The sequence below is a fragment of the Nocardia ninae NBRC 108245 genome, assembly GCF_007990755.1.
Taxonomy (GTDB): domain Bacteria; phylum Actinomycetota; class Actinomycetes; order Mycobacteriales; family Mycobacteriaceae; genus Nocardia; species Nocardia ninae.
In genome coordinates this window covers 1-57671 of sequence record NZ_BJXA01000028.1, presented here as the reverse complement: position 1 = coordinate 57671, position 57671 = coordinate 1, and the positions used below count along the sequence as shown (strand labels likewise).

The following is a 57671-nucleotide window of genomic DNA, read 5'->3' as shown; positions in this document are numbered from 1 at the left end:
TGCTTGCCGACGGCCAGCACCGCTACGCCGCGTCCATACGCCGCCTTGATCAGTTGCAGGACAGCGACCGTCGGGTCCGGTCCGTCAGCGGAGAGCAGCACCGTCCGCAGTGGTTCGCCGCGCTCGGCCATTGTCTCGAAAACCTGGTGCCAGCCGGCAGTGTCGTCCGGTGGCACGACCCAGGTGTGGTCGTCGATCCGCTCGAACCGGGTTCCGAGTTCGACGAGTACATGCGCGAGTCCTGCTGCGCCGGAACGGCTTCGGCGCATGTTCGGGTCCGATGTCACGACCAGGACGTGACCGAGGGGGGTGGTCGCCGGTGCCGGTTCGATGACCGACCACTCGCTGTGCAGCTCGATCAGCTGCCCGTCGTCGGTCGTCGTTGTCCCGGGTGTGGTGCCGACCTCGCTGGTCGACGGCGGGGCGGTACGACGATGCTCGACGCTGTCGAACTCTGTGGTCGGCAGCGAAGTGCGGACACCAGCGGTGGCGACGGGATGCGCGTCCCAGCGCACGTCGACTCCGCGCCGCCACAGTTCGAGCAGCGGTTCGGTCAGTGGCTCATCCACCGAGACGGCGTTGACAGTGACGCTCGCCGCGTCGGGTGTGTCGCCGACCGCGACCACGGCGAGGTCCGAAGCAATCGCGTAGTCGAGGTTGGCATCGGCCAGCCGCGCCCATGCGTCCGGCGTGCGAAGCTCGCCGGGTAGCACCGACATTCGCCGCAGCGTGGGATAGCGGTGCCGATCGGTCAAGTCGATCCGATGCTGGTTGCGCTGGGCGGCCGCGGCGGCTGCGGCCAGACCGTCTTCGTCGCCGATGATCATCTCGATCAGCTCGTCGGCGTCCAGCACACCGTCGAGCAGCAGGTCCAATTGTTCGACGAGGTGTTCTTCGTCGAGGAAGCGGTTGAGCGGCAGATCCCACTTGCGGTTGAGCCGGTCCAGCGCGTTCTGGACCGCGACCGCGGCGAGCATGACTTCGCGTGGTTCCCGCGCCGCACCGGCCGCCGCGGCGACCTGATCGGCGAGGTCGAGGTGGCCGAGGCCGCGCGCGGTCAATCGAATCTGCCAGTCCCGCAGGTTGTGCCGCAGGGTGCGCTGTCCGATGAGTGCGGCTGCGAAGTCGAGTAGATCGCCCAATTGTCGTGGGCTCGGTGCGCCGCAGGAGCGGAGCTCACGAAGATACCGGCGGTCGATCGACAGCGGTCGCAGCAGCTGGTCGGTGCCCGGCACGGCGAGTGGCACGGCCGGCGTGCGTAGCGTCACTGCGGGCCGTTCGCCTGCGGCAAGCGCGGCCGCGGCGGTGAGGTCGAGTACACCTGCCGCAGCGAGCGCGGGCCAGGTGCCAGGTCCTGAGCCGACGATCAGCTCCGGGACCAAGCCGAAACGTCGCAGGGCTTGGATGATCAGGGTGGTGAACGCGCACTGTGCCGCAGGGCTCGGTCCCTGGTCGAGCAGCGAGCGCACCGCTGGATCGTGGGCAAGCAGAAGCTCTCGGAACGGCGGTCGCGTCAGGAGCCGATCCAGGTCCGCTGGTAGGGGAATCATGCCGACGCGCAGTGCCCATCGACGGCTCGTGGCGTGCTCCGGTGCACCGATCGTCGCCAGCAGCGTGCCGAGTTCGGTTCGGTCACCGGCCAATCCACCGAAGCGATAGGGCAGGTGCGCGCGCCCGGTTGCCAAGGTGGCACAGATGTCACCGATCGGGGCGGCGAGCCAGCCGTCCGGTCCGATCGCCTCCCGCCAAGTCGCGACGAGCCGCAGCAACGAGCCGGGCGAGGCGGCGGAGAGCAGATACGGCAGGCGATCCGTCCGTGGGTCGGTGGGCATGCGCGGGGTATCCATCCGGTCCTGATTCGTCGTCGTGGTCTGGTGGGCACTGTGGACGGCCTGGTACTCCTCGACGACCACATGCGAATTCACCCCGCCGAAGCCGAATGAGCTCACCCCGGCCCGCAGCGGGGCGCCGGGCGAGCCGGGCAGCCATTCGGTGTCCTCGAGCGCGAGCCGGAACGGGCCGTCGGCCAGGTTGATCAGCGGATTGACGTTGCGCACGTGCAGCGTCGGCACGATCCGGCGCGTCCGCAGCATCATCAGCACCTTGATCAGACCGGCGATCCCGGCGGCGCCTTCGAGATGGCCGATATTCGATTTGACCGATCCCAGGGTGCACCAGCGGGTGTCCGTCGAGGTCGGTGCGAAGATCTGGCGTAACGCTTCGACCTCGATCGGATCGCCGAGAGCTGTTCCGGTGCCATGTGTTTCGACATAGGTGATATCGCGCGGGCTGACTCCCGCCCTGGCGATCGCCTCGGCGACAACGGCCCGTTCGGCGGCGACTGTCGGCGCGGTCATCGTGGTGCGCCTGCCGCCATGGTTGACCGCGGTGCCGGTGACGACCCCGTAGATGTGGTCGCCGTCGCGCACCGCGTCGTCGAGCCTGCGCAGCAGTACGACGCCGACGCCGTCTCCCGGTACGAACCCGTTCGCGTCGCGGTCGAATGCTTTACAACGTCCGTCGGGGCTGAGCATCCTCGCTTTCGCGAAGCCCAGGTATTTCCAGGGATGTGTACTGAGGTTGACTCCGCCCGCGAGTACGTAGTCGGCGTCGCCGGTGCTCAGCGCCTGAGCGCCGAGATGGATCGCCACCAAGGACGACGCACACGCCGCGTCGACCGCGAAGCTCGCGCCGACGAGGTCGAAGGCCTGCGACAGCCGGTTGGCGAGCAGGCAGTCGTAAACGCCGAGGACGGAATGACTTTCGACGTCCTGGCCCGCCTCCGTCATTTCGATCAGGTGGTCGCGCTCGAAATTGCCGAGGTACACCGCGGTGCGGGCGGCCGAGAGGGTCGTCGCGGTGATCCCCGCGTCCTCCAGGCAGTGGTAGGTCTCCTCCATGAGCAGCCGCTGCAAGGGATCGAGCAGCGCGGCCTCGCGCGGCGAGATCCCGAAGAATTCGTGGTCGAAGGCCCACGGGTGGTCGAGCGCGCCGAGCCACTTGCTGACGGTGCGGTTGGGTGCGGTGATGTCGGCGTCGTAGTACCGGTCCGGATCCCAGCGGTCTGCCGGGAGCTCCCGCACCGAATCTATACGTGCGCGCAGGTTTTCGAGAAACCTGCGGTGGTTGTCCGCGCCGGGTAGCCGACATCCGATGCCGACGATCGCTACTGCGGTCCGTTCGGATCGCCCTGGTGACGTGCGGTCGGTGGTGGGCACCGCGGTGGTGGGGGCGGTGGGCACTGCGGTGGTGGCGGGCGCTGATCCGGATTGTGGCGCCGGTTCGGCGGTGCGCGGCGGTTCCGCCGGTGCGGTGTCGCGGATCTTCGCGACCAGTTTGGTGAGCACGCGGCCGGGACCGACCTCCTGGATCGTCGAGCCGTGTGACAAGAGCGTGCGCACGCTCTCAGCCCAGCGCACCGGGCTGGTCAGCTGCGCGGTGAGCAATGGGCGCAGGTCGGTCTCCGGGTAAGGCTGCGCGGTGACGTTGGCGATCACCGGAACACGGGGTTGTGCCAGCTCGAAATCGGCAAGGAAGAGCTGGAATTCGTCGCGGGCCCCTGCCATGTACCGTGAGTGGAATCCGCCGCCGACGCGCAGCGGCAGATAGCGAGCGCCCGCCTTGCGGAAGGCCTCGCCCGCCCGCTCGATCGCAGGCTTCGGCCCCGAGATCACCAATTGGTCGGCGCTATTGATGTTGGCGACATCGAGATCGTCGAAACCGGAGGAGGACAGGACGCCCCGGACGTCCTGCTCGGTCAATCCGACCACGGCCGCCATGCCGCCGTCGCCCACCCGGGACATCAGCTCGCCGCGCCGGTGGACCAGCCGGACGCCGGTCGCGAAGTCGAAGGCGCCCGCCGCCCACAGCGCGTTGTATTCGCCGAGACTGTGCCCGGCGAACATGTGCGCGGGCGCGTTGTCCCGTTCCCACGCGCGGTAGTACAACGCGTTGGCGACGAACAGCGCGGGCTGGGTGAATTCGGTGCGTCCGAGCACGCCGTCCGGATCTTCGACACAGAGGTCGCGCACCGAGTAGCCCAGGATCTCGTCGGCTTGCGTCACCAACTCCGGGAACTCGGCGAACAGGTCCTCCGCCATCCCGAGCAGCTGGGAACCCTGCCCGGGAAACACCACAGCGGTCGGTGTGTGCGATCCCGCCGCCGTCGGATGCTGGGTGGTCGTCGCTGGACGCGGCGTCGCCCGTAGCTCCCGCGCCTGGTTCAGGCCCCGTTCGGCCGGGGCGAAACGATCGAGCAGGGCAATGCTGCGCGCGCCGGAATCCGGCCGAAAGTTCTTGGTGGCGAAGGTGGCGAGGGTGCCGGACGGCGTGAGATCGACATAACGCAGGCCGTCGTAATCGGCCTCCAGCAGCCGGATCGCGCCGCGGAATCGGATCGCGCCGCGGAACATCTGCCAGAGAGTTTCGGGCGCCGGGTCGTTCAGGAAGCCGACGTGCGCACTGGACAGCAGCGGTATCCGCGGCGCACGTAGCGCGACGGTCGACAGCAGTCGCTTATAGGGCTCGGCGATGGCATCCATGTCCGTCGAGTGGAAGGCGTAGTGCACCGGTAGCCGGGCGCAGGTGACACCGGCCGCGCGAGCCGTGGCGCTCGCGCGCGCGACGGCGTCGGTCGACCCGGAAACCACGAAATGCCGGTCGTAGTTGACCGCCGCCAATTCCACCCCGGCCCACTCGGAATCGGCCGGAGTGTACATATCGTCGACATTGCCGAGGACGGCCAGCATGGTGCCTGCCTTACAGTGCTGTTCGACCAGAAGCGTCTGCTCGGCAACGCACGCGACCATTTGTTCCCGATCGAGCACACCGGCGGCGGCGGCCGCGACGGATTCGCCGAGACTGTATCCCAGCAGATAATCGGGCTCGATTCCTTCGGCGACGAGCATATCGAACATGGCGAGCTCGATTATGGCAATGGCGGGATGGGTATAGCGGAGCGTATCGAACGGGCCCGTTGCCTCCGTGCCGGGACGGTAGATCTGGTCCAATGCTCCGGGAATACCGAAATCGCCGAACATCGTATCGAGTTCACGTAACGAGCGATCGAAGGCCGGATGGGCCGCGCGTAATTCGCGGCCCATTCCGTAATACTGCGATCCTTGGCCACCGAACATGAAAACATTTCCTGTCGACACGTGTGGTCTTTCCTCCTGCGCCGGTATCCATGGATACGACAGATCTGTTCGAGCAGCGCGCTGCCGAACGCCGGAACACGGCGGCCGGGCTGATCGCAGCGGGTTCCGCATCGTTTTCACCATGACGTATTCGAGGTGCGATCGGTCGTCGGTCCCCGGACAGGTGATCGAGGAGTCCTAGCTGGTCAGGAGCGTCCTCGGCGAAAGACGTCGATTCGCTACGGTCTTGCCTTCGCACCGGGTCGTACCGCAGGCCGGCGCCCCGCCCCGACACGCGTCGTCCCCGGCCGAGCGAGGTCGGGGCCTCGGCCGGAGGAGTGCGGTCGGACGGGGTTCCGGAGGATTCTCCCTTCCAAGTAGAATTTTCGTCTTTGATTGAAGTGGCAAGCCCAGATCGCCCGCAGGATGGCGCTACGGCCGAACCGGACGGTCTGTTTCTTCGCTGTTCTAGCTGGCGGCAACGGCCCATTCGCGGATTTCGGACACATACCTGCCGGTCCCGTACTATTCCCGTATTTGATCGATAGGCATCGGCGAGTGGTGGCATTTCCGGTTATGCTTATCGTCTATAAGTAGTTGGTAATAAGTGTTTTCGAGCCCCTCGGCGCATGCTCGGCGGATCCAATATATGTCGGGCTGTGCGAGGCGGAAGTGCTCTCACTGTGGATTGCGCACATCTCTTGCGCGTGTTCGAGTGGTGCTGCTAATGTCCATGGGGAAGGGGTGAAGTGGCATGATTGGCGGCGTATCTCTTCGAATTTGCCCCGTCGCATGGTTTTGACTCGGGAGGGGAGTGGTCCATGGGAAATAGTAGTCTCTACGGACAACGCGGGATTTCCAGGAGTTATATCCATTTTCACGGCGGTGCCGATATGATTATTATGTCGGCATTGCCTTCTTCGAATTGTCGATTCAAGAATGGAATTCTTGTCGGCAGTGCCGATGCCGAGGGTGGTGCCCTATGAACAATCGAGGGCATCACGAACTGGGTGCGTTGATCCAGCGTGGACGCAAACGTATGGGACTTACGCAACATGAGGTGGCCACCCGCGCGGGAATCAGCGTGGGTGGTCTTCGCGATATAGAACAGAATCGGGTCACCCGGCCACGCGGGAGCACGCTGCGGCGCTTGGCCAGCGCGCTCGAGCTCTCGCCCGCGGAGGCGGACGAAATCGTGCAGCGCGGGCAGCAGGGACTGGTGCTCGCCAACGACCTGCGCCTGCAGGTGCTCGGACCGCTCGAGGTGCGGGTCGATGGTGATCGGGTGGAGCTCAACTCGATTCGGCAGCGCACACTGCTCGGCCTGCTCGCCCTGTCGCCGAACGCCGCGGTCAGCGTCGACGCACTGGCCGACGCCATGTGTGACGGCCACGCGCCGCCGTCCGCGATCGATGTCGTCCGGACACAGGTGTCGCGGCTGCGCAGGCGGCTGCAGCCGAAGGGGTACGGGCCGAGTGTGCTTGTCGCGAATGCCGGTGGTTACACCCTGCGGGTCGAGACCAATCAACTCGACGTGCTCGCCGTTCGTCAACTCGCCGACAGCGCGCTGCGTGATCGGAAGGCGGGCAGGCTCGATCTCGCCGTCGTCCAATACCGGACGGCGATCGAGCTGTGGCGGGACGTGCCGCTGAGAGACCTGCCGGGCCTGCATATTCAGGCGGCAGCGGCGGAATTGAATCGAGAACTGGAAACGGTGCTGCTCGAGTACGCCGATGCCGCATTGAAAGCCGGACGGCATGCCGAATTGTTGGCCCCGCTGCGCAAATTCATCGACACCAACCCCCTGCACGAATTGGCGTATGCCTCGCTGATGACGGCGCTGGCTCGCAGCGGACAACGCGCCGCTGCGCTCGAATTGTTCGAGACACTGCGGCAACGGCTCGCGCACGACCTCGGCGTCGACCCGGGGCGTGAGGTATCGGAGGCCTATTTGGCGGTGTTGAGCGAAGCGGACTACACGAAACTGGATCCCGTACAGGCGACTATGCGGACGCTGCCGCGGCCCGCTCAATTGCCCAAGGACACCCGCGGTTTCGCCGGACGCGAGCACCAGCTGACGCACCTCGACTCGCTGCTTACCCAGCACGACAGAAGCGGCGCGCCGATCATCGCGATTCACGGGCTCGGCGGTGTCGGCAAGAGCGCACTGGCCGTGCACTGGGCCCACCGCGTCGCCGAGCAGTTCCCGGACGGCCACCTCTATGCCGATCTCGGCGCCACCGAACCGTCGGAGGTGCTGCGCGGTTTCCTGATCGCGCTCGGTGTATCGCCGTTGATGATCCCGACCGAGCTGGCCGAACGGTCCGCTCTCTACCGCAGTATGTTGACGGACAAGCGATTGCTGATCGTCCTCGACAATACGGCCCCCGCACATCCGATACGGTCGCTGCTGCCCGGCTCCACCGACTCTGTCGTCGTGGTGACGAGCAGGCACCAGATGCGTGGCCTGATCGTTGCCGAGGGGGCGACGCCGCTGCTGCTGGACGTCATGTCCAATGACGAGGCGCGGACCCTGCTGCACCGCCGCATCGGCTCGGCGCGCGTCACCGGTGAACCCGAGGTCGCCGACGAGATCATCGCCCGATGTGGTCGATTGCCCCTCGCGCTCACGTTGATCGCGGCCCGCGCCGTCACCACCCCGCAATTGCCGCTCGCCGATATCGCGGATCAATCGCGGGACAACGCGTCCGTTCTGGATGTCTTCACCAGCGGCGAGGAAACCACGGATCTGCGTTCGGTCTTCGCGTCGACCTACCAGACCCTCGGCAATGAGGCGGCGGCATTGTTCTCGGCGCTCGGCCGCTTCGCCGATCCGAACTGCAGTGTGGCGGTCATCTGTGAGCGTCTCGATATGCCGACCGATCGGGTGTGCACCCTGCTCGATGAGCTGGCCAGGATTCATTTCGTCACCGAAGTCCGATCCGGCGAATACGTCTTGCATCCCCTCGTCCATGCCTACGCCATGGAGCTCGCGGCCGCCGCGGGCGCTGTGCCGCGAATCTCCGACAGCCGTCGCGACGGTGAGCGGATCCCGCACAGCAGGCCCATTCTGGAAGCGGGGTGATCCGGTAGCACCGAGCTGCACGCCGACGGGGCGAAATCCTCGGCATCGCGCCCCGCCCCGTCGGCACCGGGCTCACCGCGCGGCGACCCGGGCGGTCCGCGGCACGGCAAAGGAATGCCGATCGCCGGACCAGGACGACCTCGGTACCGTCGCTTCCAGCTGCGCCAACTCCGTGGCGGACAGTTCGACCGCCGCGGCGGCGACGTTCTCGGCCAACCGCTCCCGGCTCCTGGTGCCCGGTATCGGCACGACGTCATCACCCTGGTGCAGCAGCCACGCGAGCGCCAGCTGACCCGGCGTGATGCCGCGGGCCTCGGCGAGTTCACGCAAGCGCCGCAGCTGATCGGTATTGCGGATCAGGTGCTGGCCGTGGAAGCGCTGATCCGGTAGCCGGTCGTCGTCCGGGCCGAGCGCGCCGACGTCGAGCTTGCCGGTGAGGAACCCGCGGCCGAGCGGGCTGAAAACCACCACCCCGATGCCGAGCGCGCGGGCCAGCGGGACGATGTCGTCCTCCACTTCGCGCCAGGACAGCGACCACTCGTACTGGACCGCGCTGATCGGGTGGACCGAGGCCGCACGCTCCAACTCGGACGCGCTGGTCTCGGAGATGCCGAGATAGCGAACCTTCCCCGCGGCCACCAGCTCGCTCATCGTGCCAACGCTGTCCTCGATCGGGACCGTCGGATCCACCCGATGCAGGTAGTAGAGGTCGATACGGTCGGTGCCGAGCCGGGCCAGTGAGGCGTCACAGTATCGCCGGATATCGTCTGGCCGGGCGCAAAGCCGGGCCGGGTCTCCCGGGTTGTCCCGGACGATGCCGAACTTCGTGGCAAGCACTACCTCGTCCCGCCGACCGGCGATAGCCTGCCCCACCAGCCGTTCGTTGTTGCCCGCGCCGTAGCTCATGGAGGTATCGATCAGGGTGACGCCCTGATCGAGCGCGTACCGGATGGTGTCGGCCGAGGCAGCGTCGTCGCCCGGACCGTAATCCTGGGACATCCCCATGCAGCCGAGACCGATCGCGGACACGGCCAGTCCTTGGCCGCCGAGGAATCGTGTCTTCATCCGCCCTCCTCAGGCCCGGCCGGGCAACGCGGCATAGTTCAGCACCAGCACATCACGATGCGCGGGCTGGTTCTTGTCGATTGCTTCGATAGGCGTCACCGCGTGGTAGGTGCGCTGATCGTCGTTGAGCAGCAGTTCGCCCGGCTCGGTCAGGGTCACGGTACGCAGGCGCTTGCCGTCCTCGTCGTAGGTCGAGCTCTCGCCGCCGGTGATGTTGAGCCGGTCGATGAGCAGCGACCCGACGAAGGTGACGCCGTCGCGATGCCTGCCCTCCGGCGCGGGTTTGCCCATCTCCTCGCCCGCGATGATGCGAACGGGGTGCAACTTGATCAACCAGCGCCGGGTGTTGTCCACCGCCGTGAAGACCCGGCCGAGCCGGACGAGCACGTCGCGGAGCAGCGGGTCGCCGGCGAATGCGTCGGTGATCGGTTCATAGACCCGGTCGACGCCGCCATTGAGCCGGTTGTAGTAGCGCTCTTGCCGATAGGGCTCATGGGGCAGGGCGACCAGCTCACCGGTGTCCGGGTGGAGTTCGAATTGGCCGTAACGGCGGTAGCGATAGGTGCCGCCGTCGGCCATGAAGGTATCCAGGAGAAGATCGTCCCAGTTCTTCCCGAATCGAGCCCAGTCCGCTGCGTCGACGCCGAGCACGGCGGACAATTCGTCGGCCCGAACAAGGCTCTCGCCGACTTCGGTCAGCTGCTGAGAAATCTCGTGTTCTTTCTCGTCGAGAACGGTGTTGCGCGACATTCCGGTCCTTTCGCAGTGTGGCCAGGCCTAGATCGTGCGGGCGCGCACCAGCGTGGCGTGTGCAGTAGCCGGACAGCTGCGGCGGGACCTCTGTACTGGTCGGGGTGCCTTTCGGGCAGTGCTGCATGGTTCAGCTACGGCGCGCGGCACGGTTGGTGGTCGCGCCGGGTCCGCGCGGTCACAAACTGGTGGCCGACCCTCGCCTCGGTCGGCATGGCGCCGCCGAACTGGGGACCGCCGTCGTGCCGAGGTTGTGGCAGGTGTCAGGCGGATGACGCACGGCTCCGCAGAATCGGTAACCGACCCACCGCAGTTGTCGAGACGGGAACCGAATATGACGAGCGCACCCCAGGTAGCACAGATCGGCGGCATGGACCGAGAGGCGCCGGCGAGCCCGGTGTGTTCCTACAACGAATGGGATCCGCTGGAGGAGGTCATCGTCGGCATCGTCGACGATGCCAGCTTCCCGCCCTGGCACGAGTGCCTGCCCCCGGTGCTGCCCGCGGGGCAGCTCGAGACTTTCCGTACCAACGCGGGTCGACCCTTTCCGCCGGAACGGATCGAGGCCGCCCGCCGAGATCTCGACGAATTCGCACACATCCTGGAATCGGAAGGCGTCACCGTGCGCCGGCCCGAACCCATTTCGCAGCGCACCACCTACAGCACGCTGCATTGGACGAGCACCGGGCTGTATGCCGCCATGCCGCGTGATGCCCTGCTCGTTGTCGGCACCGACATCATCGAATGCCCGATGGCGTGGCGATCCCGGTACTACGAGTCGCTTGCGTATCGCCCGTTGCTCAAGGAGTACTTCCACGGCGGTGCCAACTGGAGTGCGGGGCCGAAGCCGGAGCTCACCGACGCGCAATTCGACCAGGATTGGTCCGACGAGCACCCCGATCAGGGCACCCGGCTCGTGGTCACCGAATTCGAGCCGACGTTCGATGCCGCCGATTTCACCCGATGCGGCCGCGACATCGTCGCGCAGATGAGCAATGTCACCAATGCCTTCGGTATCGAATGGCTGCGCCGTCATCTCGGCGACGAATACCGTATCCACGTCTTCGAATTCGACGATGTGCATCCGATGCATATCGATGCGACGCTGGTTCCGTTGGCGCCCGGGAAGCTGCTGGTGAATCCGGAACGCGTGCCGAAGGTGCCGAAGCTGTTCAAGGGCTGGGATGTGCTGGAGGCGCCGAAACCGATCATCCCCGACGCGCACCCGCTGTACATGACCAGCAAATGGATCAACATGAATATCCTCATGCTCGATGAGCAACGGGTCGTCGTCGAGCGTCAGGACGAGCCGATGATCCAGGCACTGCGCGACTTCGGGCTCACGCCCATCCCGTGCAACTTCCGTGACTTCAACAGTTTCGGCGGGTCGTTCCATTGCGCCACACTGGATGTCCGGCGCCGCGGGCCCCTACAGTCATACTTCTAGGCGGCGGGTCGGTCGGTGAGCGCTGCGCGCGGGCATCGGCTCGAGCTCCGGTAGGATCGACCGGTCGGTCGTCTTGATACCTGACGGCCGCGGTCCGCATCATGGGGCGATGCTGGCTTGCGTGCGGGGCGACAGTGCGCGCAGACCGGGATCGGCCGCCAGCACCTACCCGAACCCGACCAGAGCGAGCGAAGCCGAGCGATGACCTCTTCCGTTGACGATGTATCGAGCGACGAGACCTACGATCCGCGCACTGTTGTCGATAAGTGGATCCAGATCTGGGATAGCCGCGGCACTTTCGATGTCTCATCGCTAACGGGCGGCGACGAGCAAGCCGATCGCCGGTACGTGGTGAGTATGTTCTCGTATCCGTCGGGCGATCTGCACATGGGGCACGCGGAGGTCTATTCGATCAGCGACGCGATGGCCAGGTTCGCCAGGATGCGTGGCGCCGAAACGTTGTTCCCGGTCGGCTGGGACTCGTTCGGTCTGCCCGCGGAGAACGCCGCGTTCAAACGCGACCTCGATCCGAGGGACTGGACCTATCGCAACATCGAAACCCAGGCGGATTCGTTTCGCCGGCTTGGTATTTCGTTCGACTGGCGTACCCGCCTGCACACCAGTGACCCGGAGTACTACCGCTGGAACCAGTGGTTGTTCCTGCGGCTGTACGAGTGCGGGCTGACCTACCGCGCGGACGCCACGGTGAACTGGTGCCCCAACGACCAGACGGTGCTCGCCAACGAACAGGTCGTCCAGGGCCGTTGTGAGCGGTGCGGCGCGCAGGTGATCAAGCGTGCGCTCACCCAATGGTTCTTCAAGATCACCGATTACGCCCAGCGACTGCTCGACGATATGGATCAGCTGGCCGGTTGGCCGCCCGAAATCCTGACGATGCAACGCAATTGGATCGGGCGATCGGAGGGCGCGTACGTCGATTTCGCAGTCGACGGCCGGGACGAACCGGTGCGGGTGTTCACCACCCGCCCCGACACGCTTTTCGGTGCGACGTTTTTCGTCGTTGCCTTCGACGCGCCGCTGGCCGCTGAGCTGTGCGCACCGGACCACAAGGATCAGTTCGAGGCGTACCGGGCCAAGGCGGCGGGGGCGACCGAGATCGAGCGGCTGGCCACCGACCGGCCCAAGACGGGCGTGTTCCTCGGCTCCTACGCGATCAATCCGCTGAACGGCGAACGGATTCCGGTGTACGCCGCCGATTACGTGCTGGCGGGCTATGGCACCGGCGCTGTGATGGCCGTGCCCGCGCACGATCAGCGCGACCTCGACTTCGCGCGGGCGATGGACCTGCCCGTGCGCACCGTGATCGATACCGGGGAGCCCGAACCGAGCGTAACCGGTGTGGCCACCGACGGTGCGGGCGTCCTCGTCGAGTCGGATCGATTCACCGGACAATCCGTTGCCGACGCGCAAACCGCGATCATCGCCGAACTCGCCGAGCGCGGCGTCGGCGCGGCGGCGATCACCTATCGGTTGCGCGACTGGCTGCTTTCGCGCCAACGGTATTGGGGCACCCCGATCCCGATCATCCACTGCGGCGCATGCGGTGAGGTGCCGGTGCCCGATGACGAATTGCCCGTGCGGCTCCCCGAATCCGGGTACCAGCTGCGTCCCGACGGCGGTAAGCCGCCGCTGGCCAGCGCCGAGGACTGGGTCGCGGTGCCGTGTCCGCGCTGTGCCGGTCCAGCCCGGCGCGACACCGACACGATGGACACCTTCGTCGACTCGTCGTGGTACTTCCTGCGCTACCCGAATCCGGACTTCACCGAGGGTCCGTTCGATCCGGCGGGAATCGCGCGGTGGCTTCCGGTCGACGAGTACATCGGCGGTAAGGAGCACGCCACCGGCCATCTGCTGTACGCCCGGTTCCTGACCAAGTCGCTGCACGACGCGGGGCTGCTGCCGTTCACCGAACCGTTCACCCGGCTGACCAACCAGGGCCAGGTACTCATGGACGGCAAGGCGATGAGCAAGAGCCTCGGCAACCTGGTCAACCTGCAGGATCAGATCGACCAGTACGGCCCAGACGCGGTGCGGATCACCATGATCTTCGCCGGACCGCCGGAGGACGACATCGACTGGGCCGATGTCTCGCCGCACGGGGCGGTCAAATGGCTGGCCAGGATTTGGCGGCTCGCCGACGAAATCGGGTCCGCGGCAACTCTTGCCGGTGATTCAGCGGTTGCGGGTGCGGTGCGGCGGTCGGTGCACGAGCTGATCGCCAAGGCCACCGAACTGATGACGGGCAAACGCCTCAATGTGGCGATCGCGCAGCTGATGCAGTTGACGAACGTACTGCGCAAAGCGGTCGATACCGGCCCCGGCGCAGGTGATCCCGCGGTCCGCGAAGGGGTCGAGGCGCTGGTGCGTATGGTGTCGTGTTTCGCGCCGTTCACCGCCGAGGAGGCATGGGAGCGGCTCGGCCATGGTCCTTCGGTGGCCGACGCGGGCTGGCCGGTGGCCGATCTCGACCTGATCGCGGCCGCGACCGCCACCTGCATCCTGCAGGTCGACGGCAAAGTCCGCGATCGGATCGAGGTGGCCGTCGACATCGATGATGACGCGCTGCGAACGCTCGCGATGTCGTCACCCGGCATCGCCAAGGCGCTCGGCGGGCGAGCCGTCGCGAACGTCATCGTGCGGGCCCCGAAACTGGTGAACGTCGTCTCGCAGCGGTGAGCGGCTAGCCGCCGAAGCGGTAGCGCAGTGACCGGATCCCGTTGCGATACAACGGGTTCCGGTACTGAACGGCGTTGTACAGTCGCCAGCCGGTGGACCGGATCAGCCGGTGGTCCGCCAGGGCGGGCACGGCTTCGAGCAGGGTGAGCGGGTGTGTGCGTTCGAGTTCACGCGGATCGCCGATCCCCCAGACTGTGTAGCCGAACCATCCGGCGATCTTGGCGTTCGCCTCGGTCATGACGTCGAAGATCAGTTCACCGCCGCCGAAACGGTCGATCAGCCTGCCGAGAAGCTGGGCGACGTCGGCCTCGCTGAGATACATGAGCAGCCCTTCGGCGATGACCAGCACCGGCCTGCCAACCGGCACGTCGTCCAGCCAGGCCGGCTCCGTCACCGAGCCGGCAACGAGCCGATAGCGCGGGCGGTCCGGGTAGAAGGATCGGCGCAGCTCGATGACCTCCGGAAAATCGACATCGAACCACTGGACGCGTTCCGGAAGGTCGAGGCGGAACGCCCGGCTGTCCAGGCCGCAGCCCAGGTGCAACACGACCGCGTCGGTATGGCGGGACAGGAACTCGCGGGCCCACTCGTCCATTCGGTGGGCGCGCAGCACAGGGATGTAGCGATCCAGCGAGCCCAACCGCATCTTGAACCGGAGCGGTCCGATCCGGCTGAGCACCTCGTCGGACCACCGGTCACCGAGAACCGGTGCCGCAGTGCGGTAGTCGAGCGCTTTCCCGCGCAACGGCAACAACAGAGTCTCCTGGACCTGGTGCTGCCCGATCTTTTCCAGTGTCATGCTCTACTGCTCTCTCTCCGGTGCGCGACGCAGCCGGACCGGAAGTGCGGTGAGACCGCGGATGTGTGCGCTTTCCCGCCAAACCAGCTGGTCGGCAGGCACGGCGGGGGCGAGGTGGGGAAAAGCCGACAGCAGCCGGTCGAAGGCGATCTCGGCCTCCAGCCGGGCCAGCGGTGCGCCGAGGCAGTAGTGGACGCCGTACCCGAACGCCACGTGCCCCTTCGGCTGCCTGGTGATTTCCACGGTGTCGGGGTCGGCGAAGCGCGTGCCGTCGCGGTTCGCCGACGCCAGTGCGACGACGATGAATTCATCCGCCGGGATGTCGACGCCGCCGATGCGCGTGGCCTTCTTGGTGTAGCGGGACGACGTAATATTCACCGGGCTCTCGTATCGCAGGAATTCCTCGATGGCACCGGGCAGGAGGGCTCGGTCCGCGCGCAGCGCGGCGAGTTGGTCAGGGTGACGCAGCAGCGCCGAGATGCCGCTGGCGATGAGGTTGACCGTGGTTTCGTGGCCGGCGAACAGCAGCAGGAAGGCGGTGGACACCAGTTCGCGTTCGCTGAGGCCGTCGCCGCCGTCGCGCGCGTGGACCAGCTGGCTCAGGAGATCCGCGCGGGGTCTCGCACGCTTCTGCGCGACCGAGGCCGTGAGATAGGCCGCCATCTTGGCCGCCGCAGCACGGAAGTTGCGGTAGTTACCGGTCGTGCCGGTGATGGCATAACTCCACTGCCGGAAATCGTCTCGGTCATCGGTCGCCACGCCGAGCAACTCGCAGATCACCGTGAGGGGAAGCGGATACGCGAACTCGGCGAGGAGGTCGATCTCGTCTTTCGCCGCCACCGCGGCGATCAGCTCGTCCGCGATCTCGATGATGCGCGGGCGCAGGCGCTCGACCGCACGCGCGGTGAAGACCTTCGAGACAAGTTTGCGTAGTCGCGTGTGATCCGGCGGATCCGAATTCAGCATGTGCGTGCGCAGACTGCCGCCGAGGGGGTCGGTCATACCGCCGGCCTGTGCGATGCGCATGATCTCGTCAGAGTCCTTGCCGATGGCCGGATCGGTGAGTGCGGCCCGGACATCCTCGTACCGGGTGACCAACCACAACCGCTCACCGTCGGGGAGTTCGGCGACACACACCGGCGCTTCCTCGCGTAGCAGCGCGTAGAGCCGGTAGGGCTCGCGCAGGAAATCGGAGTCCAGTTCGACAACCTCGGTCATCGCGGAGAAACCCTTCGCCGTGCGGTGTAGCCGTAGTTTCATCGTGCCTGCCGCCGCTGGCGGCCGGTGACCATCTGCCCGACACTCCGTCGCCGCCGATGGCGCTGCTCGGCCCGGGTTCTGGGGTCCGACGGCGGCCTCGACTACGGGATCGGGTGCACCGCCGTAGGACCTCGCCGGGGACCGGCCACGGCCGCTTCCCGTACCTTCTCCGCGTTCGGCCCCCGCCGGGGTGGCTGCGCTCGCGTTCTGTGCAAACGGTCCGGCGCGGATCGTGTCCGCGGCCTGCCGGTGCAATGGCTCACGATCGGGGAGTGGTCCGTAGCGGGCTGTCACGTCGTCGGAGGTGTTCGGTAGATGATCCGGTTCGACAGGTATCTGGTCGTGCACAACGAGCAGGAGCAATATTCGGTCTGGCCCACTGCTCGACCGCTGCCGGACGGCTGGTTCGCGACATCGGTAGCAGGTTCTCGCGCCGAATGTCTCGCGTATATCGACGAAGTCTGGGTCGACATTCGGCCGAAGCGCCACCGTGCGGAAGCTGGGCCGCGTGATGCTTGAACCGACGCTTGAACCGCTGCGGCGGTCGGGACCGTTGTCGTTCGCCCAACAGCGACTGTGGTTCCTGGACCAGTTGGTGCCGGGCAGCCCGTTCTACAACGTGCCGATGGCGTACCGGTTGCGGGGCGCCGTCGACGCGGAGTTGTTGGGACGCGCAATCGAGGAGGTGGTCGCGCGGCATGCGGTGTTGCGCACGGTGATCCGCAGCGAGGCGGGCGAGCCCTACCAGGCGATTCGACCGGCGGCCCCGCCGGTGTTCTCGGTGGCCGACGTTTCCGCCGAATCCGACCCCGTCGCGGCGGCGCAGGCATTGCTGCGCAGGGAAATTCGTGCGCCATTCGATTTGGGCGAGGGGCCGCTACTGCGGTCGTGGTTGATTCGGCTCGGCGAGGACGATCAGGTGCTGATGCTGACGATGCACCACATCGTCACCGACGGCTGGTCCATCGGCGTGCTGCTGCGTGAGTTGACCGTGTTGTACGAGGCGTTCCGCGCCGGGCAGCCGTCTCCGCTGCCGCCATTGCCGATGCAGTACGCCGACTTCGCGGTCTGGCAGCGCGAGTGGCTTTCCGGCGAAGTGTTCGACGAACAGCTGGCTTACTGGCGTGACCGGCTTTCCGGGTTGGCGGCGATGGAATTACCGGTCGACCGGGTCCGCCCCGCGGTGCCCACGTATGAGGGGGGCTCGCATCATTTCATCGTTCCGGAACCGCTGACCGCTCGGCTGCGACAGTTGAGCAGAGAACGCAGGATGTCGCTGTTCATGACCCTGCTCGCGGCTTTTCAGGCGATGCTCGCGCGCGAAACGGATATGCCGGACGTGGCGGTGGGGACGCCGATCGCAGGCCGGGTGCGGGCCGAGCTGGAGGATTTGATCGGATTCTTCGTCAATACCATGGTGATTCGGACCGACTGTTCGGCGGATCCGACCTTCGAGGAGCTACTGGCCAGGGTGCGATCCAGTGCGCTCGGCGCCTACGCGCACCAGGATCTGCCGTTCGAGCAGCTGGTGCGGGAATTGGCCCCGCAGCGTGACTTGACGCGTAACCCGTTGACGCAGGTCATCTTTCAGCTGATGAACACGCCGAGCGCGACGCTGGAGCTGGCCGGGACGCAGGCCGAACCACTCGGCCTCGATACCGACATCGTTCGGTTCGATCTCGAACTGCACTTCGTCGAACACGAGACGGTGTTGGCCGGGGCGGTGGTGTTCGCCCGCGATCTGTTCGACAAGGCGACGATCGAGCGATTGGCGCAGCGCTATGTCCGGGTGCTGGAGGCGGTGGCCGCCGACCCGAGAGTGCGACTGTCGGAACTGCCGCTGCTGGGAGAGCACGAGCGGTACGAACTGGTCATAGAATGCAATGACACCGCAACGGAACTCCCGCAGGACGCGACCCTCGCCGGGTTGTTCGAGGAACAGGTCGATCGCGCACCGGACGCGGTGGCGCTGATCTGCGGCGACGAACAGTACAGCTATGCGGAGCTCGACCGGCGAGCGGATCGGCTGGCTCGCAGGCTGCGTGGGCTCGGTGTGCGGCCCGAGGTGCTGGTCGCCCTGTGTCTCGAGCGCGGCGTCGAGGCCGTTGTCGCGATTCTCGCCATCGTGAAGGCGGGCGGGGGCTATGTCCCGCTGGATCCCGAGTACCCCGCCGATCGACTGCGGTTCATTCTCGACGACACGGACGCCCCCGTGGTCATCACCACGTCACGGCTGCGCTCCTCGATCCCGGAGAAATCCGGCGTGGAGTGGATACTCCTCGACCAGCCCGAGGATGCGGAGTCAGCCGATATGGCGGCACGGATTCCGCTATCGGCCGAGCCCGGCAACATCGCCTACGTCATCTACACCTCAGGGTCGACCGGGGTGCCCAAAGGCGTTGCGGTGGAGCACCGATCGGTCATCCGGCTGGTGTGCGGCGTGGACTATGCGGTCCTCGACGATCGTGCGGTGGTCCTGCACGCCGCGTCGGTGACCTTCGACGCCTCGACCTTCGAGATCTGGGCCGCGCTGGTGCACGGCGGGCGTTGCGTGGTGTCGCAGGAGCGTGTCCCGACCGTCGCCGGGTTGCGCGCCCTGTTCGCGCGCACCAGCGTGACCACGGCGTGGCTGACTTCGGCACTGTTCAATTCGCTCAGCGATGAGGACCTGACGGTGTTCGCCGGTCTGCGGGAACTGCTGGTTGGTGGAGAACCGTTGTCGCGCGGGCACGTCGAGCGAGTCTGCGCCGCGCTGCCCGGCCTGACAGTGGTCAACGGGTACGGTCCGACCGAATGCACCACATTCACCTGCTGCAATTCTTTGACGCCCGCCGACCTCCAGGGCCATTCGGTGCCGATCGGTGGTCCGATCGCGAACACCCGGGTCTACGTGCTCGACGGTTTCGGGAACGTGGTTCCGGCGGGGGTTGTCGGCGAGTTGTACGTCGGGGGTGTCGGGGTGGCGCGGGGATATTTAGGGCGCGGGGGCCTGACGGCGGATCGATTCGTACCCGACCCCTTCGGTCCGGCCGGATCTCGGCTCTATCGCACCGGCGATCTGGTCCGATGGAATGCCGACGGCGAGTTGGAGTTCGTCGGCCGGGCTGATCACCAGGTGAAGGTCAACGGCTTCCGCATCGAGCCGGGCGAGGTCGAGGCCGCGCTCGCCGCGCATCCCGGCGTCGAACGGGCCGCCGTCGTGGTGCGCGAGGATCGTCCGGGCGACAAACGGCTCGTCGGTTACGTCGTCGCGGATACCGTGGTGGACTCCCTCGGAGCCGATGAGGAAATGGTCGCCCAGTGGCGCCGAATCTACGACGATCTGTACTCCGGGACCGAGTACACCGGAGGTGCGCGGGTCGCCGTCGAGTTCGGCGCCGACTTCAGCGGCTGGAACAGCAGCTATTCCGGCACGCCTATCCCGCTGGAGCAGATGCGGGAATGGCGCGACGCGACTGTCGCGCGCATCGAAGAACTGCGGCCGCGGCGAGTGCTGGAGATCGGGGTCGGATCGGGTTTGTTGCTGTCGCAATTGGCCCCGAAGTGCGCGCAATACTTCGCGACGGATCTGTCGCCCGTGGTACTGGCGGGGCTGCAGGCGCAATTGGACGAATTGGCCGCCGACTGGACGGACCGGGTCCACCTGGAGCCACGGCGCGCGGACGATCTCGACGGGCTGCCGGTCGGGCATTTCGACACCGTCATCATGAACTCTGTCGTCCAGTATTTCCCCAACGAAAGGTATCTGCGCCGGGTCATCGACGGTGTGTTGCGGCTACTGGCGCCCGGTGGTGCGTTGTTCATCGGTGACATCCGAAACCTCGCGTTGCTGAAGGAGTTCACCACCGCCACCCAATTCGCCAGGGCCCGGCCGCCGTATGACCCGGTTGCGTTGCAGCAGAAGGTGTCCCGAAATATGCGCACCGAACAAGAACTGTTGCTGTCCCCGCGGTACTTCACGAAGTTCGGCGCCGCCGGATACGCGGCGGTCGATATCCAGGTGAAGCGCGGCTTTTCGGTCAACGAGCTCACTCGATATCGGTACGACGTGGTTCTGCGCAAGGAGCCATCTGACGTGTTGGCCCTGGCCGACGCTCCCCGCGTCGAGTTCGCGGGCAGCGCGTTGATCGAGGAGGCCTTGCGCGACCTTCCCGGCGACCGAATCCGTATCGCACACATCCCCCATGCCGGATTGCGTGACGAGGTCGAGCTGACCCGTCGGGTCTGGAACGGCGCGGAGATCCTGGCGAACGAAACCCTCGCCGCGGAAACGACATTCGGCAGTGCTGCCGAGCAGCGGGACGGTGGTCTGTTGCCGGAGGATCTGCACCGGTTGGGCCGACAGCACGGCTTTGCCACCGCCGTCACCTGGTCGGTGCGAGCCGGGTGCGTGGACGCGGTCTTTGTCCGTGCGGCGGTGGCGGACGGACGAGCTCTGACCGATGTGTACGCCGAATCCGAGTGGTCCGACCACGACACCGCAGATGCCAGCAATCCCGGATACGGCCTGCTCGAAGCCGACGTGCGCCGATTCGTGGCCGGAACCCTGCCCGGGTTCATGGTGCCCGCGGTGGTCGTGGTGCTGGATGAATTTCCGTTGACTGTCAACGGGAAGCTGGATCACGATGCGTTGCCCGCGCCCGTCTACAGCGGCGAGGAGGGCTATCGCGCGCCGTCGACACCGGTGGAGGAGACCCTCAGCGGAATCTACGCCGAGATACTCGGACTGGAACACGTCGGTGTCGATGATTCGTTCTTCGACCTGGGCGGCAACTCGCTATTGGCGATGCGGGTGGTCGCGGCTGTACGGGAAGTCTTCGGCGCTGACGTCGCGGTACGGGCACTCTTCGACGCGTCTTCGGTCTCGGAATTGGCGGCGCTGGTGTACGCGGGTGCCGACGGTTTATCGGCGGCGGCACCGACGGAGATGATCCAAGGCGGCGAGGGAGTGCCGCTATTCTGTATTCATCCCGGCGGTGGTATGGCGTCACCCTACCGTTCCTTGGTCGCGTACCTGGACTGCCCAATCGTTGGAATCCGGCAGATTCCCGCCGCCGATACGGAGCGACCGAAAACACTTCGAGCGATGGCCGAACATTATGCCGATATTATGCAAGGCTTGAATCCTGATGGGCCGTATCGAATACTTGGTTGGTCATTCGGTGGTATTGTCGCGCACGCTACCGCGGTCGTACTTCAAGCGCGTGGAAGTGTGGTCGATCATCTCATTGTTCTAGACTCCTACATAGTTCCGGAGGAAAGCAGATCCGTGACAGACGGGAGTGAGTTCGAGGAATTGGCGCTCAACGGGTACCTGCTTGACGGAGATATCGATCTTCCAAAAGGGATGTCATTCTCTTATAGTAATCTGATTGCGCTGGCAGAGCGTCAGGGGCTTGCGGGATCAATTCCACCGGAATGGCTGTTGCAGATAATACTGGAGAACGTGCGAGCGAACGTTGAACTCGCTGTCCAGCATATTCCGGATGTGTTCGATGGAGATCTGAACATTATTACAGCGGAGCTGGGTCCATTCACCGACCTGCAGCCCGAGGATTGGCAAACCTATGTCTCGGGTAATATCAGGAAGTATCCTGCAGAATGTAAGCACGGCATGATGATGCAGCCCGAATCGGTCCACCTCTACGGTGGGTATCTCAACAGCATGCTGGCTGTTCCGGCGAACTAGCACTCACCTTGCTCGAATGCTTTGTGGCGACGCGTTGCATGATGGTCTGGCATACGCCCGCACGACACGTTCACAGCGCGTGGGCACCTCGCCAGCCGCAGCCTCACCAGCCGGAAGGAAAGTTCGACAGACTCGTCGACCGATGTTTCAGTGAAGGCGATCTCGGTGGCCTATGGGAAGGTGCAGAGGGTTACCGCGGGCATCTCAAGCGCAGGCTGCAGCAGCAATATGGCCCTTACGAGTGCCATCCCTTCAAGTTGGACTGGCTGATTCGGTGGCATGTCCTGCGCAGCGCGCAAGGGAACGGTTACTTGGCGGTGCTGTCAGCCGACGCACCGCGGGCAGCGGATCTCAGGATAACCGGCGCAATGGTGTGGGGCGTCGTATTGGTTGGGCTAGTACTCGTTGGCGAATACTGGGCGGTCGTGCTCGCGGTCGGTGGCTGGTGGGGTATCAGCGGCATAGCCCGTCTACTCTCGGTGTCGTGCGTGCGGCGTCTACTCGCTGAGGTTGCCGAGGTGGTCCTGGCTGACGAGCGGGCTGAAATATCATCAATGGCGTCAGGTTCTGGCCAACCGGCCTAGCGACATGGAGATGCAGCGCTGGCTTCGGAATGCGAACCACGCGAGCATTTTTGGGCCTCACCACTGGCGAGGTGGGGGCTGCTGCAGGATCGGGTGACAGCGGTTGAGCAGCCTGTCGTGCTGCTGGGGACATGATGGTTTCGAATTCGATCGGGGTCAACCGGCCGAGTCGGGCCTGACGGCGCCGGCGGTGGTAGGTGCGTTCGATCCAGGTGACAATCGCGATCCGCAACTGTTCCCGGGTCTCCCACCGGCCGGCGCGAACACTCCCGCCCTACGCACCAGCACCACCGCCGACCCATTGACCGCACGGCGGGCTCAGATCAGTACAACGAAAATGGACAGCCGGCACAAGTATTTCAACACCATGTAGTGACCGTCGAACGAGATTATGCGCAGCCCAACCCCTCGGATGGAACAGCAGCACGCAACAACGGCCAGATCGAGTTCTATTCGGGCGATGAGTACAGACACAACGTTACGCGCGGAGAATTCGGAGCCAGGAGAGCTGCGGATGGAATGGACACCCGCCTGCTAACCTTGGATTGGTCTCTCAGCGAGGCGTATATTCTCACAAAGGCCGCCTACGGACTGAATACGAAAAAAGACTGCGTCGCCTACTCCTTTGCGCCTAGCACAGGGCGCTTCTTGTTCAAAGACAGCAGTGAGCGCCACAAAAACTTGTCGATCACTTATCGATACCATCTCGCTCCTACTGGACATGACGACAATAAGGACTATCAAATGATGATGGGGTGCTCGTTCGAGAACAAGACACGACAAAAGGCAGGCAATGGAACACTTGCTTATGGCATCACAATCGCGGAGTACTACATGACTTACATCTTCCGCATTCGGTAGCTGCATCGTGTGTGCTCGGCGTATTTTATGCCGAGCACACACGGCACTTCCGAGATAACGTGAAATTACAGGGGATGGATAGCTACCAATTGGCTTCTGCTTCGCACAACATCCCAATATTGCTGATAACCGATCCGTCAGATGTATCAATCCACACAGGCAACTCATCGACCAATTGCGCGGTCAGCAGATTCCAACCCCTACTGGGCCAGTGCACAACTTCTCGGCCGATGACGAGTTGACCCTGAGCCACACCAGCCGCCCATACGGCTGCCACCGCAAATGATGCATCCATCGATACGCCTTCACGCGTGACCCAGAAATCGCTCCCACCGGGGCGCAGCCATCCCAGCCCGACGGTGTAGCTACTGTCGATCGAGAGTTCCCAAATCAAATCACCGCTGTCGAATCGGCCCCCGTACTGCAGGCATCGAATGTCCCGCGAAACGGCATGCAACGCCTCCACCAAAGCTTCGGGCGGGCTAAAACCCTCAGCGTCAAGTACCGGCATAGCACCGGATTGCATCGGTATATGCCACACCAGGATGTCTGAGTCAGAAAAGCTTCCAAAATCCGGCCAAACCATCAGGCCATTGTCGCATCAGAGTGCCAGGAGCGGCTGCATCCGGGAACCTTCCACTCATGAAGACAGACTGTGCAGGCCACCGGCAGTCGCCACCTGCGTCGTGGACCTCAGGCCGGTGACGCACGGAGGGTCTCCTTGCGGCGATCGCCGTTGGTGGCCCACCCTGTCGCCGCGTTCGCGTCGGTGAACGGACGTCGCAGAATAGTCGACACCACCGACGGGTACAGGCCAGGTCTGGAAGCGATCATCCAATTCGCCACCCAACCGGCTCGGGGTGTGAGGCGTCACGAAAATGTCACTCGCCGAACGACACAAAATGTCAGTGGATCCGGTCGGGCCGCGCGGCGAAGAGTGTGTGTCCGCCGTGCCGCGCCATCCGATAAGCCGACAGGTTCGAATACCCCGTCGTAGGGCACAGGTCAGCTGGTCTGCCTCGTCGGGTGCCGGGCGAATCCCGGGCATCCGCGACATCGGGCACGACGAGCGTGGTCACGGGGAGGGTGGTGACGTTGTTCTGGCCCGTTGTCGGAGGTGAGTTCGCTCCAAGAGTGCACCGGTATCTGCCATCTATCGCTCTGACGGGGGATGAACCCTTCGGGTCTTGGCCGGAGTCAAAGTTCCGCCGCTAAGGCTTGATCTCCAGCGATGTTCGTTGGTGCAGTAGGTGGGCGTAGTGTTCGTGTCCCCCTCCGGACGCAAGTGGACGCGAATGCTTTTGCGCTGCAACAGCATTCAATATTTTCGCATTGCTACCCCGTATTGAACCCCCGCGGCATGCCAGGCTTGAGCCACCGATCATGCAGGTGTGTTCGGCCAACCGTAACCTGACCGAACCCATCAGCGGCCGCCAGCGTCGGCTTCGGCGGGAAGGTACTATGAGCGCCCGCCGAGGCGATCGTCGTGAAGCGCTGGCTCGCCGTTGCCGACGCCGGAATCATGGCCAACACCCTCGGTGTGTGGTGCGCGCGATCGCGCACCGCCACGTCACCCACCCGTTGGCCCGACCCCACCGCCGACGACGCAATCGCCTTGCTGATGGCCGGAGTGCGTGACACCGCGGCGTCCGAGCCACGCCGAGCCCGAGCGTGCGTCTCATTTTTCACGCCGGGGCCAGGCGGTGGTGAAACTTCATCGGTCTCAGCGTGATTGCTTGTGAAGGGTCAGACCGCGGAGCTTCTCGGTGGTCCGTTGTGGGCGTTTGTGGCCCGCGCGCTGCCACCACGTGGTGGCTTCGGCGATTTGGCCGCGGTAGCGCAGGCGGATAGCCAGGTTGTGCATTGCGTCGGTGTGTCCGGTTTCGGCGGCGCGGCGGTACCAGGTGAGGGCTTCGTCGTAGCGGCGGGATTTGTCGAGCATGAGGGCGAGGTTGTGCATTGCGTCGGTGTCGTCGGCCTCGGCCGCGCGCTGGCTCCAGTACTCGGCCTCGGCGTCTTCGTGGACTCGGTGCAGTAGAACCGCGAGGTTACTCATGGCGGTGGTGTTGCCGCGGTGGGCGGCTTCGAGGTAGAGGGTGTGCGCTGCACGGAGTTTCTGCTGGCTGTACAGCAGGTGGGCGAGGTTGTTCATCGCGCCGGGGTGCCCCTGTAGTGCGGCAGTGCGCCAGGCTTTCTCGGCTTCGATGAGGTCGTCGTGTTGGGCGGCTCGCTGACCGTCGGCGAAGATCTGCTCGGTGACGCTGTCCGGGGTGGCGAGGGGGTCGATGAGCAGCGGCGTCACGGCGTTGTCAGGGGTGGGCCGGTGGCTTGGGGGGGTGAACAGGCGCAGGTTGCCGGTGATGTTGACGCTGCGTCGCACGGGGCGGGGATGACCGTTGCGGTGCAGGATCTGGTCGACGTTGGCGTAGAGCTGGTCGAGGGTGAGGCCGGTGCTGCTGGTGGCGGCGGTGAGCAGGGCGCCGGTGAACGCGGTGTGGCGGTGCCCCTCGGGTGCGAGCGAGGTTTCGTTGCGGGGAGAGGATGCGATGATGTAGGTGCCGTTGATGTCGAGTTGGCCGTCGACGACGGCCGCGGGGCTGCTCATGGCTTCGAATGCGCGTCCGGAGAAGCAGCAGTCCAGGATCAGGATGCGGGCACGGGCGCGAGCGTCGGCAAGTTCGTTGCGGACCGTGGCGAACGGTATCGAACTCCATGCGAGGTGGTCGGGGTCGGTGCTGGTCAAGGTCAGGTGCAATTGTGTGCGGCGCCGGTCTGGCTGGCCGTGTCCGGCGTAGTACACCAGCAGCACATCGTCGGCTTGGGTGGCGGCATCGGCGAGGAGTGACCCGACCTGGGCAGGGGTTTCGGGATCGACCAGGGTGGTGCAGTGCTCGCTGGGGAGTGCGGCACCGGTGGGTGCGGTGAGCAGTCGATGGAGGTCGTGGATGTTGTTGGCGGCGGCGGGGATATCGGTGAGGCCCGGATGGGTGTATCGGCTCACCCCGATCAGGACGGCGCGCCAGCCGCTGCGCTTCGGGGCGAGGGTCACCGGGGTTTGTTCGCCTGGTCGAGAAGTGCTTGGAGGGCTTGGGTGATTTCAGGGGTTTTGACGCGTTTGGCGTCGAGGGTGAGTTCGGTGTGGTCGAGGGTGAGAGTGACCGCGATGTCGGAGCGCCGGTGGGTGAACCATGTGCTCAGCGACTGGAACAACGTGGACGCGATGCCTTGTGCGCCGAGGGCGACGACGAGGACCTCGGCCAGGCCGCCCATCTGGCCGGATTGAATCGGCGTCGTGGGCATGCTGATCCGGCCGCGCAGCTCGTCGTCGTCGTTGAACCACTCGAGTAACGCGGACAGCTCGTCGGCGCTTCCGTCGGTGCGAATTATCAACTGGCCCTGGTGTTCTGGCATGCGCTGCATCCTGTCTCGTGACTTACTGCTTGTTCGCCTGCCGCGCTTCCGCGAGGCTGCGGCGGTAGTCCTCGGCCTCGGGGAAATCGGTGAACACCAGCAGATCTCCTACGAGTTCCTGCATGTGTTCGCGCACTTCGGCAGGGGTGGCGCGGAAGAATTCGCGACGGGAGTTGACGCGGTTGACGCGCCTGTCGGCCAGGCGGCGATGTAGCTCTGCTTCGATGCCGGCGGCATCGCGGTCGAAATGCATGGTGTGCACGTCGTATTTGAACGGCACGGACGAGTTGTTCAGATCGCTGATGCGGTCGTCGGGGTCGAGGCGGCGGGTCATGCCGATCTGGACCATGTCCTTACCGAACGCGCCGAGATTGGACACGACGTAGACGTGGCCGATACGCAGATCGCCCGCCCGGTTCGCGAGTGCGGTCCTTTTCTGTTCCACGTCCGCGAGTTTGTCCTGCAGATCACGTCCCTTGGTGGAGTCGGTGGTGCCAGCGGCTTCGAGCGCGGTGAGGGCGGACGCGAACTGCTGATGCTGTTTCTCGAGTTTTTGTTGCTCGCGTTCGATCTCCTGCTGCGCCTTGCGCTCCTCGCGCACGCGGTCGCGTTCGTCGCGTTCGGCCTCCTTCTGGCGAGCGAGCTTCTCCAGATAGTCGGAGGTCAATTCCAGCTCACGGCGCCGGAGCTGGTGGTACCACGGCGTGACGCGTAACTGCACGGTCGCGCCGAGTCGTGCGATCGTAGCGGCCAACCGGTCGAGGCGCTCCAGCGCGCTGTCCAGCTTGTACGGTTTAAGACTCCGGACGAGGTTGTCGGCCTCGGCGTTGTAGGCGCGCAGCATCAGCTTCGACAACTCGCCCGTCATCTTGCGGCCTTGGGCAGCCGAACCTTCGACAGCCCAGCTCTTCGATGCTTCGATCGCGCCGCCGTCCCGCAACGCGGCGTACTTGATCTCACCCCGCAACTGATCGAGCGCGGCGCGATAGCCGACCACATCCGCTAGCGGATGACGATATCGGTAGATACCGATCTCCTCCAACAACTGTTCCTCTTGGGTGCCGACCACCTGCGTGCGCACACTGTCCAGCCGTGCCTGCTCCGCGGCGACTTGCGCGCCGAGTTGCTCGCGGTAGCGCTGAAGTTCGGCAATCTCGAGGCCACCGAAGCTGGCCAGCTCATCGCGAAGCCGTTGAATCTCAGCCAAAGCGTCGGCCAAATCCTGAGATTGGCGTTTCGCATAGGCCCGAGCGCCGAACTTCGGCACCCTCGCAACCGGAGACACACTCGATGGGGGCTGTGCGACGACCCCGGCCGCTGGGGCGGGGACCGAGTCAGCGGTCCAGTCCACGCCGTTCCAGTATCTGAGAAAGCCTGGGTGCTGCGGGTCGGGATACCAGTTCGCGGGCGTGGTGCTCATGATCTCCCCCTTGCTGCAGTTGCGCTTTCGAGCATGCCATCACCTACCCGAACCGCACGGCCAAACCCACCATTGCAGGCGTTGTCAGCACTGTCGTCCTACATGTTGCGACGTTCGACACCCACGGCGCGCCGGCGAGCGACATGGATCGTTCCAGGGCCTCAGGCCGCCGACTTCGAACCCCTCGCCGCGCAGCGCACCACTGCAAGAGAGGGTATTGCTGGGCTGGGTTGGTTGTCGAGACCTGCTCCCGCTCTTCCGGTTGGCTGGGTGTGGGTCGCGCTTTCTGGGCAGCCCGGTCCGCCGGTGGACAGACATCACGGACCGCCGTAGCATCGAGATGGGTCGCATGTAGCCATAACGTGAATCTGACACATCCCGGCGCTCAAGGTAACTGAAACTTTTCTAGAGCCATCCTGTATTGATATTCAGCCGGACCACCTAACGCATCTCAAGTCGAATAGCGCGGCCCAGCACTTCCCGCAGCATGTGCCGCTGGGAAGCTGTCGCCTATTCCACGAAAGGTGTTGCCGAGGTGGGTACCTCCAACAATCTCACGGTGGCGCTGGACACGCTGCGCCATCAATATGCTTGCGCGCCAACCAATCCCGAAGACCCACGCCTGAACGATCTGCGGGCCCGCGGCTACAACGGCGACCGAACAGTGGTAGGCAACGTGCAACCGTGCTTGTCCACTCGGTTTAATCGGCAAACTGATCGAGGGCGACTTCGAACTCGGTCTGCCCCGTCACCGACTCTATGTCCCACGGCCGCACGGTTGTGATGGTGTGCGCCGTCCGCCCGTCGTGAAGGACCCGCGTGCTGAGGACCTCGCAGCCCAGTTCCACACGCACAGGGTAAGCCGTCTGCGGGCCCAGGCTAGAGTCTGGCGTGAATATCGGCTCCTTGTCGATGAACACATGCTCGTCACCATGGATGTCGTTCAGTCGGACCTCAACCAGACCCGGCTGCGGCTCGTCGTCAACCCAGCGCAGCGCTTGGCACCATACGTATCTCACCGGACCAGCATGGCATTGGTTCGGCCGACGCTTCGACCGCAAGCTATCTGCCACGTGGCCGAATTCAAGCGCACCGTATCGGCAATGCCAGAGCTCTTGAGCCACAACACATTTCGTTCGGAGATCGAGCGATATGCGGCAATATCGGATGTTCGGGAGACGTCGGCCGACCAGCGCAGGCCCTCGGTCAGCGATGTCCGAACGGAGTGACCTCGATCCCGGCTGCGTTCAATTCGTCGGTGAACGGTTCGGGTAAGAACCGGGTCTTGATCTTCACCCAGTGCAGGTGTTCCCGGCGTTGCGCCGGATATCGTTCAGATCCGGGTAGAACGGCGCGGAAAGTCCAGCGGGCCCTGCACTCGGATGGCCCCCCGGTTGGATGTCGAATTAGTCGGTGGGAGAGAGGTTTTCGCGCACGTCGGCGACGAGTGCGTCCTCGCACACATCACTTGATCGGCGCATCCTCTTCGCGCACAGCTTGAGTGCCACCGAACCGCTGACTAAGCCAGGTCCGGCAGCGAATCGACCGTCGGGACGGGTGTCTTGCGCCAGCGGGTTGGCAGACTGTAGTCGACGGTTGCGGTATCGACCGGTGATTCGAGTGCGGCCCGGCGCCATTCGGTGGGCGTAATGCCGTATGCGATGCGGAAGCGTCTGGTGAAATGCGAGGGATGCCGGAATCCGTGGCTGTAGGCGATCGCGGCGATCGAGCGGTGGCGGGTGTCCTCGCGGGCCAAGTCACTGTGCACGCGATCCAGCCGCTCCGCGATGATCCATTGTTCGAGGCTCGGCCCGGTGCCGGACCACACCTGGTAGAGGTAGCGCAGCGAAATGCTGTGAGCGCGAGCGATCGTCGGTGCGTTGAGGTCTGGATCCGATAAGCGCCGCCGGACGAAACTGCGGATCTGGGCCAAGAGGATGTCGGTAGGCAGTGCCGTGGTGTCTTCGTTGCCGAGCGCGGCTGCCGATAGCAGCAGGGTGCGGATCATCTCGAGGCAGGAATCGCCGAGTTGCTTCGTTGCGGTGTCGTCGTGCAGCAGGTCGGCCGATTCGCCCATCAGCGCGAGGTGATTGGCGAAAAGCGGGTAGATCGGGCTGCGCCGGAGGTGGGCCGGCGCGGCGGTGACGGTTTCGGGTGAAAGACCCAGCTGATCCACCTGGAGAACCAGCGCCGTGACGGTGCCACCGCGCCAGACCAATTGGTAGGGCACGGCCAGGTCGACCATGAACAGATCGCCGGGGCTGGTCTCGTACTGCACGTCGGCTTGGGTCAGGCACGATGATCTGTCGCCTTGGATGGCCAGGGACAGCAGCGAACTCGGTGAAAGCCTGATCTGTTTCGGAGTGCGGACAAGGTGGAAGCCGGACATCCGCGTCCGGTGCAGGCAGACCTGGCCGAACTCCCACGCCTCGAAGTACGCTCGAACCGGCCCGTCCGCGGGATCGTGGACCAGGTGTGCCGGTGCCGAAAGCTGCTGCACCGCGGTCGCCATCACCTCCGCACGGTCTCGCGCATCGATCTTGTCGGTGTCCAGAACGATTGCCATCGTCACCCCTACGCCGCAAAGCCCTGTGTCCTGGTGCGTACTGTCGGCCGACCATCGTGCCTGCAAAGCCGATTATCGCTGTATTCGACTTCGTACCGGATCACAACTGCGCCCGAATCGCCGCACCGGTGTCCTTGGTGGACAGGTTTCCGCCTAGATCGGGGGTCCCGAGACCGGTCGCGATCACGTGCTGGACCGCTCGCCGTAGCGTGTGCGCCGCATCGGCGTGGCCCAGCCGTTCGATGAGCAGTGCCGCGGTCAGGATCGCACCCATCGGGTTCGCGACACCCACGCCCGCGATGTCGGGCGCCGTGCCGTGCACCGGCTCGAAGAGTCCGAATCCGGTGCTGCCGTTGATATTCGCCGACGCCGCGGTGCCGAGGCCACCGGCCAGTTCGGCGGTGAGGTCGCTGATGATATCGCCGTAGGAATTGTTGGTGACGATCACGTCGAAGGCGGTCGGGTCGGCGACCAGTTTCATGACGGCGGCATCGACGTAGAGGTGCGACGTCGTCACCTCCGGATGTCGCCGCACCGCATCGGTCCAGCACCGCTGCCACAGCGCCCCCCCGTTGCGGACCGCGTTCGACTTGTCCACCATGCATACCGAACGGCGGGCGACGGCGAAGGCGAAATCGAGGATGCGCGAGACACCGTGCCAAGTGTTGATCTCCGCGTCGATAGCGACCTCGTGCGTGGTCGCCGGCCGCAACCGGCCACCGATTCCCGTGTACAGCCCCTCGGTGTTCTCCCGGATCACCACGCAATCGATCTGCCTGCGCGCCTCGTCGCGTAGTGGGCTGAGCCGATCGTGGGACAGCGCCGCCGGGCGCAGGTTCACGTAGAGGTCCAAATCGAAGCGCAGGCGTAGCAGCACACCGCGGGCGTATTCCGCGTCGGCTCGCGCGTCACCGACCGCGCCGAGCAGCGCGGCGTCACTGGCCTTGATGCGGTCGAAGTCCTTGTCCGACAGGGCGGTTCCGGTGCGCAGGTAGGTGTCCGCGTTGACGTGGTCGAGCACGTCGAACTCGAGTCCGAGGCCCAGTGCGTCCAATGTCAGCACCGCCTGCTCGATCACTTCGGGCCCGATGCCGTCGCCGGGAAGCACCGAAACAATGCTCATGCTCCGGCCTCCGGTGCACTGCCGGAGGTGACCGGCACACTCGGGCGGATGCTGGGCAGCCAGTAGCTGCGGTGCCGTTCGTAGGCATCGATGCCGTCGGTTCTTTCGAGGGTGACCGCGATCTCGTCGAGCCCCTCGATCAGCAGCCGGCGGGCACGGTCGTCCACGGTGAACGCCTGCCGAATCCCACCGGCGCGTACCTCGCGGCCGGCCAGATCCACGGTGAGCTGTAGTTGTGGCTCGTGGTCGACGAGGTCGGCGAGACGGCCGACCACCTCGCCGGGAAGTTCGACGGCGAGTAGTCCGTTCTTGAACGCGTTGCGCCGGAAGATATCGCCGAAGCTGGTGGCGATGACCGCGACGAATCCCCAGTCCCGCAGTGCCCATACGGCGTGCTCTCGGGAACTTCCGGTGCCGAAGTTGTGTCCGGCGAGCAGGATGCTCGCGCCCGCGCTGTTCGGCTGGTTGAGCACGAAGCCGGGATCGGTACGCCACTCGGCGAACAGCGCGTCCGCGTAACCGCTCTTGGTGAGTCGTTTGCAGTATTCGGCCGGAATGATCTGGTCGGTGTCGACATCGCTGCGCCGCAACACCATGGCAGGTCCGCTGTGCTCGGTCAATGGTTTCATCGCTGCCCCAAGCTGTTCGGTGCGGTGAGCCGCCCGGTGACCGCGGTGGCGGCGGCGACGGCGGGGGAGACGAGATGGGTGCGGGCCTGCGGGCCCTGGCGGCCCTCGTAGTTGCGATTGGAGGTCGAGGCGCATCGTTTGCCGCCGGTGAGCTTGTCCTCGTTCATGCCCAGGCACATCGAGCAGCCCGAGAGTCGCCAGTCCGCACCCGCCTGCTGGAAAACCTTGTCCAGTCCCTCGATTTCGGCTTGTCGGCGCACCGCGATCGAGCCGGGGACCACCAGCGCGTGCACCGAGGGAGCGACCGTTCGGCCACGCAGTACGGCCGCTGCCGACCGCAGGTCCTCGATGCGGCCGTTGGTGCAGGATCCGAGGAAGACGGTATCGATGTCGATGGCTTCCATGCGCGTGCCAGGGACCAGATCCATGTAGCGCAAGCTGCGTTCGGCCGCCAGGCGTTCGGCCGGATTCGGCAGGTCCGCCGGGTCGGGTACGCTGCCCGAAATCGGCACGGCCTGACCGGGATTGGTTCCCCAGGTCACGAACGGGGTCAGCGTCGAGACATCGATGGTGACGGTGCGATCGAACGCGGCGCCTGGATCGGAACGCAGTGTCTTCCAGTAGTCGACCGCCTCGTCCCAGGCGGAGCCGCTCGGCGCGGCCTTGCGGCCCTTGAGATATGCGAAGGTGACGTCGTCGGGTGCGCACAGGCCCGCCCGGGCTCCGGCTTCGACGCTCATGTTGCACATGGTCATTCGGCCCTCCATCGAGATGTGCTCGAGGGCGGCACCGCGGTACTCGATGATGTGTCCATGGGCGCCGTTGGCGCCGATCTGGGCAATGACGGCAAGTATCAAATCCTTCGCTGTGACATCGGCGGGTAGCCGTCCGCTGAACTCGACCGCCATCGTGCGCGGCCTGGCCAGCGGCAGGGTCTGGGTGGCCAGCACGTGTTCGACATCGCTGGTGCCGACGCCGAAGGCGAGCGCACCGAAGGCCCCGTGGGTCGAGGTGTGACTGTCCCCGCAGATCACCGACATGCCAGGGTGCACGAATCCCTGCTCCGGCGCCACCACGTGCACGATGCCCTGACGCGGGTCGCCGAGCCGGAACAGCTCGATGCCGTGCTGGACGCAGTTGCGGCGCAATGTCTCCACCTGCATTTTGCCCATGGGGTCGGACAGCACCGAGGAGCGGGTCGGGACGTTGTGGTCCTCCATCGCCAGGGTGAGATCCGGTCGCCGGACCCGGCGCCCGGCCAGGCGTAACCCGTCGAATGCCTGCGGTGAACTGGCCTCGTGGATCAGGTGCAGATCGATATAGAGCAGCTCCGACCCGCCGTCGAGCTGCTCGATGACATGGTTCTGCCATACCTTTTCGATCAGCGTCCGCTGCGCGCGCATCGGAGCTAGGCCTTCGTGGTCACGGATCGGTGCTGCCGGATCAGCTCGCGCACCCCGGCCAGATCGAGGCATTCACCGTTGGTGCGGTTGGCGACGAACTCGCGATAGATATGGTCGACCGCCTCCTCATCCACTGGTAGCCCCATGTTCTCGTACACATAGCGCAGCACCGCGTGGCCGGAATGCCTGCCGACCAGGAGCGAGTGTTGCCTGCCGAACCGGGCCGGCTCGATGTACTGGTACGTGATCGGAGCCCGCAGCATGCCGGCCTGATGGATACCGGCCTGGGTGGCGAAAGCGTTCACTCCGAAGATCGCCTTGTTCCGCGGCGTGGTCAGCCCGATCGCGTTGCGGAGCACGTGGAATGCGCGATACAGGCCTTCGGTTCGCGCAGTGGTGGTCGCGCCGATTTCCGCGCCCTTGTAGGTGAGCACCGCGATCAGTTCTTCGAGCGCGGTGTTACCCGCTCGCTCGCCGATACCCGCCAGGGTCGCCTGGACTTCGTCGGCGCCGGCTTCGATTCCGGCCAGCGCGTTGGCCAGCGACAAGCCGAGGTCTTCGTGACAGTGCGTGGCGATGACGACATCAGGGCCGGTCCACGAGCGAATCCGGCCGATCAGTGCGCCGTATTCGGCCGGTGTCATGCAGCCGGTGGTGTCGGCTACCGCGACGACGTTCGCGCCCGCGGCGAGGGATTCCTCGACCAACTCGCGCAGCAGTTCATCGGACCCACGAGACGCGTCTTCGATACCGAGCGTGAGATTTTCGGCTCCGAGCGAGACAGCGTGCCGCATGGTGTCGACGACTTCTCGCACTGCCTCGGCCTTGTCGATGCCTCGCTTGTGTTCGAGGTGGATCTCGCTGCCGGTGGCCATGATCTGGAGGTGGTGGCGGGTGGTGCCGCCTGCCTCGATCGCGAGTTCGACGTCCGCGCGCGTCGCTCGATTGAGGGTGGCGATGCGGGCCGAGGTCAGTTCCTTCGACAGCAGCCGGGTGGCCTCGAAGTCGCTCGGGGAGGAACTCGGAAAGCCGACCTCGATCACGTCGACGCCGAGCGCCTCGATCGCCAGCGCTACCTCGAGTTTCTGTTGGGGTGGCATAGCGTTCCCCGGCGCCTGCTCACCGTCACGCAAGGTCGAATCGAAGATCGATATTCTCTTCATGGGTACGTCGCCTTCGGAATCAAGAGTCCGGTGTGAGGAATTGTCCTGGCTTGATCGGTCTCGATCGAGCACTGTTATCGGCGTCGATGGAATGTGCAGAGTCGTCGGCCGCTGAACGGCACTGGGCTACCATCTTGTGCGCGCCTCAATCGACATCGGAATTAACGTAGCGGTCGTGCCGATGGACGTTTCGTTGCCACGGATGGCTCCGCTCCGCGACTGCAATTCGTCCTATTCGGACCATAGCACGCGCGATTGCTCGGCTATTAACCATAAGTGCATATCCATGAACTGACTGTGCACAACTCGATCATTGCGGCCCGTGCGTCGCAGCGTCTTCGGCGCAGTTCAGTGGTCTGTCGGCGTACTTTCGCAGGTGTGCGCAGTCTTCCACGATGCAGTTGTCCTTTCGAAAATCCAGCCGGTCGGTTTGTGAATGGCTAATTTTCAGATGGAATGTCTTCAATTGTGGGTAAATCGATGTAACAATCGAAGAGGCTATCGGCGTCGGGATCCTCCGGCGGATTCGGCTCGACATTATGCATATAGGCGACAGTCGGATGTGTCGCGTCCGCGTCTATTGCCACATGGCCGACTATTGTTTTTCATCGGTGGATATGTCCTGGCAACGGACGTATATCGAACGCAGGATAGGTCCGCAAACCAGCACCCGCGAGCAACTCTCGCCTTCCGAATCGGAATCGCTCATGGAGTCACCACAGTCCAGCTTGCGCGACGGCACACTCCAGAACATGGCAGGCGCCGCCCTCCCGGTGGCCGAACGGGTCGGCAATCTGGCCCGCAGCGGCCTGTTCGGGTTGCTGGCCGCGGCGCGGGGCGGGCAGACCATCGATCTCGCGCTCGGTGTACCCGCCGTGCCCGCTACTCCGCTCGGCCTGATCGAGATGGCCTGTGCCGCCCTCCGGGACGGGATGAACCAGTACGAGCAGCCGGACGGCAATATCGTACTGCGGCAACGGATCGCGGCCGAGCTGTCGGTTCCCACCGATCCGGCGACCGAGCTGACCATCACCGTCGGCGCGACTACCGCGCTGACCGCGGCCATCCTGGCGGTCGTCGACCCCGGTGACGAAGTCGTCGTCTTCGAGCCGTTCTACGAGAACTTCATCAGCGCGATCGCTCTGGCCGGTGGCGTGCCCCGGCTGGTGGCCATGCATGCCCCGGATTGGCGCTTCGATGTCGCGGAGTTGCGCGCGGTGTTCGGTCCGCGGACGAAGGCCGTCGTGCTGTGCACGCCGAACAACCCCACCGGCCATATGCTGACCAGAGCCGAGTTCGCCGATATCGCGGAACTATGCGAGCGGTGGAACGCGGTCGTCATCTCCGATGAGATCTATTCGGGCTACGTCTATGCCGGGCACCGGCATCTGTCGGCAGTGGACCTGCCCGCGTTGGGTGACCGCAGCATTGTCATCGGCAGCCTGTCCAAGAGCCACGCCGTGAGTGGTTGGCGGATCGGGTATCTCCGAGCGAACGCCGCGCTGTCCCGCTCCATGCGACAGGTGCATGTGGCGGTGTGCGGGGGTGCTGCCGCACCGCTGCAAGCGGCCGCGGCGCGGATGGCCGCGGCCCAGCCCGGCTTCCTGCGTGCGGTGGCGAACCTCGATGCACAGCGGGATCTGGTGGTGTCGATGTTCGACGATATCGGCTTGCGCTGCATTCCACCGGACGGCGGGTGCTACGCCATAGCCGATATTAGGCAGTTCACCGATGAAGACTGCGAATCGCTGGCCTACCGCCTCGTCCGGGAGGCGGGGGTGATGGTGGCGCCGGGAAAGTTCTTCTACGCGACGGAGTCCGACGGAGCCCACCTCGTCCGCGTTGCGTTCAACCGCCGTCTGGAAACCCTCGACCTGGCACGCCAACGACTTTCGATATATCAGACGAGCAGTTCCGGCCGCGACGTAGCACGGCCTCGACGGTGACGAGGTGGATGCCCGTGACGACGACTGGCGATATTGCCGGTAGGAACAACACCCGCCGGGCGGTCGGTCCCGAGATCGCGAACGGACGCAGCGATGAGCTCGAGGATCGGCTGCTCGAGTTGTGGTCGAAAGTCCTGCGGTTGCCCACCATAGGCCGGGATGAGGACTTCTTCTCGGTTGGAACCACCTCCCTGGACATCGCGCGTCTGGTGCATGGGTTGCGCCGTGAGTTCGGGCGGGTGATATCGGTGAAAGGCGTCTACGACGATCCCTCGCTGGCCGGGGTGTGCCGATTGTTGCGTGCATCGACCGAGCGCAACGCTGCCGGTATGGGCCTGCCCCCGGTGCGTCCGGTGGTGCCACGGCCCGAGCGGCTACCGTTGTCGGCCGGACAACGCCAGCTGTGGTTCCTGAATCGAACCGGCGCTGCTGCGGCGTACCACATGTCGCTGAGTATCCGGGTGCACAACCGCATCGACGCGGCGGTGTTGCGTGCGGCTCTACACGACGTCGTTGCCAGGCATGAGATCTTGCGGACGTGCATCCGCGTCGTCGACGGGGAGCCCTGGCAAACGGTGGTCGCCGCGGCGGACGCGCAGATCCCGGTGGAGATCGGTGACGCCACCGACAATTTCGCCGCGGCCACGGCAGACACCGTCGCGGCACCGTTCGATCTTGCGGCCGATCTTCCGTTGCGGGCCATGGTGCTGCATACCGGGCCGCAGGACTCGACCATCCTGCTGGTGATGCACCATATCGCTGTCGACGGCTGGTCGATCGCACCGTTGTGTCGCGATCTGGCCACCGCGTACGCCGCGCGAGCGGCGGGCCGACCACCGACGTTCGCGGCATTGCCGGTGCAGTACGCCGACTACGCGCTGTGGCAGGACGCCGTATTCGGTGCGGCGGCGCCGGCCGGATCGGTCGCGCAACAGCAGCGGGAATTCTGGACGCAGGCGCTGGCCGGACTGCCACTGGAACTGCCCGCCCAGACCGACCACCCGCGGCGGGCGGGCGGTGAAAGCTCGGCAGGCACCTTGGTCGTGTCCTGGCCGACGAGCTTGCGTCAGAAGGTGCGGGACTTGGCTCGCGCACACCATGCGACGGTATTCATGATCTTGCAAGCCGGCTTGGCCGCGGTGTTGACCGAGCGCGGCGCGGGGACCGATATCGCCTTGGGCACCGGTGTCGCCGGCCGCGTCGATCCGGTGCTCGAAGACCTGGTGGGGTTCTTCACCAATGCGGTGGTGCTGCGCGTGGACACCTCGGGGCGGCCGAGTTTCGCGGAGCTCGTCGACCGCGTCCGGTTGACGGCCCTGGCCGCGTTCGACCATCAGGACGTTCCCTTCGGCCAGGTGGTCGAGCGACTGCGGCCACCGCGGGTGGCGGGCCGCAATCCGTTGTTTCAGCTCAGCGTGGTGGTACAGAACATGCCATGGCCGGATATCGAAATGGCCGGCGCCCCTGCGGAAGTGGTGTTGCTGCCGTACCGTCGAGCGAAATTCGATCTCGCCCTGGAGTTCTGGGAAAAGCCGGACACCGCAACGGAAAACGGGATCACCTGTCACGCGGAGTACAACCGCGACCTGTTCGATGCAGAGACCGTCGCCGGGATCGTCGGCCGAGTGCGTGACCTGCTCGCCGCCGCAACGGCCGAACCCGACCTGTCGATCGATGAACTCGGACAACAACATTCGGCCTGCCTCGAAGAGTCGGTTCCGGACGCCGAGACACCGCTGGCGTACCTTTTCGAGCGGCGGGTCAGCGCAGCACCGAATGCGATCGCCGTCAACGGCCCACAGGGGCATCTGACGTTCCAGGAATTGGACGAGCGGTCCAACCGGCTGGTCCGGCTACTGGTCGACGAGGGCGCCGCGCCGGAGACCCTGGTTGGTATCGCGTTGTCGCAAACCTTGGATCTCGTTGTCTCGATCGTAGCGGTGGTCAAGACCGGCGCCGGGTATTTGCCACTGGATCCGAGGTATCCGCCGGACCGGATCGCCTGGATGATCACCGACGCCGAGCCGGTCGTCGTTCTCGCCGACAACGTAGGCCTGCAGTGCCTTTCGGCGCAGGACGGGTCGACGGTGGTGAATCTGGACAGCGCCGACACCGCACGGCGGATCGCGGCCGAGGACAGCGCGAGGATGTCCGACGCGCAGCGTCGAGGTGTCCTGCTCGGCGACGGCCTCGCCTACGTGATGTACACCTCGGGTTCGTCCGGACGTCCGAAGGGCGTCATGACCACCCAGGCCGATGTCGCGGGCCGGGTGCTGGACAGCCACTTCGCGCACCCGGTGCACAGCCGGGTGCTGCTGCACACGTCTTACGGGTTCGACCCGGCCAGTTACGAACTGTGGACCCCGCTGCTCAGCGGCGGGCAAGTCGTGCTCGGTCCGGCGGGGCCACCGGAGGTCGCGGCACTGGCACGCAGCATTGTCGGCGGTCGGGTCACCGCGATGTGGGTGACCGCGAGCCTGTTCGAGCTGCTGGCACAGGAGGATCCGGGATGTCTGGCCGGTGTGCGGGAGGTGTGGACAGGTGGCGAGGCGGTCCCGGCCGAGGCTGTGCGGCAGGTGCTGTCCGCGTGCCCGCACACCGTGGTCGTCGACGGCTACGGCCCGACAGAAGCCACGATCCTCGCGACCTATCACCGAATGCACCGGGCCGAGGAGGTGCCCTCGTCCGTGCCGATCGGTCGCGGCTTGGACGGGGTGCGGGTGTACGTACTCGACACCGTGCTGCGGCCGGTCGAACCGGGCAGCGTAGGGGAGTTGTACCTCGGCGGCACCGGACTGGCCCGTGGGTACCTGCGGCGACCGGCCTTGACAGCGGACCGATTCATGGCCTGCCCGTTCGGGATTGCGGGCGCGCGAATGTATCGCACCGGCGACCTGGTTCGCGAACGGGCCGATGGTGCGCTGGAGTACCTGGGGCGCGTCGACCTGCAGCTGAAGATCCGCGGCAATCTCGTCTCCCCGCAGGAAGTGGAGGCCGCGATGGTCCGGCATGCACTGGTCGGGCGTGCGGTGGTGGTCGGGCACGGGACTTCGCCGCTGGACCGCCGCCTCGTCGGCTACTTCACCGCCGAGGGCACCGTCGATATCGAGGCGTTGCGGCGCCACTTGGCCGCCGAGTTGCCCGAACCACTGGTGCCGAGCCTGCTGATTCAGCTCGATCGCGTGCCGGTCAACGCACACGGGAAGACCGACCGCACCGCCCTGGCGCAGCGGCCGATCGACAGGCGCTGCCCGTCAGGCGGACCAGGCTCCTTGGCCGGATTGTTCGAAGTGCAGGTGGCGGCACGAGGGGCGGCCGTCGCGGTCTGCGACCAGGCGGGCGAATGGACCTACGACCGGCTCAACGCACGAGCCAACCAATTGGCCCGAGTGCTGATCGCGCGGGGAGCGGCGCCGGAACGTGTTGTCGCCCTTGCCCTGCCACGCGGGCCGGCGTTGATCACCGCATTGCTCGCCGTCGCCAAGACCGGTGCGGCCTATCTGCCCATCGACCTGGACTATCCGCAGGCCCGCATCGAATTCATGATCACCGACGCCCGGCCCGCCGCGGCGGTCACGCTCGCCGGCCATCATGGCGCGGTGAGCGTCGATCCGGGCATCGCTGTGATCGCGCTCGACGACCCCGAGGTCGTGCGGGCCATGCAGCGCCAGGATGACCACAACCTCGCCGAGACCGAGCTGCTGGTACCGCCGCGACTGGATCACCCGGCCTATGTGACCTACACATCCGGCACCACCGGTACGCCGAAGGGTGTCGTCAACACCCATCGCGGCCTCGTCGCGCTGGTCCGCGCGTTCGTGGACCGGGAGGTGGTGTCGACCGGCAGTCGAGTGCTGCAGTTCGCGTCACCCTCTTTCGACATCATGGTCGCCGAGCTGTGCATGTCCGTGCTGTCCGGCGGCGTGCTGGTGATCGCCGCGGCGGAACGACTGCTGCCGGGGCCCGCGCTGATCGAAGTCTGTGCGCGACAGCAGGTTACGCACTTCTGCGTGGTGCCGACGGTGTTGTCGACGCTGCGGCCGGAGGATCTGCCCGCCGTCCGCACCATCGCGGTCGGCGGCGAGGCGCTGCCGCGAGCCGTGCTGGCCCGGTGGGCGCCGGGGCGGCGAATGTTCAACGGTTACGGCCCGAGCGAGAACACCGTCCTCGCGACCTTTGCGGGCCCGCTGCCGCCGTCGGCGGAGCCGTCGATCGGCCCGCCGACGCCGGGTACCGACTGTCATGTGCTCGATCCGGCGCTCGCTCCGGTACCCGAGGGCGAAGTCGGCGAGTTATATCTCGCCGGAACCAAACTCGCGCGCGGTTATCTGAATCGCCCGAGCCTGACCGGGCAGCGCTTCGTGGCTTGCCCCTTCGGCGCGTCCGGCGGGCGGATGTACCGCACCGGCGACCGGGTGCGGTTGCGCCCGGACGGCGCCTTCGACTTCGTCGGGCGGGTCGACGACCAGATCCAATTGCATGGCCTCCGGGTCGAATTGGGCGAGGTCGAAGCCGTGCTCGGCGCCCACCCGTCGATCGAAGGCTGCGCGGTCCTCGCGCGCGAAGACACTCCGGGAGTCAAGCGGCTGGTGGCCTACCTCGTGCCGGCCGATGCCCGGGTGCCCCGTCCCGATGAATTGCGCCGGCATCTGCGAAAAACATTGCCTGCCACCATGATTCCTTCGCTCTATGTCACACTGCAAAGCCTGCCGCGCACGCCCAACGGCAAACTCGACCGTGCCGCCCTGCCGGTCCCGCCGCACACCACAGTCTCCGCACCGCCGCAGGCTCGTCCGGGATCGCCGCTACAGACGAGGCTGCAACGGATCTGGTGCGAGGTGCTGGCGGTCGATGCGGTGGAAACCGATGTAGGTTTCTTCGACGCTGGCGGCACCTCGATGCTCGCGGTGCGGCTGTGTGAGGTGCTGAGTGACCGGCTCGGCATCGAGGTAGCGGTCACCGACCTGTTCCACTACTCGACCATCGAACGGCTCGCTGAGCATGTGGCCGCCGAGGTCGCCGAGGTCGACTCGAGCACGGCACCCGGCGACCAGGCCTGCGCACTCGCCGCGGACCCGAAGATCGCCGTCATCGGTATGGCGGGCCGGTTTCCAGGGGCCGCGAATATCGACGAACTCTGGAAGTTGCTGCGGGACGGGAAGGAAGGGCTCGCACACGGGTCCGCCGATGGGCGGCCCGGCCACGTGGGCACCAGCGGTATGCCGCCGCACGCCGCCGCGTTCGACGCCGAGTTCTTCGGCTACAACCCCGCTGACGCGCGCGGTCTCGACGCGCAGTTGCGCTTGTTCCTGGAGACGGCATGGGAGGCGGTCGAGCATGCCGGATACGGCGCCCGTCAGTTCGACAATCCGGTAGGTGTGTTCGCGGGTTCGGGGTTGCCGTACGAATGGCTGCGCGCCGCGACCGGCGTCGCCGGTGCGGGTTCCGCGGAAATGCGTGTCGCGCTCGGCAATCCGCTGCAGCTGCTGACCGCCCACGTCGCCAGCAAGCTGGGGCTGCGCGGGCCGGCGCTGACCGTCAACACCGCCTGCTCGACCTCACTGGTCGCGGTACACCTGGCGTGCCGGAGCCTGCTCGACGGTGACTGTTCGCTGGCCTTGGCGGGCGGTGTGAGTCTGCCGAGCGCCGGCGCGGACGGCTATCAGTACGAGGACGGCGGGATCTTGTCACCCGACGGCCGGTGCCGCCCCTTCGACGCGCAGGGTCAGGGCACCGTTTCCAGCGGCGGCGCGGGCCTCGTGGTGCTGAAGCGATGGGAAGACGCGCTGGCGGACCACGATTCGGTCTACGCGGTGATCCGCGGGTCGGCGGTCAACAATGACGGCGGCCGCGCGGTCGGATTCACCGCGCCGAGCGTCGACGGTCAGATCGAGGTGCTCACCGCCGCCTACGCTGCGGCGAAGACCGACCCCGGCACCATCACCTACGTGCAAGCGCACGGCACCGCGACCGCGCTCGGCGACCCCGTGGAGGTGCGCGCGCTCACCGCCGCGTTCCGCCGGGGCGGTGACCGAACCGGCTATTGCGCCCTCGGCTCGGTGAAAGGCAATGTCGGGCACCTGGATTCGGCAGCAGGTATCACGGGTCTCATCGCCACGATCCTGGCCATCAGGCATCGGCAGATCCCCGGCGTCATGCATTTCCAGCGGCCGAACCCGGCGCTGGACCTCGAGCAGAGCCCCTTCTATGTCAACCCCAGCACCGTCGAGTGGACCCCACCGGACGGGGTGCCCCGGCGGGCCGGCGTCAGCTCGTTCGGGATCGGCGGCACCAACGCCCATGTCGTCGTGGAGGAACCGCCGGACATCGCCTCGTCGGAGCAGGCGCCGGGACCGCACGTGGTGGCGGTGTCCGCACGAGACGCCGCGGCAGTGACGCGGGCCTGTACGAGTCTCGCCGACCACCTGCGCACGGAATGCGATGCGCCCCTCGCGGATGTCGCCTATACCCTGCAGCGGGGGAGGACCGCCTTCGACCACCGCCGGGCGGTGGTGTGCGCGGACAACAGGACCGCCGCCACGTTGCTGACCGCGGAGGACGGTCCGTCGGTCTATCACGGCGCCGCCCGGCACCCGAAGCTCGCCTTCCTGTTCCCGGGAGTCGGTACCCAGCATCCCGGCATGGGATCGGAACTGTATGCGACACAATCGATTTACCGCGACTGTTTCGATGAGTGCGCGGACCTGTTCGACACGGCGCTCGACTGCGACCTACGGTCGCTGCTGTTCTCGGCCGGACAGCGGGAATCAGCGGCGACCGCACTGCTGCGCCCCTCGCTGAACATGGCGAGCATCGTCGCGACGGAACTCGGCGTAGCCGCGCTGCTGCGTTCGTGGGGTATTCACCCGTCCGCCTTGTTCGGGCTCAGCCTCGGCGAGTGCACCGCCGCCCACCTCGCCGGGGTCTTGGAGCTACCCGACCTGGTCCGGTTGGTGACGGTCCGTGGCCGGCTGTGCGATGATCTCCCACCCAACGGGATGATCACGGTGCCGCTGTCCGAGGACGAGGTGCGTCCACTGCTCGGTGACGGGCTGTCGGTGGCGGTGGTCAACAGCCACCGCAACTGCGTGATATCCGGGCTGTTGCCCGACCTCGAACGATTCGAGACCGCATTGCGCCGCGACGGGGTGCAGACACGTCGGGTGCCGGTCGGCTTCGCATCGCACTCTGCCGTAATGGACCGGGTGATCGATGAATTGTCTAGGGCGAGTGCGCTGCTGAACCAGCAGGCGCCACGGATACCGCTCGTGTCCGGGCAGACCGGTACCTGGCTGAATGCCGAACAGCCCCCCGATCCTGAGCACTGGGCACGCCATCTGCGCCACACCGTTCGTTTCGCCGACGGCCTGACCACCCTGCTCGGTGACCCCGACCTGGTTCTGCTCGAAATCGGTCCCGGGCAGACGCTGACCCGCCTCGTCCAACTCCACCCGGACTGCGGCGAACACCGGGTGGTCGTGCCGACACTGGTGCCCGGTGAATCCGAAGCACACGAGCTGGCCGGCTTACTGGCGCAGTTGTGGTGTCACGGAACGGATATCGACTGGGACGGCGTTCATCACGGCGCGCGACGGCGACGTGTTCCGTTGCCCACCTACCCTTTCCGTCGCGACCCGCAGCTGTCGGCACACCCGGCCCGCGCGGCGCAGGTCTCGGCTTCGGCGGAGACCGAGGCGGCGGCGCAGGAGACCGAGCAGGTGCTCGCGGAGATCTGGTGTGCGTTGATCGGCGTGCGGACCGTCTCGGCGACCGACGATTTCTTCCGCAAGGGCGGCGACTCGCAGCTGGCGGTCGCCTTCCGGACCCAGGTGCGCGAACGGCTCGGCGTCCAGATCTCAGCGCACGCGCTGCTGCAACATCCGACCTTCGGGGCGCTGCTCGACCACGTGCGGCAACAACGCGACCGGGTGCCACCACGGCTCGAGCAGGTGCCACCACCCGAGACGCACAGGCACCCCCTGCTGATCACCTTGCACCCGGGCACGCCAGACCGGATCCCGTTGTTTCTGGTGCAGTCGATCGGCGGCACCGTGTACTCCTACCGCGCACTGACCGAACTTCTCGACCCGGGCCGGGCGGTATACGCCTTCCGTGCCTGCGGGCTCGAGCCGGGTGAGGCGATCCCGACCACGGTCGCCGACATCGCCGCACGCAACATCGAGGAACTTCGTGCCGTCCACCCCTCCGGGCCGTACGTGCTGGGCGGGCACTCCTCCGGCGGTCTCATCGCCGACGAGATGGCGCGCCAACTGCTGGCGGGGGGACAGCAGGTGCCGTTGGTGATCATGATCGACACGGTGGCGGTGCACGATCCGCAGCGGTTGGAACTGCGCGACGCCGCGGACGTGCTGGCGGTGTTCGAAGGTTTCCGCGACATCGCCCCGCACGTGTGGGAGGCGTTCCGCGATGTCATGCATACCGATCCGACTGTGCGTGACGTCGTGGTCACGACCAATCGGGCGATCCACGCCTACACGCCAACGCCGATCGATACCGACCTGCTGTTCGTGAAGGCCCACGACCGGGACCCCGTATTGAGTCCTGATCCGGAGGTTTCGTGGGGGTCGATGTTCGGCGGCGAGGTGACGGTGTCGACGGTTTCCGGTAACCACATGACGGTCCTCGAACACCCGCACGTCCGGTCGATCGCCGAGTACACCGAACGGGCGTTGCGCCGGTTCGACCGCACCGGCTCGGCAGGACACGTGCACGGGGTGAAATCCGACCGGATCGTCCCGGGGATCCGTGCGGTGGCACCGTCCGGGCTGCGCCTGGAGCTCGATGGACTCACGTTCGGTCAGCTGACACAGCTGATCGGTCACCTCGCAGGCATCCCACTGCCCTCGAAGGCCGATTCGAGGACGAGTAACCGAACCAACCCGTACCCCACCGATGGAGGGTGTGACCCGCGATGAAAACCGACAACGACCAATTCCGCGATTACGGTGCGCATTACGATGCCACCGAGCATTGGCCGCTGCGCTCTCAGCTCGAGGCGCCCAGCTTTCTCGCGGTCCTCGGCGATCTCACCGGGCTGTCGATCCTCGACGCCGGCTGTGGTAGCGGGTTCTATCTGCGCCGATACGCCCAGGTGCACGCCGGTCGCCTGATCGGCGTAGATCCCTCCGAAGGCATGCTCGCCGTCGCCCGTGCACAAGCCGAAACCGCAGGGCTGGAAACAACTTTCGTGCAAGCGGGGCTCGCCGAGGCAGGTCTGCTCGGGCCCGTCGACCTGGTCACCGCCGTCTACGTGCTGCCGTACGCCACCGCATGGGACGAACTCGCCGCCATGTGCCGCGGTGCCGCTGCGGCGCTGCGGCCCGGCGGCCGGTTCGTCACCTTCGCGCTGAACCCCGAATTCGCGGCGGACCCCGACTACTACCGGCCTTACGGATTCACCCTCGACGCGAAACTCGAACGAGCAGAAGGACAACCGGTCGTCCTCACCTCCCATCTGTTCGACCCGCCCGCGCAGGTGGTAGCGCACCGTTGGTCCCGACAGGCCCACGACGACGCCCTCCGTGATGCCGGGTTCCGGTCCATCACCTGGATCGCGCCGACACCCACCGACGCGGGTATCGCCGAACACGGCGCGGCGTTCTGGGCGGACTACCTGAATTGCCCGCACGCCTTGATCATCAGCGCTGACCGGCCCTGACCCGCGCAACGAGAAGAGTCGACCATGCCACTGTCCTCCGACACGCACGACGTCATCGTTGTCGGCGCCGGAATCTCGGGCTTGACCGCCGCGATCACGCTGCAAGCCAGGGGTTTTCAGGTGCGAGTATTCGAGAAGCGAGACACTGCGGGTGGGCTGTGCGGCACCCATACGATCGACGGGTACGAATTCACCATCGCGTGCAACGACTTCGGCTCCGCGTTGGAGCGGGCCATGGCCGACCTCGGCGTCGACATCACCTTTCACCACCCTCGCTCGCTGCTGTACACCGAACGCGCCGCCTACACCCTGCCGTTGCGCCTGGCGACGGTCCGCCCGTTTCTTCCCGTGGCACCCGACCTGCTCAGATTCCTCCGCGCGCTGCGGGTCGCCGAACGAAGCGGCGAGCCGATATTCGTCGCCGACCTGCTCGACCGCGCCGTCAAAGGGGGCGAGTTCGCCGACTTCGTCGCCACGGTCTGCTGGGCCTTCGGCAGCCCGCCCCGCCGGTTCCGGGCCGACTTGTTCGCGGCCCTGTTCTCCAAGAAACTCGGCTACGGCTACGACCACCCCGTCACGCCGATCGGCGGCACCGCGACCCTCGCCGGCCGCATGGTCGCGCGCCTGCAAGATCTAGGCGGGCGGGTCGACCTCGGGGTGACCGTCACCGACATCGCGCAGCGGGCCGGATCGACAACGGTCACCACCGATCACGGCAGCTACTACGCGCGCCACGTGATATCGAGTCAGCAGCGACTGAACTGTTATCCGCCCAACGCTGAGGCTGGGCTGGCTGTCGCCACCATGCATATCGCCACCACCACCGGTGCGCCGTTTCCCGAAGGTGTACACACCGTCATGCACGTGCCCGCCGGCCTCCCCGCGATACTGACTCGGCTCGACGCCGGAGAACTGCCAACGGCGTTCGCGTTCAACGTTTTTCCCTGCGATCTGCCCGGTGATCGGACGTATCGATCCTTCAATGCCTATCTGATGTGCCCGCGCGGCACCGATGACCTCGACCCCACCGAACGCGACCACATCCAGGGCTACCTGTTCGACCGCATCGATACCATGCTGCCCGGTTTCACCGCGGCCATCCGCTACCACCGGCTCATCGCACCCCGCGAATTCCAGCAGCTCCATGGGCTCTCCAGCACCCTCGCCCCGGCCATCCTCCCGCCCGGCTTCACGAAACCGGACAACTACGACCCGGACCGCGACATCTACTACGTCGGCAACACCGTCCAACCACCGTGCGAGCACGCGGGCAGCGCCCTCGTCTCCGGGTTACGGGCCGCCGACGCCATCAGCGCCCGATCCGAGCCGCCGCCCGGGGCGGGCCGGAGCACGCTCGGCGATACAGCCGCAGGTCCTCGATCGGAAAGCGATCGCGCCAGGTAGTCGCCCGCTGGCTTGGCCGCGGGGGCCACCGGTCATCACGTTGCTCGTCCGGGAAATCGGTTCTGGCCGGCCTTGTCGGTCGGAATTTTCCATGACGGACTTCCTCGCGTTCGAGGCCGACACCACACCAACGCCGAGAGGAGACAGAGCGTTTCGGCAGATGGGCGCTTTGATCGACACTGGATACCACCGATCGGAACCGCGTCGAGGTCGTCGGATGACAGCGGCAGTACGAGCGGTACGAAGATGAACTCGAGGAGCCGCGATCACTGGCACTGTCGGACTGGGCACCGCTTTTTGTGTTTGATGACCACCCTCGCCGACTCGCTGGTCGCTGCATCGGCGGATGGCTACCAGGGATGGGGTGACGTCGTGATCTTCGCGGCATGTACGGCGGTTCGCATCGGCGAAGTGTCCGGCTGTCGGGTCGGCGACATCGACACAACTGAGTGGGTCTGGCGGCTTCGTCGGCAAACGTCACCCGGCCCCGGACACACCGATCCCCCGAATCACTTCACCGGACATCGAAGCACTCCAGAACGACGGCAACCTGCTCACGATCCACCTGCGAGCCCCCCAGCGGTCCCCAACTGCATGTTGTCTGAAACAGCAAACCCCTTCCGACCGAGGTCAGAAGGGATTTTTCACTGTCGGGCTGACAGGATTTGAACCTGCGACCACCTGACCCCCAGTCAGGTGCGCTACCAAGCTGCGCCACAGCCCGTTCCGCGCCCATTGCTGGGCGCTCGAAGAGATTACCTCAGCTACCCCCACGGTAGCGAATCGCCTGGTGAGCGGCGTGGCGGCGGGGGTGAGTGGGGCGTGAAACCTGGTCGGGCGCAGGGGGTGTGACGGAGAAGGGGGTGGGGGCGGATTGGCGGCGAGCAGTGGGGGCATTACGCCTAGTACGAATGGGCCGTGCGGTGTCGGCGGACCGGAAGGAGAGGACTGGTATGAGTCGGGAGCGGCGGCTGGTCGAGGCGTTTGTGCAGTTGGCGGACTCGCTGGTGGAGGAATATGACCCGGTGGACGTGGTGCAGGAGCTGCTGGATCGGGCTGTCGACCTGCTACCGGTGGATACCGCGGCCGTGCTGTTGGCGGGGGAGGACGGGGAGCTGAAGGTGCTGGCTTCGACCAGTGAGGCGACTCGGTGGTTGGAGTTGTTGCAGATCCAGGCGCAGGACGGGCCGTGTGTGCAGTCGTATCGCGACAGCGAGCAGGTCATTGTCGAGGACCTGGAGGAGGCGCGCGACCGGTGGCCCGCGTTCGCGAAACAGGCTCTGCTGGAAGGCTTTCAGTCGGTGTATGCGCTGCCGCTGCGGTTGCGGGCGGACCGGGTGGGGGCGCTGAATCTGTTCAGCACCGGCGAGGGAAACATGACGGAGGATGATCTGCTGGTGGGACAGGCGCTGGCGGATATCGCGAGTATTGCGATTTTGCAGGCTCGGCTGCTGGCGGGCCACCGGACGGTCAACGGGCAGTTGCAGTCGGCGCTGCAGAGTCGGGTGGTGATCGAACAGGCGAAGGGGATTCTGGCCGCGCACGGCGACCTCGATCCGGAGACCGCGTTCGACGCGTTGCGCGGCTATGCCCGCAATACTCGCGGCCGGCTACCGGATCTTGCGCGCGCTGTAGTCGACCGCACTATCGACGTGAGCAAGATCCTGGACCGCCGGCCCTGAGTTCACAGCCGCTCGTGCACGGTCAATAGCAGATGGTCGAAGCGGGTGCGCAGCTCGACCATCTGCCCGTCGAGCGTGCTGACCTCGGAGACGAGCTGGGTGGCCAGCGTGCGCAGCTTGGTGCCCGTCTCCTGGGAGCGCCAGGTGAGCACCCGGAATGCCTGGTCGGCGGTGATGCCGTAGATGAGCATCAGGACGCCTTTGGCCTGCTCGATCGCGGCTCGCGCGGTGTACAGCTCGGGTAGCGCGCCGTTGAGGGTCTGCCTGCGGTCTTCTTCGAGGGTGTTGGTGATGTCGATGTAGTAGCCGGAGGTGCCGATCACATCGCCATCGTCGTCGACCATGTCGTCGCCGACAACGAGGACGTGGTGCACGGTGCCTTTGGTGTCGATGATGCGGTGTCTGCTGCAGAACGGTTCACCGGTTTCGAGGGTGCGGGCGATGGTGTTCGCCACCTGTTCGCGGTCCTCGGGGTGCTTGTGTGACAGCAGCAGTTCGGTGGACGGATGCACCGTCCCCGGTTCGTAGCCGTGGATGAGCGCGACCTCGTCGGACCATTCCCAACGCTGGTCAACCAGCCAGAAACGGAACGTCCCGGCATTCTGTGCGCTGCCCGCGCCCAGGACTTCCTCGACCGGCCGTACTGTTTCGGGCCCGATAACGCCGGAGTCGCCCACCATCGCGGCCGGGCTCCCGGCTGGAACGCCGGCATTCTCCGGCGTGACTTCCGGAACATCAACAGACTGATCCAACAACCTGCCCCTCTCCACCTCGACCGATGTCCTTACCTGAAACGGTCGGCTGACAGGGGCTGGGGCAGCGCGTTCCGGTCGATCAGATTACCCCGGCGCACCGACAGCTCGTCGGGGAGCCATATCGAGTTGGTGCCAGGTCCAGCAAATGTGTCGTGACTTGGGGGCAGCAGTACCGGCGGGCCGTTCGAGTCCGCCGGCGCGGTGCCGTGCTCGGTTGTGGCACAGCGATTCTCCGGTCAAACCCGCCGGGCGACGGTAAGCACATCCGGCACCAGCGCGTCCGGGAGGGGCCTGCGTACCGGGCGCTGCTCGATGACCCGGAGGCCCGCGTCTTCCACCAGCCGCCGCATCTCCGCGGGCGAGGGGAAGTACGCGACGTTCTGGATCGGCTGCGGCTGCAACAATCGAGCGAAGCGGCTGCGCGGGTTGTTGAGGACGATCGCGAGTAGCCCGTCGGGCGAGAGGATCCGGTGGAACTCCGCGAGCGCTGCCGCATGATCGAAGAAGTGGAAGGCGTGCGTAGACACGACCGCATCGACCGCCCCGTCGGGCAGTCCGAGGTCCTCGGCCCGCCGATTGATCCACTTCACCTCGGGAGAGCAGGCTTTCGCCTGCCGGAGCATGCCGACGGAGGCGTCGCAGCCGTATACCACTTCGGGCGCCAGCTCCCGCTGGATGCGCGACGCGAGAATGCCGGTGCCGCAGCCGACATCGGCGATCCGGCGGATCCCGGCCCGCCGCAGCTGGTCGATGATCTCGTCCTGCGGCGGCTGGTAGGCGATTCGCTGCACCAGGGGAGTGTTGTAAACCCGGGCAAGCCGATTCCAGCTGAAGGTGACGAGGCTGTTGAAGGCCCGGGCCGGTGCGTGCGGCATGGCTGACATGGGCGTCCCTTCTGGGTAACTGGGCTCGATCCTAAATTGTCTGAGACAATTTAGGAAGCCTTGGTCGAGCTGCCGGATGCGGCTGTGGCGCTCAAGGGTTTCGCGATGTCCTCGAGGGAACGGCCCTCGGCCCGTACGCCGTAAGCCAGCTCGACCAACCCGGCGGCGAACATCGCGGTGGCGCCGATGGCGAAGGCGAGCGCGGTCTTGCCGGGATCCCCCTCGGCGGCCAGCTTGGAGAACACCAGCGGGCCGGCCACCCCACCCGCGACGGTGCCGATCGCGTAGAAGAACGCGATGGCCATGGCCCGCGTCTCCATCGGAAAGATCTCGCTCACCGTCAGATACGCCGCGCTGGCGCCGCAGGACGCGACGAACAGTACCGCCGTCCAGCACGCGGTCAGGGTAACCGCTGACAACACGCCCGCCTGGAAAAGCCATGCAGTGCCGAACAATAGAACCGCCGAGCCGAGGTAGCAGCCCGCAATCATCGGCTTGCGCCCGATCGTGTCGAACAGCCTGCCGAGCAGCAGCGGCCCGAGGAAATTGCCGAAGCAGATCACGGCGAAGTAGTAGCCGACCCGATCGTCGGCCACATGAAACGACTTCGACAGGATGAGCGCGTAATTGAAGGTGATGGCGTTGTACAGGAACGCCTGGCCGATGAACAGCGCGAGACCGAGCACGCTGCGCCGTGGATAGTGCCGCACCATCACCGCGGCGATCTCGCGGAAGCTGATGGTGCGCCGCTGATGGATCTCGATCCGCTGATCCGACACATCTTCCAGCTCGCGACCGGTGTCGGCACGCACTTGCTTTTCGATATCGACGACGGTCCGCTCGGCCGCATCCTCACGCTCATGGATGAACTCCCAACGGGGGCTCTCCGGCACATGACGGCGCACCACCAGAATGATCAGCCCGAACACTGCGCCCAGCGCAAAGGTCAAGCGCCAGCCGATGTTCGCCGGGAACAGGTTGGTGTTCAACGCGACCACGGACAGTAGTGAGCCGCCGACGGCGCCGAGCCAGAACGTCCCGTTGATCACGATGTCGATGCGTCCGCGATATTTGCGCGGGATGAGCTCATCGATCGCGGAGTTGATCGCCGCGTATTCGCCGCCGATGCCGAAGCCGGTGAGGAAGCGGAACAGGATGAACCACCACACCGAAAACGACACGGCGGTAAGCGCTGTCGCGATGAGATACACGGCAAGGGTGATCAAGAACAGCTTCTTGCGGCCGAATCTGTCGGTGAGCCAACCGAAGAACAGCGCGCCACAGCCCGCGCCCGCGACGTACATCGCCGCCGCGATGCCGGAAACCTGTGCGGCCGTGATGTTCAGGCCGCTCCCCGGCTCGGACAACCGGCTCGCCACGCTGCCGACGACGGTGACTTCCAAGCCGTCCAGGATCCAGACGGACCCGAGCCCGATCACCACCATCCAATGCCAGCGCGACCACGGCAAACGATCAAGTCGCGCCGGAATGTCGGTCGAAATCGTCTTCACTGGACACCCCTCTTCGGTCGATGCGGACCGTTTACCCGGCGAAGAGGCGACTATTCACTCGCGTGTGCGGGTGGCGTTGCTCCAGGTCAGAGCGTTGAGCGCCCGCAAACAGGCGGATCGCCCCGGGATTGGGCTACCCTGCGCAGAAGTGAAACCTGTTACAGAAAGTGGCCGCGCGATGAAGGTGATGTTCGCACTCTGGGACGCAGGCGATCTGCTCGCCGACGAACTGACCGCACAACTGGCCGCCGCCGGAACCACTGCGCTACAGGTGAACATCGCCGACGCCGAGGTCGCGAACGCCATGCTCCGGCTGACAACCTTCGACGAGCCGGTAGCCGCGGTGGTCAGCACATGGATATCCGAACCACGCGAAACGGACGCCGTCGCAACAGTTCTCGCTGAGGTCGCGAAGCGGGTCGCGGGTTGGCACGTCGAGGAAGCACGTCCGATCGAGCCTCCCGTGGTCCCGCTCGGCCGACGGACGCCAGGCCTGGCCAACCTCGCGTTTCTCCGACAACCGGACACCCTCCCGCACGCCGAATGGCTGCATCGCTGGCGCGACAAGCACACCGAAGTCGCCATCACCACCCAGGCGACCTTCGGCTACGTGCAGAATCTCGTGCTCGATCGCGTCACCAACGACGCCCCGGATATCGCGGCAATAGTCGAGGAACTATTCCCCATCGAAGCACTCACCGACCCGCACGCGTTCTACGGCAGCGCCGGTGACAACGCCGAACTGACGCGCCGCATCGGCCGAATGATGAAGAGCGTGGCCACTTTCGGCGCCGACCGCGACATCGATGTCGTGCCGACCAGCCGCTACCTGCTGCGCTGAGCTGGCCCAGCCGCATTGCCCTGCGCGGCCGCACTGCTTTGCGCGCTCGCATTGCCCTGCGCGGCAGCGCTGCTCTGCGCAGTCGCATTGCCCTGCGTGGCCGCAACCCCTTGTGTGGCCGCACTGCCCTGCACGGCCGCACTGCCCTGCACGGCCGCACTGCTCTGCGCAGTCGCACTGCTCTGCACGGTCGCACTGCCCTGTGTGGCAGCACTACCTTGCGCCACGGAAGCACGCAGCGCCGAACGGGCGGCCCGAACAGCCGGATGATTCCCGGTGCCACGCCGATACGCCAGCAGCGTCCGCCGCCGCGTCGCCAACGGCGTCAGCGTGACCTCCGCCGGGCACGTCAACGCGCCGAGCTCCGGCACCAGCGCCACGCCCTGTCCCGCCGCGACGAGCGCGAGCACCGTGCCGAAATCATCGGCATGGTGCCGCACGTGCGGCGTGAATCCCGCTGCCTGACAGGCTCGCACGGTCATCGTGTGACACAAGGTATCGGGAGTGCCTGCGATCCACGAGGTTTCGCGGTGCGCGTCCAGCGACGCATCGGACAACGCTGCCAGATAGATGGTTTCCTCGAGCAGCGGCTCGGTATCGAGCGCCGGATCCGGCTCGACGGGCACATAGTCGTATTCCTGCACCAGTGCGACGTCCAGTGTCTCGGCACGCAACGCGGCGGGCGCGGTCGCCGGATCCAGTTCGGTCACCATCAGTTCCAGCCCGGGATGGTCGCGGCTCAACGCGACGAGGGCGGGGGACAGGATCGTCCGGACGGCGGTCGGGAAGGCGCCGATCCGCAACGTGCCGGTGAGTTCGGCGCGGCTGATGGCCAAGTCGGCGGCGGCTTGTTCGAGCACCGCGAGGATCGTCTCCGCGTGCTCGACGAGGGTGCGCGCGGCCGGGGTCAGCGTCACCCGCCGACCGGTCCGCTCCAACAGCGGCACACCGGCTTCGCGTTCGAGCGCGCTGAGCTGCTGGGAGACGGCCGAGGGTGTGTAGGCGAGCGCGTCGGCGACCGCCGCGATGGTCTCGCGATGCGCCAGCTCGCGCAGCAGCCGCAACTTCCGAATATCGAGCATCAGTTCACCTTATGCTCGAATGTAGAAATGTGAACTGGACCTGAAGGTTCAACGAGGTCACGCTGAAATGCATGACGCTCGCAGGCCTCTTCGTCCCCCTGGTCACCCCGTTCACCGCGGACGGCGCGCTAGCGGCCGACGCACTGGCGGGCCTGGCACATTCGGCGCTCGCCGACGGCGCGACCGGTTTGGTCGCGCTCGGCACCACCGCGGAGACCGCGACCCTGAACACTGCCGAACGTCAACTGGTCGTAGAGATCTGCGCCCGCGTGTGCGGAGAACACAACGCCCCCTTGATCGTCGGCGCCGGATCCAACTGCACGGCCGACTCGATCGACGCCCTCGCCGGCCTCAGCGCGCACATCACCGCCGCGCTCACCGTCGTCCCGTACTACACCCGCCCCTCCGAAGCCGGCGTCCTCGCCCACTTCCGCGCCCTCGCCGCCGCCAGCCCGGTCCCGCTGGTCGTCTACAACATTCCGTACCGCACCGGCCGCACCCTGGGCGCCGATACCTTGCGCGAGCTTGCCGCGGAGCCGAACATCATCGGCGTCAAACACGCCGTCGGCGCCATCGACGACACCACCATCGAGCTGATGCGCACGCGCCCAGCCGATTTCGCCGTCCTCGCCGGTGACGATCTGTACGCCGCACCGCTGCTCGCCCTCGGCGCGACCGGCGGCATCCTCGCCTCCGCGACCCTCGCCACCGCCTCGTTCGCCGCCCTGGTGACCGCCTGGCGCGACGGACCGCTGGACGAGGCCCGCGCCCTCAGCCACCGCCTCGCCGCATTGTCCGCAGCCCTCTTCGCCGAACCCAACCCCGCCGTCATCAAGGCGGTCCTGGCCGCCGAAGGGCGCATCCCCAGCCCGGCGGTCCGCCTGCCGCTGCTCCCCGCGAGTGCAGCGGCAACAGCGGCCGCCCGCACCGCGCTGGAATTTTGTTCTGCCGAATCCACTCAGAAATTGCTGGTGTAGGAGGCGAAGAGATGGAACGCTGAAGCGGTGACTCAACCTCCGGATACTCAGGCGACGGGGCCTGATCCGACCGCCGACAAACTGGACGCGGCGGTCTTCAAGGTGGCAGGCGTGGTCGTGCTCGGCGCGATCATGTCGATCCTCGACATCACCGTCGTCAACATCGCGCTGCCCACTTTCCAGGCCGAGTTCGGGACGAGCTACGCCATCGCGGCGTGGACGATCACCGGCTACACATTGGCGCTGGCCACCGTCATTCCGCTGACCGGCTGGGCGGCGGATCGGTTCGGCACGAAACGCCTCTACATGGCGGCGCTGACGTTCTTCGTCCTCGGCTCGGTGTTGTGCGCCACCGCGTGGAACATCGAGTCGCTCATCGCGTTCCGGGTGATCCAGGGCATCGGCGGCGGCATGCTGATGCCGCTCGGCATGACGATCATGACGCACGCGGCGGGCCCGCAGCGCGTCGGCCGGGTGATGGCGGTGCTCGGTGTGCCGATGCTGCTCGGTCCGATCTGCGGTCCGATCCTCGGTGGCTGGCTGATCGAGTTCCACTGGCAGTGGATCTTCCTGATCAACGTGCCGATCGGCATAATCTCGCTGGTCTTGGCGCAGATGGTGTTCCCGGCGGACAAGCCGGAGCCGTCGGAGTCGTTCGACTTCCTCGGCATGCTGCTGGCCTCGCCCGGCCTCGCGCTGTTCCTGTTCGGCGTCTCGTCCATTCCCGGTGAGGGAACGGTGCTGGCGACGAAGGTGCTGCTGCCCGCGATCATCGGCTTGGTTCTCATGGTGGCGTTCGTCTTCCACGCGCTGCGCACCGAACATCCACTGATCGATCTGCATCTGTTCCGCAACCGCGCGCTGACCTTCGCGGTGCTCACCATGGTGCTGTTCGCGATCGCGTTCTTCGGCGGGGCGTTGCTGCTGCCGACCTACCTGCAGCAGATCCGCGGCGAATCGGCGCTGATGGCCGGCTTGCTGCTGATCCCACAGGGTTTGGGCGCGATGATCACCATGCCGGTCGCGGGGCGGCTGGTCGACAAGATCGGCCCGGGCAAGATCGTGCTGGTCGGCATCACGCTGATCGCGTTCAGCACGGTGTTCTTCACCAAGCTCGGCGTGGATACCTCATACCCGATCATGCTCGGCGCGCTGTTCGTGATGGGTCTGGGTATGGGCTGCACGATGATGCCGATCATGACCGCGGCGATCCAGACGCTCAGCCATCAGCAGGTAGCTCGCGGCTCGACCTTGATGAACATCGTGAACCAGACCGCGGGCTCGATCGGCACCGCGGTGATCTCGGTGGTGCTGACCAACTTCCTGAACAAGGAGGAGTTCGCCAAGCCGGCGATCGCGGCGAACGCCAACCCGGAGTTCGCGAGCAAGCTGCCGCCGGGCGTGCTGGAGACCGGATTGAGCCAGGCCGCAACGGCATTCAGCCACACCTACATCGTGGCGCTGGTGCTGACCGTCCTCACGCTAGTGCCGGCGTTCTTCCTGCCGCGGACCAAGCCGAAGAATCCGGAAGCGGTCGACGCGATCGCCACGGTGCACGTCTGACAGCCGCACACTTTCTGGTTTCTCGCACTCCGACTCACCGCACTGACACGCGTGCGGATGTCACAGCGGGTGCGGCGACCGGGATCGAGTCGCGATACACATCGCGGCTCGATCCCGGCGTTCACCACCGGGCTGTCAGCCCGGTAGATCCTCGATTGTCGCCGCTTCGTTCCTGGACAAATTGATGCCCAGGTTCGCCGCGGCGCGCTCCAGATCCTCGTCGTCGCCATCGCGCATCTCGATTGCCATGCCGTCCGAGG

Annotated in this window: 33 protein-coding genes, 1 tRNA gene and 3 pseudogenes (1 of these 37 running past the window's edge); 14 read left to right on the top strand and 23 right to left on the bottom strand. The window is 65.8% G+C overall.

Annotated features, from left to right (window positions below; all coding sequences use genetic code 11):
• A protein-coding gene (locus tag NN4_RS21245; protein ID WP_186818546.1) for a type I polyketide synthase crosses the window boundary here: on the bottom strand, window positions 1-5135 show its 5' portion. Its footprint begins 14596 nt before the window's first position; 5135 of the gene's 19731 nt are visible here — the first part of the coding sequence; the start codon lies at window positions 5133-5135; its stop codon lies beyond the left edge, outside the window.
• Between the two features lie 982 nt (window positions 5136-6117).
• Between NN4_RS21245 and NN4_RS21240 the strand changes: the two genes are divergently transcribed.
• Window positions 6118-8220, top strand: coding sequence for a BTAD domain-containing putative transcriptional regulator (locus NN4_RS21240; RefSeq protein WP_147134108.1), 2103 nt, complete (start codon window positions 6118-6120; stop codon window positions 8218-8220).
• A 72-nt stretch (window positions 8221-8292) separates the two neighbouring features.
• Here the strand turns inward: NN4_RS21240 and NN4_RS21235 are convergent, their stop codons facing one another.
• Window positions 8293-9285 carry an aldo/keto reductase gene (locus NN4_RS21235; RefSeq protein WP_147134105.1) on the bottom strand — a complete coding sequence of 331 codons (993 nt, stop codon included), beginning with the start codon at window positions 9283-9285 and terminating at the stop codon, window positions 8293-8295.
• Between the two features lie 9 nt (window positions 9286-9294).
• Window positions 9295-10035 (bottom strand): 2OG-Fe dioxygenase family protein, encoded by a 741-nt coding sequence (locus NN4_RS21230; protein ID WP_147134103.1) that lies wholly within the window; start codon window positions 10033-10035, stop codon window positions 9295-9297.
• A gap of 334 nt (window positions 10036-10369) precedes the next feature.
• Here NN4_RS21230 and NN4_RS21225 point away from each other — a divergent pair, with 334 nt between their 5' ends.
• Window positions 10370-11482 carry a hypothetical protein gene (locus NN4_RS21225; protein ID WP_222595123.1) on the top strand — a complete coding sequence of 371 codons (1113 nt, stop codon included), beginning with the start codon at window positions 10370-10372 and terminating at the stop codon, window positions 11480-11482.
• Window positions 11483-11683: 201 nt separating this feature from the next.
• Entirely contained in the window at window positions 11684-14179 is a 2496-nt protein-coding gene (leuS, locus tag NN4_RS21220; RefSeq protein WP_147134100.1) for a leucine--tRNA ligase, read from the top strand.
• A 4-nt stretch (window positions 14180-14183) separates the two neighbouring features.
• Here leuS and NN4_RS21215 read toward each other — a convergent pair whose 3' ends face one another.
• On the bottom strand, window positions 14184-14978 hold the full coding sequence (locus NN4_RS21215) for a class I SAM-dependent methyltransferase (protein ID WP_147134097.1): 795 nt from the start codon (window positions 14976-14978) through the stop codon (window positions 14184-14186).
• A 3-nt stretch (window positions 14979-14981) separates the two neighbouring features.
• Window positions 14982-16196 (bottom strand): cytochrome P450 family protein, encoded by a 1215-nt coding sequence (locus tag NN4_RS21210; RefSeq protein ID WP_147134094.1) that lies wholly within the window; start codon window positions 16194-16196, stop codon window positions 14982-14984.
• Window positions 16197-16553: 357 nt separating this feature from the next.
• On the opposite strand from NN4_RS21210, the gene NN4_RS21205 reads away from it, so the two are divergent.
• Both NN4_RS21205 and NN4_RS21200 read left to right on the top strand, forming a co-directional pair.
• Entirely contained in the window at window positions 16554-16757 is a 204-nt protein-coding gene (locus NN4_RS21205) for an MbtH family protein (RefSeq protein WP_147134090.1), read from the top strand.
• The gene (locus NN4_RS21200; protein ID WP_147134087.1) at window positions 16750-21927 is read left to right on the top strand and encodes a non-ribosomal peptide synthetase; all 5178 of its coding nucleotides are present in this window, start codon (window positions 16750-16752) and stop codon (window positions 21925-21927) included. Before NN4_RS21205 ends, NN4_RS21200 begins: the two co-directional genes overlap by 8 nt.
• Before the next feature lie 693 nt (window positions 21928-22620).
• Here the strand turns inward: NN4_RS21200 and NN4_RS21195 are convergent.
• Window positions 22621-22764: pseudogene (locus tag NN4_RS21195) on the bottom strand (IS3 family transposase); the annotation flags it as partial.
• Between the two features lie 119 nt (window positions 22765-22883).
• On the opposite strand from NN4_RS21195, the gene NN4_RS21190 reads away from it, so the two are divergent.
• The gene (locus NN4_RS21190; protein WP_147134084.1) at window positions 22884-23372 is read left to right on the top strand and encodes a hypothetical protein; all 489 of its coding nucleotides are present in this window, start codon (window positions 22884-22886) and stop codon (window positions 23370-23372) included.
• A gap of 82 nt (window positions 23373-23454) precedes the next feature.
• On the opposite strand, the gene NN4_RS21185 is transcribed toward NN4_RS21190, so the two are convergent.
• From NN4_RS21185 to NN4_RS21140, 12 genes and pseudogenes are all read right to left on the bottom strand, one after another.
• Window positions 23455-23958 carry a hypothetical protein gene (locus NN4_RS21185; RefSeq protein ID WP_147134081.1) on the bottom strand — a complete coding sequence of 168 codons (504 nt, stop codon included), beginning with the start codon at window positions 23956-23958 and terminating at the stop codon, window positions 23455-23457.
• A gap of 107 nt (window positions 23959-24065) precedes the next feature.
• Window positions 24066-24206: a hypothetical protein gene (locus NN4_RS45065; protein WP_186818544.1), complete on the bottom strand. Its 141-nt coding sequence runs from the start codon at window positions 24204-24206 to the stop codon at window positions 24066-24068.
• 889 nt (window positions 24207-25095) lie between these two features.
• The gene (locus NN4_RS21180; protein ID WP_147134078.1) at window positions 25096-26421 is read right to left on the bottom strand and encodes a caspase, EACC1-associated type; all 1326 of its coding nucleotides are present in this window, start codon (window positions 26419-26421) and stop codon (window positions 25096-25098) included.
• Entirely contained in the window at window positions 26418-26783 is a 366-nt protein-coding gene (locus NN4_RS21175; protein ID WP_147134075.1) for an effector-associated constant component EACC1, read from the bottom strand. The genes NN4_RS21180 and NN4_RS21175 overlap by 4 nt, the downstream gene beginning before the upstream one ends.
• Window positions 26784-26805: 22 nt before the next feature.
• Window positions 26806-28050, bottom strand: a complete 1245-nt coding sequence (locus NN4_RS21170) for an SNIPE associated domain-containing protein (RefSeq protein WP_246180991.1) — start codon at window positions 28048-28050, stop codon at window positions 26806-26808.
• A gap of 57 nt (window positions 28051-28107) precedes the next feature.
• Window positions 28108-28203, bottom strand: a pseudogene (locus tag NN4_RS46945) (DUF2510 domain-containing protein); the annotation flags it as partial.
• A gap of 701 nt (window positions 28204-28904) precedes the next feature.
• Window positions 28905-29222, bottom strand: coding sequence for a hypothetical protein (locus tag NN4_RS21165; protein ID WP_147134069.1), 318 nt, complete (start codon window positions 29220-29222; stop codon window positions 28905-28907).
• A gap of 500 nt (window positions 29223-29722) precedes the next feature.
• Window positions 29723-30769, bottom strand: coding sequence for a helix-turn-helix domain-containing protein (locus tag NN4_RS21160; RefSeq protein WP_147134066.1), 1047 nt, complete (start codon window positions 30767-30769; stop codon window positions 29723-29725).
• Between the two features lie 100 nt (window positions 30770-30869).
• Window positions 30870-31892, bottom strand: coding sequence for an isocitrate/isopropylmalate dehydrogenase family protein (locus NN4_RS21155; protein WP_147134063.1), 1023 nt, complete (start codon window positions 31890-31892; stop codon window positions 30870-30872).
• Entirely contained in the window at window positions 31889-32521 is a 633-nt protein-coding gene (gene leuD, locus NN4_RS21150) for a 3-isopropylmalate dehydratase small subunit (protein WP_147134060.1), read from the bottom strand. The genes NN4_RS21155 and leuD overlap by 4 nt, the downstream gene beginning before the upstream one ends.
• Window positions 32518-33924, bottom strand: a complete 1407-nt coding sequence (leuC, locus tag NN4_RS21145; protein WP_147134057.1) for a 3-isopropylmalate dehydratase large subunit — start codon at window positions 33922-33924, stop codon at window positions 32518-32520. Before leuC ends, leuD begins: the two co-directional genes overlap by 4 nt.
• A 5-nt stretch (window positions 33925-33929) precedes the next feature.
• On the bottom strand, window positions 33930-35087 hold the full coding sequence (locus NN4_RS21140; protein WP_147134054.1) for a LeuA family protein: 1158 nt from the start codon (window positions 35085-35087) through the stop codon (window positions 33930-33932).
• A gap of 707 nt (window positions 35088-35794) precedes the next feature.
• Here NN4_RS21140 and NN4_RS21135 point away from each other — a divergent pair.
• From NN4_RS21135 to NN4_RS21120, 4 genes are read left to right on the top strand one after another with little or no spacing between them, the layout of a single operon-like run.
• The gene (locus tag NN4_RS21135; RefSeq protein WP_246180990.1) at window positions 35795-37033 is read left to right on the top strand and encodes a pyridoxal phosphate-dependent aminotransferase; all 1239 of its coding nucleotides are present in this window, start codon (window positions 35795-35797) and stop codon (window positions 37031-37033) included.
• Between the two features lie 14 nt (window positions 37034-37047).
• Window positions 37048-45969: a non-ribosomal peptide synthetase/type I polyketide synthase gene (locus tag NN4_RS21130; protein WP_186818543.1), complete on the top strand. Its 8922-nt coding sequence runs from the start codon at window positions 37048-37050 to the stop codon at window positions 45967-45969.
• Entirely contained in the window at window positions 45966-46712 is a 747-nt protein-coding gene (locus NN4_RS21125) for a class I SAM-dependent methyltransferase (RefSeq protein ID WP_147134048.1), read from the top strand. Before NN4_RS21130 ends, NN4_RS21125 begins: the two co-directional genes overlap by 4 nt.
• Before the next feature lie 24 nt (window positions 46713-46736).
• Window positions 46737-48116: a phytoene desaturase family protein gene (locus tag NN4_RS21120; protein ID WP_147134045.1), complete on the top strand. Its 1380-nt coding sequence runs from the start codon at window positions 46737-46739 to the stop codon at window positions 48114-48116.
• 650 nt (window positions 48117-48766) lie between these two features.
• On the opposite strand, the gene NN4_RS21110 is transcribed toward NN4_RS21120, so the two are convergent.
• Window positions 48767-48840 (bottom strand) — tRNA-Pro (locus NN4_RS21110).
• Between the two features lie 229 nt (window positions 48841-49069).
• Between NN4_RS21110 and NN4_RS21105 the strand changes: the two genes are divergently transcribed.
• Window positions 49070-49798 carry a GAF and ANTAR domain-containing protein gene (locus NN4_RS21105; RefSeq protein ID WP_147134042.1) on the top strand — a complete coding sequence of 243 codons (729 nt, stop codon included), beginning with the start codon at window positions 49070-49072 and terminating at the stop codon, window positions 49796-49798.
• Window positions 49799-49800: 2 nt separating this feature from the next.
• Here the strand turns inward: NN4_RS21105 and NN4_RS21100 are convergent, their stop codons facing one another.
• The 3 genes from NN4_RS21100 to NN4_RS21090 all read right to left on the bottom strand — a co-directional run bounded on the left by NN4_RS21100 (window position 49801) and on the right by NN4_RS21090 (window position 52948).
• Window positions 49801-50478, bottom strand: a complete 678-nt coding sequence (locus tag NN4_RS21100) for a PAS and ANTAR domain-containing protein (protein ID WP_147134185.1) — start codon at window positions 50476-50478, stop codon at window positions 49801-49803.
• Window positions 50479-50789: 311 nt separating this feature from the next.
• The gene (locus tag NN4_RS21095; RefSeq protein ID WP_371865683.1) at window positions 50790-51437 is read right to left on the bottom strand and encodes a class I SAM-dependent methyltransferase; all 648 of its coding nucleotides are present in this window, start codon (window positions 51435-51437) and stop codon (window positions 50790-50792) included.
• A 50-nt stretch (window positions 51438-51487) separates the two neighbouring features.
• Window positions 51488-52948: an MFS transporter gene (locus NN4_RS21090; RefSeq protein ID WP_147134039.1), complete on the bottom strand. Its 1461-nt coding sequence runs from the start codon at window positions 52946-52948 to the stop codon at window positions 51488-51490.
• Window positions 52949-53096: 148 nt separating this feature from the next.
• On the opposite strand from NN4_RS21090, the gene NN4_RS21085 reads away from it, so the two are divergent.
• Window positions 53097-53789 carry an EthD domain-containing protein gene (locus NN4_RS21085; protein WP_246180988.1) on the top strand — a complete coding sequence of 231 codons (693 nt, stop codon included), beginning with the start codon at window positions 53097-53099 and terminating at the stop codon, window positions 53787-53789.
• Window positions 53790-54007: 218 nt separating this feature from the next.
• On the opposite strand, the pseudogene NN4_RS21080 reads toward NN4_RS21085, so the two are convergent.
• Window positions 54008-54871, bottom strand: a pseudogene (locus NN4_RS21080) (LysR family transcriptional regulator); the annotation flags it as partial.
• Between the two features lie 71 nt (window positions 54872-54942).
• Here NN4_RS21080 and dapA point away from each other — a divergent pair.
• Both dapA and NN4_RS21070 read left to right on the top strand, forming a co-directional pair.
• Window positions 54943-55848: a 4-hydroxy-tetrahydrodipicolinate synthase gene (gene dapA, locus NN4_RS21075; protein ID WP_147134030.1), complete on the top strand. Its 906-nt coding sequence runs from the start codon at window positions 54943-54945 to the stop codon at window positions 55846-55848.
• Window positions 55849-55875: 27 nt separating this feature from the next.
• Entirely contained in the window at window positions 55876-57411 is a 1536-nt protein-coding gene (locus NN4_RS21070; protein ID WP_147134027.1) for a DHA2 family efflux MFS transporter permease subunit, read from the top strand.
• The last annotated feature ends 260 nt before the right edge of the window (window positions 57412-57671 follow it).

Bases quoted from the DNA above. Each gene is read 5' to 3' on its own strand.
- NN4_RS21240 (WP_147134108.1), top strand. From the start codon at position 6,118: ATGAACAATCGAGGGCATCACGAACTGGGTGCGTTGATCCAGCGTGGA.
- NN4_RS21235 (WP_147134105.1), bottom strand. From the start codon at position 9,285: ATGAAGACACGATTCCTCGGCGGCCAAGGACTGGCCGTGTCCGCGATC.
- NN4_RS21230 (WP_147134103.1), bottom strand. From the start codon at position 10,035: ATGTCGCGCAACACCGTTCTCGACGAGAAAGAACACGAGATTTCTCAG.
- NN4_RS21225 (WP_222595123.1), top strand. From the start codon at position 10,370: ATGACGAGCGCACCCCAGGTAGCACAGATCGGCGGCATGGACCGAGAG.
- leuS (WP_147134100.1), top strand. From the start codon at position 11,684: ATGACCTCTTCCGTTGACGATGTATCGAGCGACGAGACCTACGATCCG.
- NN4_RS21215 (WP_147134097.1), bottom strand. From the start codon at position 14,978: ATGACACTGGAAAAGATCGGGCAGCACCAGGTCCAGGAGACTCTGTTG.
- NN4_RS21210 (WP_147134094.1), bottom strand. From the start codon at position 16,196: ATGACCGAGGTTGTCGAACTGGACTCCGATTTCCTGCGCGAGCCCTAC.
- NN4_RS21205 (WP_147134090.1), top strand. From the start codon at position 16,554: ATGATCCGGTTCGACAGGTATCTGGTCGTGCACAACGAGCAGGAGCAA.
- NN4_RS21200 (WP_147134087.1), top strand. From the start codon at position 16,750: ATGCTTGAACCGACGCTTGAACCGCTGCGGCGGTCGGGACCGTTGTCG.
- NN4_RS21185 (WP_147134081.1), bottom strand. From the start codon at position 23,958: ATGGTTTGGCCGGATTTTGGAAGCTTTTCTGACTCAGACATCCTGGTG.
- NN4_RS45065 (WP_186818544.1), bottom strand. From the start codon at position 24,206: ATGATCGCTTCCAGACCTGGCCTGTACCCGTCGGTGGTGTCGACTATT.
- NN4_RS21175 (WP_147134075.1), bottom strand. From the start codon at position 26,783: ATGCCAGAACACCAGGGCCAGTTGATAATTCGCACCGACGGAAGCGCC.
- NN4_RS21160 (WP_147134066.1), bottom strand. From the start codon at position 30,769: ATGGCAATCGTTCTGGACACCGACAAGATCGATGCGCGAGACCGTGCG.
- NN4_RS21155 (WP_147134063.1), bottom strand. From the start codon at position 31,892: ATGAGCATTGTTTCGGTGCTTCCCGGCGACGGCATCGGGCCCGAAGTG.
- leuD (WP_147134060.1), bottom strand. From the start codon at position 32,521: ATGAAACCATTGACCGAGCACAGCGGACCTGCCATGGTGTTGCGGCGC.
- leuC (WP_147134057.1), bottom strand. From the start codon at position 33,924: ATGCGCGCGCAGCGGACGCTGATCGAAAAGGTATGGCAGAACCATGTC.
- NN4_RS21140 (WP_147134054.1), bottom strand. From the start codon at position 35,087: ATGAAGAGAATATCGATCTTCGATTCGACCTTGCGTGACGGTGAGCAG.
- NN4_RS21135 (WP_246180990.1), top strand. From the start codon at position 35,795: ATGGAGTCACCACAGTCCAGCTTGCGCGACGGCACACTCCAGAACATG.
- NN4_RS21125 (WP_147134048.1), top strand. From the start codon at position 45,966: ATGAAAACCGACAACGACCAATTCCGCGATTACGGTGCGCATTACGAT.
- NN4_RS21120 (WP_147134045.1), top strand. From the start codon at position 46,737: ATGCCACTGTCCTCCGACACGCACGACGTCATCGTTGTCGGCGCCGGA.
- NN4_RS21105 (WP_147134042.1), top strand. From the start codon at position 49,070: ATGAGTCGGGAGCGGCGGCTGGTCGAGGCGTTTGTGCAGTTGGCGGAC.
- NN4_RS21100 (WP_147134185.1), bottom strand. From the start codon at position 50,478: ATGGTGGGCGACTCCGGCGTTATCGGGCCCGAAACAGTACGGCCGGTC.
- NN4_RS21095 (WP_371865683.1), bottom strand. From the start codon at position 51,437: ATGTCAGCCATGCCGCACGCACCGGCCCGGGCCTTCAACAGCCTCGTC.
- dapA (WP_147134030.1), top strand. From the start codon at position 54,943: ATGACGCTCGCAGGCCTCTTCGTCCCCCTGGTCACCCCGTTCACCGCG.